This is a genomic window from Paraburkholderia sp. SSBN10T (assembly GCF_056619545.1).
The window spans coordinates 170,147-220,972 of sequence record NZ_JBWQQI010000013.1 but is presented as its reverse complement, the minus strand read 5'-3'; the positions used below and the strand labels follow the sequence as shown (position 1 = coordinate 220,972).

Sequence of the window (50,826 nt, the reverse complement as noted above, 5' to 3'; positions counted from 1 at the left end):
GGGTAGTAGCGCGCCGCGTCGGCACGGACGATACTCACAGCATTAGCCAACTCGAGGTGAAACATGCGGGGATTGTGGGCAATCGGTGCGGCGGCGCTGCTGGCGGGATGTGTGGGCACGCCGAGCCTGAACGGCAGTTTTGGCGCGCCGTCGTTTGCAGCGCTGCAGCAGATCTGCAGCCCGGCGCCGGTGGATTACGGCAATGACGCGCAGTCCGTCTACACGACTTTCTACGACGCTTACGTCGCCAACCGGCGCGGTAAGGTCTCGACGGCGGATTACTGCGCATTCCAGGGCGCGATCGCGCAGCATTACACGACGCTCGGCACCAGCAGCGATCCGCAGGCGCGTAATCAGTGGGTGGCGTTTTTCCTCGACCAGCGCGCGAAGGCGCTTAGCTGGCGGGCCGCGGTCGATCCGACGCTGCGCAGTGGTTGAGAGGTGAGTGGTTACTGCGGTGTTGGCTGAGGCTGCGCGCCACGCCACAGCATCTTGCGAAGCTGCGCCAACACAGCCTCGCGGGTCGGGGCCGGGTGTGCGCCTGCTTCTTGCGGGAGTGGTTGACCTGCGGGCGGCGGTAGCTGGTTAGCGAGCGCTAACATCGCAAAGCCGTGCAGGGCCGCCCAGTACGAGTAGGCGATCAGGCGCGCATCGCCCTCCATGCGTCCAGCCGCCACGAGCGGTTCGAAATACGCGCCCAAGATGCGCCACGCGCGCTGCGACGCAGTGGCCAGTTCGGGGTGCGCGCTTTCATCCGGTTGCGCGAGATCGAACATCAGACGATACGCGTGGGGTTCATCGAGCGCGAAGCTCACGTAGGCCTCGCTGAGCGCCACGCCTTGATGGGCAGGGTCGGCGGTCCGGGCGGCCGCCTCCAGCCGCTGCGCGAAGCGCGTGAAGGCCGCGACGCGCACCATCGCAAGGATTTCGTCCTTGTCGCGGAAATACCGGTAGGGCGTCATCGCGCTGCAGCCCAATTCCTTGGCCAGCTCGCGCATTGTCACGCCTTGCGCGCCGCGGGTAGCGAACGCGTTTTCGGCGACACGGCGCATCGCTTCGCGGAACTGGTGAATGTCTTCGTCGGAGAGTGTCTTTGGCATGCCGGATGGCGCAGAGGTCCATCGCGTCAATTTACTGTGTAAATCAACCTGGCACAACCGATACCCAAAATGAATTTCACGGCAGCGTTATGCGACTGGCCAGGCGCGTGCCGGCGAAGGGTACGCGTCTAGCCTCTGCGGACGGCTCGCAACGCCGTGCATGAATCTTGACTGATAGGAGGAAATCACGCGCCGAAGCACGCGGAGCACTAAGACAGACGCTTGATCGCCCGGATCGCCGTGTCGCCGATATCGGTGACGCGCCATTGCTTGAGGCCGGAGGCAAGTTTTTCGAGTTGTACGAGCTGCCGTTCGAGCAGCGCATCCAGCTCCTCCCGATCCATATCGACCTGAGTGGGAGCATCCTTTACGAGCAACAACGTGGCGAATTCATGCGGACTCAGCATCGTTCTCTCCATGTCAAGCGTAGTGCGGACTGCCCTGTGGGCGACTGGGCCGGCGTGGTGGCGGGCGCAGCACGATCCGCTAAAGGACCAGGCGGGAGTGACAGATGTCACGACCGGCGCGCATTGAAAATGGCGTCGGGGAACTGGAGTGTAGTCAACCGCACACTGAACGCCAAATCGGCCCCTGAAAATTTTCCATTTGACAATTGAAGGGTTGCGAGGCGGTCTGGACTGGCGGGCAAATCCTTGATTTCACTCGAAGTTTGGCGTGCGCTGCAGCAAACTGCCGGAGCGTGCGGCGACTGGCAGAATCGGCCATACCAAGGGCGGCGGCGTGACCGGCGCCGCTTTCCCCTTCACTCGGCGATATAGACCTGGGTGCCGGCCGTGGCCAGCGTTTCGGCCATGTCGGCAGGCGGTGCGGCGTCGGTGAACAGCGCGTCGATCTGGTTCAGGTGGCCCTGGCGGACCAGCGCCGGACGGCCGAACTTGGAGTGATCGGTAGCGAGGAAGACCGTGCGCGCGTGCTCGATGATCGCCTCGGCGACACGCACTTCGCGAGTGTCGAAGTCGCGCAGCGTACCGTCGGTTTCGATGCTCGAGGTGCCGATGATCGCGAAATCCACCTTGAACTGGCGAATGAAATCGATCGTCAGTTCGCCGACGATGCCCTTGTCCCACGGCCGCACGATGCCGCCGGTGACCAATACCTCGCAGTCCGGATAGCCGCTCATCATGCTGGCGACGTTCAGGTTGTTGGTGATCACGCGCAGCCCGCGATGGCGGTTCAGCGCGCGCGCCACTTCCTCGGTGGTGGTGCCGAGGTTGATGAAGAGCGAGGCCTGATCGGGGATATGCGTCGCCACGAGCGCCGCGATGCGCCGTTTCTCGTCATGGAACATCCGTTGCCGTGCGGTGTACGAGACGTTCTCGGAGCTGGTCGGCAGGCTGGCGCCGCCGTGATAGCGGCGCAGCAGGTTCATGTCGGCCAGCCAGTTCACGTCGCGCCGGATGGTTTGCGGGGTGACGTCGAAATGAGCAGCCAGGTCATCCACGGTCACGAAGCCGTCGCGTTGCACCCACTCGAGCAGTTCCTGTTGACGTGCGTTGAGGGTCAGGCGGGGGTCTCGGGTCATGTGTCTCGGGTCAAGTGATTGCGCCGGCAGCGGATGCGGCCGCCGACGCCAGGAGCGAGCGATGGTTAACGGTGAGCTATTGTAAGACCAACGGCGCGGTTGTCCGCCAACACAGACGACATGCGCAAGATCACAACCGACCCGCAGCGCACCCGCAACCGACTCATTCAGCATGTTTCTGCATTTATTCATTTGATAAATGAATTTGTTTTTTTGGCCGGTTCGCGCTGCAATCAACGGCTATTTTCGTGCTGTTTTCTAATGGCGCCGGCGGCTTCCCGCGCCGGACCGTGCCTTCCGAGAGTCTCCGACATGACCCGCTTCAACTGGCAAAACCCTTACCCGACGCCGCGTCTGCCGGTGTTCGCGCGCAATATCGTTTCGACTTCGCATCCGCTCGCGGCGCAAGCCGGCCTGCGCATGCTCTGGAAGGGCGGCAATGCGGTCGATGCGGCGATCGCGGCGGCAGCGGCGATTACCGTCGTGGAGCCGGTCTCCTGCGGCCTGGGAGGCGATGCGTTTGCGCTCGTGTGGGACGGGGCGAAGCTGCACGGGCTGAACGCCTCGGGCGTGTCGCCGGCGGCCTGGAGCGTCGATTACTTCAAGCGCAAGTACGGCGAGGAGAACGGTCTCGCGAAGCAGCCCAAGCGCGGTTGGGACGCGGTGACGGTGCCGGGCGTGATCGCCGGCTGGGAGGCGTTGCACCAGAAGTTCGGCTCGCTGCCGTTTGCCGATCTGATGGAACCGGCCATCGAAATCGCCGAGCGCGGTCATGCAGTGGCGAGCATCGTGGCCTACAAATGGGCGGCGGCCGTGCCCGAACTGAAGGACCTGCCGGGCTTCGCACAGACCTTCATGCCGCGTGGCCGGGCGCCGGAAGTGAGCGAACTGGTGCGCTTTCCCGGCCATGCGCGGACGCTGCGCAAGCTTGCCGGGCTTGGTCCGCGTGCCTATTACGAAGGCGAGATCGCCGAGCAGATCGCCGCGTTCGCGCGCGAGGGCGGTGGTGCGATGACCGTGGCGGATCTGCGCAACTATCGCGCCGAGTGGGTCGAGCCGATCGGCAAGGATTATCGCGGTTACACGGTTCATGAGATTCCGCCGAACGGCCAGGGTATCGCCGCGCTGATCGCACTCGGCATCCTCGAAAAATTCGATGTGGGCGCACTCGATGTCGACAGCGTCGCATCGCAGCATCTGCAGATCGAAGCCATGAAGCTCGCGTTCGCCGATGTCTACCGCTACGTCGCCGACCCGCGTTCGATGGACGTCACGCCCGAGCAGATGCTCGACGATGCTTATCTGAGCTCGCGCGCGAAACTGATCGATCCGAAGCGCGCGACGCAGTTCGGCTTCGGCATGCCGCAAGCGGGCGGCACGATCTATATGTCGGTGGCCGACGAGCGCGGCATGATGGTGAGCTTCATCCAGTCGAACTACATGGGCTTCGGCTCGGGCGTCGTGGTGCCGGACACGGGTATTGCACTGCAGAACCGCGGCTGCGGTTTCTCGATGGACTCGCAGTCGCCGAACGTCGTCGCGGGCGGCAAGCGGCCGTTCCATACGATCATTCCGGCCTTCCTCACGCAACAGGTCGACGGCAGGCAGGAAGCGGTCATGAGCTTCGGCGTGATGGGCGGCGACATGCAGCCGCAAGGTCATCTGCAATCGATCGTGCGGATGCTCGACTACGGCCAGCAGCCGCAGGCGGCCTGCGATGCGCCGCGCTGGAAGGTGAACCGCGACTTCACCATCGACATTGAAGCGACGCTCGACGCGAACACAGCGCGTGCGCTCGAAGACCTCGGCCATACGATCAAGTCGGTCGACGATCCGTACATGGACTTCGGCTCAGGCCAGTACATCTGGAAGCTCGATCGCAACGAGCCGGAACGCGGCTATGTGGCGGCGAGCGATAGCCGCCGCGATGGACTTGCCGCGGGCTTCTAAGCTGACCTAAGCCTCGCGCCCCGCGCGAGCCGGCCTTGGCCTATGCCGCTTGCGTGAATCTTGCCGGCGCATCGGCATAGCCAGACCTCCTGGGCCGTTCGGTCTGCTAACCGGACCGCTTGCCGACGACATCCGCTCGCCTCGGCTGGAATGTCCATCCGCTTTGACCTCCGGCAAACCTGCGCGCCATGCCGCGCCAGCCTCAGGCCGCCGGAACCTTACCGCGCCTTGCTCCCCGGCTCCTCGACCGAAGGACCGGCAGCCGTCTGGGCGCGGCCTTCAGGATGCTTCGTGCCCGGCTTGTGTTGTATTGGAACATTTCGACTATCTTGCAACCGGAACTGCTGATCTGGGGCATGGTCTGTGCTGTGTTATCTGCAGAGTTGCGGAACACCAGCTAAGATGCAAGATACAAGGGGTTAACTCTAATTCAAGGTGCTGTATTGCAACGAAAGCGGCCAGGCGAAACGCAAGTGGCTCCAGGCACGCTTCATCAGTCGATACAGCTTTCGGAGCAAGAAACAAATGCACACTGAGCGTAACCATGTGATGCCCTGGCGGATCGAAGACATTGACCTCAGCAGGATCGACCGGCAACGGGCCGTGGCCAACGAAGATCTGCTGCTTCTGCTGTGCGCGGCCTCGTTCATTGAAAGCGGTACGGATCTCTACACCAGCAATCTGAGCACCTTCTTCAACGGCGACCCGGAAGTATCGGCCTGGCTCAACAACGAGTGGGAGCCCGAAGAAATGCAGCACGGCCGGGCCCTGAAGACCTATATCGCTTACGTGTGGCCGGAGTTCGACTGGGATACGGCCTTCCGCAATTTCTTCGAAGAGTATTCGAAGACCTGTTCGGTCGAGGACTTCGAGAAGACGCGTGCGCTTGAAATGGTTGCACGCTGCGTGGTTGAAACCGGCACGGCAACCTTGTACCGGGCGATCGGCGAGTGCTCGGACGAGCCGGTTCTCAAGCAGATCACGGACAACATCCGGATAGACGAAGTCCGTCACTACAAGCACTTTTTCAAGTATTTCAAGAAGTACAACAAGATCGAAGGCAACGGCCGGCTTGCGGTGCTCGGCGCGCTGATGCGCCGTGTGCTGGAGATCAAGAACGAAGACTCGGAAATTGCCTTGCGCCATGTGTTCGCGATCCGCTATCCGGAGCGCGTGCACGATTCGGCCTATAACCGCGAACGTGCGGCACGCATCAACGCATTGGTGCGCCGCAATCTGTCGGCCGACATGTGTGTGAAGATGCTGCTCAAGCCGCTCGATCTGCCTGCGCGCATTCAACCCGGCGTGCATTATCCGCTCGCGAAGATCACGCAGCATGTATTCTTTCGCTGATCATCGGCGTGAGGCGCGTGCGGCCCGCTGAGCTTGCGAACGTATGAACGAATGGCCCGACTGTGCGGGCCATTCGTGTTTTCATAGCGTGTATTTCGATTCAAGACGATAGCCCAACCGGAGTCCGGCGATGACCGATTCTGCATCCACGCGTCCGCTCGACCACGACGTGTTCGACGAATGGCCGGCTGCGGCGCGCACCCTGTTCGACGGCAGCGCGCTGGCGCGCAAGACCGGCTTCACCGCGTCTTTGCTGACCGCCGACGCGAACGGTCACGTGCGTACTTCGCTGCTCGGTGTGGGCGAGCTATATGCGCCCGATTCGCGCACGCTATGCATTGCGCTGTGGCCGCACTCGCGGACCGCAGGCGTGCTGACGCGCAGCGGCCGTGCGGCGCTGACGTTTGTCTGCGAGGACGCGTTCTACCAGGTGCAGTTGCGGTTCGAGCCGTTGGCGCCGGCGAGCGGCGAGAGCAGCGGGCTGGCCCACTTTATCGGCTTCATCGATACCGGCGAGACGCAACGGGTTCGTTACGCACGCCTGACGGGTGGCATCACGTTCGAACTGGAAGAGGAAGGCAGGGCAGTGCTCGATCGGTGGGAACAGCAGATCGAGCACCTGAAACAGGCCGCCGCAGCGGCTCGTTCGTGACGCGGATGAGACTCGGCGGCTAGCGCCTTCGCTCAACGCCCGCGCTGACCGCCGTTGCGCGGCGGTTGCGAACTACGCGGCGCATTGCTGCGCGGCTTGGCGCCGCCACCCAGCAACGCGCCCGGATTGCCGCCTTGCGGTTTGGCCTGAGCCTGGGCCTGCGGCTTGCGCGGTGCGTGCGTGGCACCGGCGCCGTCATGCGTGGCGGGCCCGGGCTTACCGTGATGACGGGTGGTCTCGTGGCGCGGATTGTCCTTGCGCGCTTGCGGCTGGCTCGGCGCACCGGCCGGTTTGGCGCCTTGTGCCTTGGCCTGCTGGCCGCCCGCCGGGCGTTGTCCCGAGCGCTGTGCGGGCTTGGCAGCGCCGCCATCGCGGCGCGCGCCGTCGCCCTTGGGCGCACCTTGACCCTGACGCGGTTGACGGCCACCGCCGCCACCGCCCTGACCACGGCGCAGGATCGGCTCCGGCTTCGCGTTCGGATCCGGTTCGAACCCGGCGATCACTTCTTGCGGCACGGCGCGCTTGATCAGCTTCTCGATATCCTTGAGCAACTGCAGTTCGTCGACGCACACCAGCGATACCGCTTCGCCCGTCGCTCCGGCACGGCCGGTACGGCCGATCCGGTGCACGTAGTCTTCCGGCACGTTCGGCAGGTCGTAGTTGACCACGTGCGGCAACTGGTCGATGTCGATGCCGCGCGCGGCGATATCGGTCGCCACCAGCACCTGCAGCGTGTTGTTCTTGAACTCGGCGAGTGCGCGCGTACGCGCGGACTGGCTCTTGTTGCCGTGAATCGCAAGGGCGCTGATGCCGTCCTTGGTCAACTGCTCGGCAAGGCGGTTCGCGCCGTGCTTGGTGCGCGTGAACACCAGCACCTGGAACCAGTTGTGTTCCTTGATGAGGTGCGTGAGCAACTCGCGCTTCTTGTCGCGATCCACCGGGTGGATCTTCTGCGCCACCGACTCGGCCGTCGTATTGCGGCGTGCGACTTCGATCAGCGCCGGCGAATCGAGCAGGCTATCGGCGAGCGTCTTGATCTCGTCGGAGAAGGTGGCGGAGAACAGCAGGTTCTGGCGCTTCGGCGGCAGCTTGGCGAGCACGCGCTTGATGTCGTGGATGAAGCCCATGTCGAGCATGCGGTCGGCTTCGTCGAGCACGAGGATCTCGAGATGCGACAGATCGATGGTCTTCTGCTGCATGTGATCGAGCAGACGCCCGGGCGTGGCCACCACGATATCGATGCCGCGACGCAGCGCATCGATCTGCGGGTTGATGCCGACGCCGCCGAACATCACCGTGGACTTCAGCTTCAGGTACTTGCCGTACGCACGCACGCTTTCCTCGACCTGCGCCGCGAGTTCGCGCGTCGGCGTGAGGATCAGCGCGCGGACCACGCGCTTGCCGGCGGCCGTGGTGACCGGCGGCATGGTGTTCAGACGCTGCAGGATCGGCAGCGTGAAGCCGGCCGTCTTGCCGGTGCCGGTCTGCGCGCCGGCGAGCAGGTCGCCGCCGTTGAGCACGGCCGGAATCGCCTGCAACTGGATGGGGGTAGGGTTGGTGTAGCCGAGTTCGTGAACAGCACGGACCAGCGGTTCGGACAAGCCGAGGGAATCAAAAGACATAAAAACTCTTTGCAATGCAGTATCGCGAAACGGCGAACGCGCGGCCAAAAGGCGCGCTTCGGGGCTTGAGCCCTGGTCCGGTCGCAGGGAAATCGGCGGCACACGCCAGCGTGTGCCGAATGCTTCAACGCGCTATCAAGACACGCTGACTGGCCTTAAGTTGCACTTCGCCGTCGTGGGGTGTTACGCGACGTAGCGCGCAACACTGACGAATTGACACAGACTGCCCGCCAGAACGAACAGGTGCCAGATACCATGTCCGTGCCGGATGCGCTCGTCGTTGATGAAGAAGTAGATGCCGACGCTGTAGATGATCCCGCCGGCCACGAGCCATGCGGTGCCCGCGGTCGGTAATGCTTCGACCAGCGGACGAATGGCAACGAGCGCGAGCCATCCCATCAAGACATACAGCACCATCGATACGCTACGGGTGCGTCGCCCGAGCGTGAGTTCCTGCACGATGCCAAGGGCCGCAAGGCCCCAGCTTACCCCGAACAGGGACCAGCCCCACGGTCCACGCAGCGTGACCAGCGTGAACGGCGTGTAGCTGCCGGCGATCAGCAGGTAGATCGCCGAATGATCGCATTTCTGCAGGACCGCCTTGACGCGCGGGTTGCGCACGCTGTGGTAGAGCGTGGAGATAGCATACAGCACGAACAGCATCGCGCCGTAAACGCTGAAGCTGACGACCTTGTACGCATCGCCGTCCAGCGCGCCCATCGTGACGAGCGTAGCCAGCCCCGCCACCGACAGCACCGCGCCGACGAGGTGGGTAATGCTGTTGAAACGCTCACCGACATGCACGACATCTTCTCCCACTCGGACCAATACGCCATTGTGCACGTACCGGTCCGGCTCCAGTCCAAAAAACGAAGGGCGCGGCCGCGATTTCCCGCAGGCCGCGCCCTCCTTACTGCTTGCGCCGCTTAGTCGAGCGGCGCGGAACGCAGATCGGCCACCTGCTGCGGCGACACTGCCGTTCCGTGGTTACCCCACGACATACGAATGTAGGTCACCACCGCAGCGACTTCCTGATTCGACAGCGACTGTGCAAACGGCGGCATGCCATACGGCTTCGGATTGCCCTCCGTGCTCGGCGGGTAGCCGCCGTTCAGCACCATGCGGATCGGGTTCACCGCCGACGGCATCTGGATCGACTGGTTGTTGGCCAGCGGCGGGAAGTTCGGCGGCTGGCCGAGACCGTTCGCCTCGTGGCACTTCGCGCAGTTGTCCGTGTAGATCTTCTGACCTTGCTGCAGCAGCTCCGTGCCGAACTGGGCCGACGTTTCCAGTTGCAGGTTTTCAGGCGCTTCGCTCTTCTGCGGAATGGTCTTCAGATATGTGGACATCGCCTGGATGTCCTCGTCCGACATGTACTGCAAGCTGTTGTGAACCACTTCGGCCATCGGGCCGAACACCGCGCCACGCTGCGACACGCCGGTCTTCAGCAGAGCCTGGATGTCTTTGATGTCCCAGTCGCCCAGACCCGCTTCCTTGTTAGAGGTGAGCGACGGAGCATACCAGTTCTGCAGCGGAATCAGACCGCCGGCAAAAGCTGCCGAGTTGACCGGACCGCCCATCGCATTGATCGAGGTGTGGCACATGCCGCAGTGGCCGAGGCCTTCGATCAGGTACGCACCGCGGTTCCATTCGACCGACTTGGTCGGATCCGGCTTGTACTCGCCTTCACGGAAGAACAGCGTGCGCCAGCCGATCAGCAGGTTGCGGTTGTTGAACGGGAATTTCAGTTCGTGCGGACGGCTCGGCACATTGACCGGCGTGACCGAGCGCAGGTACGCGTAGATCGCGTCCGAATCGGCCCGCGTGACCTTCGTGTAGCTCGTGAACGGGAAGCCCGGGTAGAGCAGGCTGCCGTCCTTCGAGCGGCCCGTGTGCATGGCGCGGTAGAAGTCGTCCTGGGTCCACTTGCCGATGCCGTACTGGTCGTCGGGCGTGATGTTCGGCGTGAACATCGTACCGAACGGCGTGGCCATCGGCAGGCCGCCGGCGAATTCCTTGCCGCCGCGCACCGTGTGGCAGGCAATACAGTCGCCCGCGCGGGCGAGGTACTCGCCCTTCTTGATCAGGGCAGCCTGGTCGGCGGGCGTGGCCGCCATCGCGCTGCCGTTGTGCAGGTTGTCGCCGCCCGACCACAGGACGGGAACGAGGGCAGCGGCCGCAACCACGACGACTGCCGAAAGGGCGAACACAGTCTTGCGTTTCATTTGGTCATCTCTCCCGGTGCCTTATTGCGGTTCGCTGCCGCAGGCAAGCGGAGTCTTCATCGAGCGGGCCGGAGCCGGCACGGGGTTTTGCGGAGCCGTCTGGGTGGACAACCATGAAGCAACGGCATTCACGTCATCATCGGTCAAACGGGTGGCGATGGTGTGCATGCAGTCAGGCGCAATGGCGTGACGCGAGCCCGAGCGCCAGGCGCCGAGCTGCGCGCTGATGTAGTCGGCATGCAGACCGACCAGACCCGGGATGGCCGGTTCCATGCCGGTCAGCGCCTTGCCGTGGCAAGCGGCGCAGGCCGGAATCTGCCTGGCCGCGTCGCCGTGCAGCACGATGTTCTGGCCGCGCGCCAAGGTGTCCGACGACACCGTTGGCCTGGCCGGCGGCGGGTACGGCGGGCGCTGCTGTGAGAAGTATGTGGCGATCTGATGCAGGTAGTCGTCCGAGAGATACGTGACGAGGTAGTTCATGGGCGGGTACTTGCGGCGCCCTTCGCGGAAATTCTTGAGCTGGTTGTACAGGTAGTCAGCCGGTTTGCCGGCGAGGCGTGGGAAGTAGTCGTTGTCCGTCCCCTGGCCGTGCGAGCCATGGCATGCCGTGCAGCCTTGCACGCGCGCTTCCATCGTATCCGGGGTCTTGGGCTGAGTCTGCGCTTTCGCAGCGCTATAGACGCCTGCAGCACCGATCAACAGAAGGGCAAGCAGCGGGCGGAAAATGCGTCTTGAAGACACGCGTAACTCCATCAGATTCGGGGACCCGACCGAACTTCGAGGCGGCTCGGCTTGGGGGCAGTTGGGGCTGCGGCGACGCAGCATTCTATCATCGATGGGTAATGGTGACTATTTGCCACAGGCCACCTGGAGCCTCCTCGTAAACGCCGATGTGCCAGTCTGGCGCAGTGTGTTTCGGCTATGTCGTCTATGCCTTTTGGGTTGCGTCTGGGTTCCTTTTGAGCGGTCTTTGCGGTGCTGTCGGGGTGATTGCCGGCTCGGTTCCCCGGCAGTTTCTCGGCTTAAAGGCGTAACTGGGTTGAACCCACGCGCGCGCGAACCATCGAAGCGTACACTCCCGGGGCGCCGGTGTCTTGCTGCGCCGCGTGCAACCTTCCTCCGTGTATTTTTCGACAAGCAACTTGCCTTTCATGAAGCTATCCGATTTCACCCGCCCGGCGCTGCGCGCGCCGGCGGTCAGTGCCGCGGCCCTTGCCGCGGTCTCCTCCGCGTATGCCCATGCGTGTTCCACTTCGCTCGGGTCCGTCCCAAACGCCAGGGGCGCGGCGCCGGGCCAGTCGACGATCCATTTCAGCGCGCCGCTCGAAGCGGCCACTTACGCGTTCACTGTGCAATGAGAATAGACGGATTGTGGATCGGGCAGGTCGCGATGGCCGCGCTCATGAATGTCGCGTTTGCGTTTGCAGTCGGTTCGGCGCTGCTCGGCGCCTGGCTTGCGAAGGATGCCCAGGCCAAGGTCGCGCCGGCGCGACCCGCCTGGTTGCGTGCGCAACGCTCGATGGTTACGGCGAGCGTCGTGCTGGTGCTCGCCGACCTCGGCTGGCTGCTGTATCAGGCCGCGGCGATGAGCGGCAACGCCTTGCCGCAGGCGCTCGGCGTGATCCCCACGGTGCTGTCGCAGACGCACGTTGGTTATGCCTGGAGCGTTGCGTTTATCGGCGCGCTGGTGCTGCTGTTGACCGCGATGTCCTCGCAAGCCGGCACGCTGCGCAATGCACTGCTGTGGCTGGCGGTGATCGCCATTGCGGGCGGCAAGGCGTCGCTCGGGCATGCGGCCGATGCCGGACCGGCCTCGGCGGCGATCGGCTTGCACACCTTGCATGTGCTGGCTACCAGCGTGTGGGGCGGTCTCGTTGTGGCGGCCGGCTTGGCGGTGCTGCCGGCGCTCGGCACCTCGACCGCGCGCGGCATCCTGATCCGTACGGCCACGCAGGTGTCGAACGTGTCGCTGGTCGCGGTGGTCGTCATGCTGCTGACGGGCGTCCTCAACACCGTGCGCGGTTCGGGCGGCTCGTTCGAGGCGATCGGGATCAGCACCTGGGGTCATGTCCTGACGCTCAAGCTCGCGCTCGTCGCGCTGGCGCTGGTGCTCGGCGGACTGAACCGCTTCTTGGCGCTGCCGCGCTTGCGCCGCACCGCCTCGACGATGGACGCGCACACCTTCACGAACGTGCTCTACCTCGAAGCGCTGGCGATGATCGGCGTGTTCGTGGCAGCCGCTGCGCTCGCGCACAGCGTGCCGGCGTACGTCTCGCTCGGCTGAGCGAGACGCGGGAGGGCGTCGGCGGGCAAGCGCGGTTCAGACGGTTCGCGGCCGATCCAACTGTGGCTTGACCGATCGCGGCCCGGTCAACTATGGCTTGACCGCGCGCGGCTCGACTGATCGCGGCCTCACCGATTGCGGCCCCACCGATCATGGCCCAGCCAAAGGTGGCCCAATAGATCGCGGCCCGGCCAACTGTGGCCCGACCGAACGCGTCCCGGCAAAAAAAACGCCGCACAGCAGGCCTGTGCGGCGAGAACACACGTGGTCGCCCGGCAGGAGCCGGTTGCCCCGGTACTGCCCGTTAAGCGGCGAGTGCTTTCGGCACTCGCTCCAGCATGGTTTCAGGGAACATCTCCTGACGCAGTTCGCCGTCGTCATCGAACCATTGACAGATCAGCCAGGTCCCCGGCGCGAATACCACCGGACCCACCCACGTCGCTGTCATCGGACGGCCGCCCGATTTGAGCGTCAGCACATCGCCGCCGCGGTATGTCGTTCGTTTGGACAGAAACATTGCTTTCATTGGTTCGGTCTTCCGCTCTGGTCCCTGAGGTCGCGCTCAGTTCGCTTTCAGTTCGCTCGTAGCCGGCTATGACGAGCGAGGGGCGGCAGACGCACCCACGGCGCCCGTCCGCTCCATTCGACTCGCGCGAATTATTCGAAGCCCAGCTTGTGGCCGAGGATCGGCGCGCAGAACAGCGCGATCGCGCAGCCGCTCACCTTGCCTTCGAGTTCGGCGCCGGCGGCGTGCGAGCCGTAGAGTTGGGTCAGCAGGTCGAAGAGTTGCGGCGCGCAATAGATCACGGCAGCCGCAATGAAACACTTCTCCACCGTCGAGATGCGCCAGCCGCGTTGAAACGCCAGCACGGCGCCGATCACCCGCAGTACGCCGAACACCACCAGCGCGCCCACGGCCGCTTGTTCGCGGATCAGATAGTCGGGAAGGAATTCGCCCATGATGGCCTCTCGCATTGTCTTTTGACTGCGATTCAGCAAGGAGTGGGCCAGGCGCGTGGGGAATGCCGGTAGGGTGGCCGGAAAGCCTTGTGCAGCAAGGCTTTCCGGCATGGGAGAGGAGGTTGGAAGTGGCTTCAAACAGGCGTTTTCAGGTCGATTCCGCCCGGGATGTTACGTAACTGAGACGCCCGTGGCCGCGAGCGCACGTAACGTCGCCGGACAAGCGCCGCCCGCCTAGCGGATCCGTTCGATCCGGCCGACCAGAAACAGGTACGACAACGCGCCCACCACGCCGACCGCGCTCATGAACACGAGGGCCGGCGCGAAGTCGTTACCTTTGACGAGCAGGCCGATCACGATCGGCACACAGATCGACGACAGATTGCCCATCAGGTTGAACATGCCACCGGTGAGGCCGAGCAGCTCTTTTTTCGCCATCGATGAAACCAGCACCCAGGTGATCGACGAAAAGCCGCTGCCGAAAAAGGCGATCGCCATGAACAGGATCACCATCGACGGACTGTCGACAAAGTTCGCGCCGACGATGGCCGTCGACAGCAGCAGGCCTGTGACGATCGGCACCTTGCGCGCGACCGTGGCCGAGACGCCGCGCCGGATCATGGCGTCGGAGAGCAGCCCCGAGGCCAGAATGCCGACGAAGGCGGCGAGAAACGGCACGGCCGCCATGAAGCCCGCCTTCAGAAAGTCCATGTGGCGGTATTTGACGAGGTAGGTGGGAAACCATGTCAGGAAGAACCACAGCGTCGAGGTCACGGCGATCTGGCCGATGTAGACGCCCCAGAGCTTGCGGTTGCCGAGCACGGCGCGCCAGTCGGCGGCACTGTAGCGGATCTGAGACGCGCGGGCGCTGCTGAGTTCGACCAGGCCGCCGCCGCGGCGGATCGTGTCGAGTTCAGCCTGGTTGATTCCGGCTGCTTCGGACGGTTCGCGATACAGCGCGTACCAGACCAGCGCCCACACCACGCCGATCAGCCCTGTGAGGATAAACACGCCGTGCCAGCCGAAGTGTTGCTGGGTCAGGACGAGCGCAGGCGTCAGGAAGGCGAGGCCGACGTACTGGCCCGAGGTGTAGACCGCAATGGCGCGAGCCCGCTCGCTGTCGGGAAACCAGGTGGTGACGATGCGGTTGAGCGTCGGATAGGCCGGCGCTTCGAGCACGCCCAGCAGCACCCGCAGGGACAGCAGCAGGATAAAGGCGCCGGCAAAACCCTGCAGGATGGTGGCGAGCGACCAGAGTCCGATGATGACCGCCATCATCAACCGGGGCCGGGCACGGTCCACCAGCATGCCGCCGGGGATCTGCAGCAAGGCGTACGACCAGCCGAAGGCCGAGAACACCAGCCCCATATGGGCCGGATCGAGTTGCAGGTCTTGCGCAATGGCGGTGGCCGCAATCGACAGGTTGCTGCGGTCCAGATAGGTGATGACGACAGTGATGAACAGCATGACCAGCAGGCGATGCCGCTTGCCGGTCGCCTGCAGGTTGAAGGTGGTTGTATCCACTCATGTCTCCTTCTTCTTTTAATGGCTTGCGCGCCAGCTTTCCATGACGCAAAAACGCCGCCCGCAGGCGGCGCTTCATCACGGGCTTACCACTCGGCGACGCTGCCGTCGGTGTGGCGCCACACCGGATTGCGCCAGCGATGGCCGACCTTGGCCATTTCGCGCACTTTCTCCTCGTTGACCTCGATGCCGAGCCCCGGGCCTTGCGGAATCGAGACAAAGCCATCTTCGTATTTGAAGACCTCGGGATTCTTGATGTAGTCGAGCAGATCGTTGCCCTGGTTGTAGTGGATGCCGAGGCTTTGTTCCTGGATGAACGCGTTGTAGCTGACCGCGTCGATCTGCAGGCAGGTGGCGAGCGCGATCGGCCCGAGCGGGCAGTGCAGCGCGAGGGCCACGTCATAGGCTTCCGCCATTGATGCAATCTTGCGACACTCGGTAATGCCGCCCGCGTGCGAGGCGTCGGGCTGGATGATGTCGACATAGCCGCCGGCCAGGATGTGCTTGAAGTCCCAGCGCGAGTAGAGCCGCTCGCCGAGCGCAATCGGCGTATTGGTCTGATTGACGATGTCGCGCAGCGCCTCGGCGTTTTCCGACAGCACCGGCTCTTCGATGAACAGCAGCTTGTACGGGTCGAGTTCCTTGGCGAGCACCTTCGCCATCGGCTTGTGCACGCGGCCGTGGAAGTCCACGCCGATGCCGATGTTCGGCCCGACCGCCTCGCGCACGGCAGCGACATTGTTGATGACGCCCTGCACCTTGTCGAAGGTATCGATGATCTGCAGCTCTTCCGAGCCGTTCATCTTCACCGCCTTGAAGCCGCGCTCGACCACGGCGCGCGCGTTGTTGGCGACGTCGCTGGGGCGGTCGCCGCCGATCCACGAGTACACCTTGATCCTGTCGCGCACCTGGCCGCCCAGCAGCGCGTGCACCGGCACGCCGTGGTGCTTGCCCTTGATGTCCCACAGCGCCTGGTCGACGCCGGCGATTGCGCTCATCGTGATCGGACCGCCGCGGTAGAAGCCCGCGCGGTACATCACCTGCCAGTGATCCTCGATCAGCAACGGGTCTTTGCCGATCAGATAGTCCGACAGCTCCTCGACTGCCGCCGCGACGGTATGCGCCCGCCCTTCGACCACCGGCTCGCCCCAGCCGACAATGCCCTCGTCGGTTTCGATCTTGAGGAAGCACCAGCGCGGCGGAACGATGAAGGTTTCGAGCTTGGTGATTTTCATGGTGAGCGTCTCCTTGTGGCGGCCTGCTGCGAGGCGGATGCTGGGTGGCGAACGCCGATGACACGCGGTGCGGTTTGCCGATCGGCCCGCATTCGCGTCCATCGGCGCGATGTCTGAGGAGTCACATGCTACAACAAAATCGCCTTTAAATATTATTAATAGTACTATTCGCGCATGGATTTGACGAATCCGTGCCGTAGGTTTTGCCGTTGGAATACCGGATAATCGCGTTCGTTCCGATCATAAAGAGCGCCGGAAGACGGCGGGGAGAGCCCTTATTCAGCACGATCTGCACGGCCGCGTGGCCCAACAACTGGCCACCGCCATCCTGCGCGGCGACTATGCGCCGGAGACCATCCTGCCGCGCGAAGCCGAACTGATGGAGACCTTCGGCGTGAGCCGCACGGTGCTGCGCGAGGCGCTGCGCACGTTGACCTCGAAAGGGCTGATCGAATCGCGGCCGCGCGTCGGCACGCGGGTGCGGCGGCGCCAGGCGTGGAACCTGCTCGATGTCGACGTGCTCGACTGGTACTCGCGAGTGGCCGAGCCGATGAGCTTCGCGCTCAAGCTGCAGGAGATGCGCGAGATGATTGAGCCATATGCCGCGGGGCTGGCCGCGGCGTCCCACTCCGAGGACACCTTTGGCGCGCTCGACGCGGCGCATGCGGCGATGGTGGCGGCGCGTAACGTGGATGAATGGGTGCGGGCGGATCTGCGCTTTCACATCAGCGTGCTGGTCGCTTGCAGCAACGAATTGCTGATCCCGCTGGGCACGCTGATCGAGCGTACGCTCGAAGCGCAGTTGCGTCTGAACGCAAAGCGGGCCGGGGTGTACAACGCCTCGCTGGCCGAGCATACGGCTGTATTCGAAGCGATCCGCGCGCGCGATGTCGTGGGCGCGCAGCAGGCCATGGCTGGGCTGTTGGGCGTGACGCGGCGCAGGATCGAGGGCTGAAGCGCCCGCTGGCGCTCTCTCGCGCCGCAGCGGCTGGTTAGTCCATCGCCGCGTGGGCGGCGGCTGGGTCCGGCATCTTTTTCGCGGGGCGAATCAACAGCAGCAGCGGAACCACCAGCAGCGTCGCTACGAACATCAGCTTGAAATCGTTCAGATAAGCGATCATCTCCGCCTGCTGCGTGATCGACACGTTCATTAACGCGAGGTCGTAGCGCGAGCCGCTTTCGAGCATCGATCGCATCAACGGATTGAAGATGTCGATGTGCGCGGCGAGGTCCGCATGCGCGACCTGGGTGTTGCGGGTCATCAGCGTTTGCACGATCGAAATGCCGATACTGCTGCCGATATTGCGCATCAGGCTATAGGTTGCGGTGCCGTCCGCGCGCAGCGACGGCGTGAGTGTGGAAAACGTCAATGCGCTCAACGGCACGAATACGAGGCCGAGCCCGAAACCCTGGATCACACCGGGCCAGACGATATCCGCTGCGGACAACACGATCGTGTAGTGCATCATCTGCCACAGCGCGAATGCCGAGATCAGGAACCCAGCGAGCAGCATCAGGCGGGCGTCGATCCGTTTGAGCAGGCGGCCGGCGCACAACATGGCGATCATCGTGCCGGCGCCGCTCGGCGCCGTGACCAGACCGGTCGTGGCGACCGGATAATTCATGAGCGTCTGCAGCATCGGCGGCAGCAGCGCCCGCGTGGCGTACATCACCGCACCGACGACGAAAATAAAGAACGTACCGACAGCGAAGTTCGGGTCTTTCAGCAACTCGGATTTGAAGAACGATGTCTTGCCCACCGTGGCCGTGTGCACCAGAAAGAACGCAAAGCTGATGGACGCGAGCAAGGCTTCGATGACGATTTCATGCGAGCCGAACCAGTCGAGTTGCTCACCGCGGTCGAGCATCGCCTGCAGCGCGCCGATCGCGAGCGCCAGCGTCGCAAAGCCGAAGGCGTCGAACTTCACGTCATGGCGTGGCGCCCTGCTCGGCAGAAATGTCAGGACGCCAAACAGCGCGAACGCGCCGATCGGCAAATTGATGAAGAACACCCAGCGCCAGTTGTAGCTGTCGGTCAGCCAGCCGCCGAGCGTCGGCCCGAGAATCGGACCGACCATCACGCCCATGCCCCACACGGCCATCGCCTGGCCCTGCTTCTCGCGCGGGTTGATGTCGAGCAGGATCGATTGCGACAACGGCACCAGCGACGCTCCGAAAATCCCCTGTAGCAGCCGGGACGCGACGATCTCGCTCAGCGTTTCCGACATGCCGCAGAGCGCCGAGGCGATCGTGAAGCCCGCGATCGAGAAGGCCAGCAAACGCTTGATGCTGAAGCGATCGGACAGCCAGCCCGTGAGCGGCGTGGCAATCGCGGCGGCGACGATGTACGAGGTCAGCACCCAGGTGATCTCGTCCTGCGACGCGGACAACGTGCCCTGCATGTGCGGCAGGGCCACATTGGCAATCGTGCTGTCGAGCGTCTGCATCAGGGTGGCGAGCATGATCGACACGGTGATCATGGGCCGGTTCAGCGCAACGGCAGGACTCCCTGACGGGGTTTCCGAAGACATGGGCGGACGAGTTGGGAGGATAGGAGAAATATAGTAAGCATGCTTAGTATAGTGAATGGAGTCGTCCGTGAATACCAGGAACTGTACGCAGACGAGTGGGCGCCCCTTCGATGCCGCCTCGCCGGCCGTGCGGTTGCTCATCGCCGCCCACTTAGCTCTTGCTTTCGTATAATCGTGCGATGGAAAAAACCCAATTCGAAGAGCGCTTCGGCTTCTTGATTTCGGACGTCGGCCGCCTGTGCGGCAAGCGTTTCGACGATCTCGCCAGGTCAACCGTCGATCTGACGCGGGCGCAATGCCGCGCGCTGGCCTATCTCGCGCACTATGGCGACGTCAACCAGGCACGTCTCGCGGACTTGCTCGAGGTCGCGCCGATTTCGGCTGGACGTCTGCTGGATCGCATGGAAGAGGGCGGCTGGATCGAGCGCTGGAGCAACCCCGACGACCGCCGCGAACGTCAGGTGCGCATGACCGCCAAGGCAGAGCGCGCGCTCGGCAAGGCTCGGAAGGTCGGCGACGAAGTGGCGGCCGAAGGTCTGAACGGTTTCAGCGATGAAGAAGCGCGGCAACTGATCGCGCTGCTGCAAAGGGTGCGCGGCAATCTCAGCCGTATTGTGGATCGCTGAAGATTGGGGACGCGGCGAGGGGCTGGTACGCGTGCCTTTTCACCAGCCATTACGCGTTAAAACCAGAGTTTCGAGGGGATCGACTGCCAGCGTGAAGGTGCGGGTGCCGGTACGTTGGTGCCGTGATGTGGACTATCGAGACGCTTTGCCCGTAACGAGTCGATGGCTGACTCGAGCGCCTCCAGTTCCACAGGTTTGCGAATGAAGACGTTCCAGAGCGTCGACTTTTCCGTGGGCGGCGTGTGGCCGGACGATATCACCACGGGAATTTGCGCCAGCGCCGGATAAAACTTGAGCCGCTGGCATAACTCGATGCCATCCATCCCCGGCATATTCCAGTCCGTTACGATCAGATCGGGGAGCCACCGGCTCGCTTTCGCGAGCGCGGCATTGCCGTCTTCGGCGAGGATGACATGGTAGCCGCGCCTTTCCAGCGCGAGTTGGGTCAGCCAGAGCGAATCGGCTTCATCGTCGACGAGCAGGATGGTGGACATGGTTCGGAAAGTCAGGAGCCCGTGTGCTGTTCCGCAACAACCGTGCCGCCTCGTCTCATTGGCCGCTCGCCTCGCGCTAGCCGCCGGTGCCCGCGATCAGTTGTGCCAGTTGGTCCGTGCAGGCGGGCTTCGTCACGTGTGCGTCGAAGTCTGCCTTTGCAGTCTCCTTGCGAGCGGCAAGCGCCGTGCCACGCAGACCCAGCAAGCCGGTGCGGCGGCGCTGCGCAACGAGGCGAGTCAGACATGGTAGATGCCATCGTTTTTGTAGAAACGTTACTTGTCGAGTGACTGTTATGACCGATGCTGATCTGGAAGTGGCGGGGTAGTGGATAGCTCGTTGGTGGCGTAGGCCTCGTTGTGTTCGACACCCCGCGCGACGAAAATTTTGATTGACAAGCCATACCGTGCAATAGAAACTTAACGACATGAAAACGCCCGCCCTTATCGCCATTGCGATTAATCACCGAATGATCACTGCTTGGGGTGCATCATCGGAGGCGTGTGTGCGTTAGAAGTTTTGCAGTAACGCAGTCACAAGGCCTCGCCGGAAACGGATGAGGCCTTTTTCTTTTGGTGGCCTCTCCGTCCTTCGGCTCAATCGACGGAGATGACCATGCACGACGCTAGCAGCAAGTTCGACTGTTTCCCTTTACCGGATGACCCGTGTGCCGGCGAGATTCGCTCGCCCAAAGTGGTGATTCACCTAAGTCTCGAGCCGCGACAGACCGTCTCCTGGCGAATGGCTGCGCGATCGGAGGTCCGCGCGCAAGGCTCACGTGTCTGGATGACGCGGGCATGTTCTCCATATGACTATTGGCTGCAAGCGGGCGACGTGGTTCGCGTGACGCGAGGTGAGCGCATCTGGTTATCCGCAGACGACGATGGGCCAGCCGAAGTCACCGTAACGAGCGAATACGCAGAGCGACGACGAAAATTCGACCTCTTGTCTGTGCGTTGGCTGCAACGCGCTTTCAGGTTTTTGGCGCCGGTGCCTCGCTAGGGAAGTTTTAAACGCTTTCTCCTGGGATTCGTCACAACTCGCTGTATAGGAGTGCGAAATGGATGGCAACATGCAGAAACGGGTAATGAATGGTGGCGCTTCCCAGAGAGGGCGGCTCCTCTCTGAGGCGGGATGGCAATGGCTGGTCGGCATCGCGAACATGCTGTTAATACTCGCCGTGTTTGTATTGGCAGTCGCCAGGGCACCATCGAGCGCGAAGTCGAATAATATGCGCTGCCTTCAACAGGTCGCTAACGAGGAGCATGTGAGCCTCGAGGCGTTTTTTCAGAATCCTGCCGAGCAGGATGCGCTTGTTCAAGCTATGGGGGTATGTTCCCGGTGAGTCTTTCTAAGCAAACCAAACTTTTGTTCTTGCCCGGGGCCTCAGGGAATACGGCGTTCTGGCATCCGGTGGCCGATCGACTGGAACATTCGGGGGAGCGGGTGCATTACGGTTGGCCCGGGTTTGGGTCGACCCCTGCTGATCCGGCGGTGAATGGCATGGATGACCTCGTCGCGCGGGTCGTAGCGGATATCGACAGGCCCACTGCATTGATCGCCCAGTCGATGGGCGGCGTGGTTGCGATTCGGGCGGCGCTTGAAAAGCCGTCTCTGGTGACGCACCTTGTTTTGAGCGTGACTTCGGGTGGGATGGATGTGGCCGCGATAGGGGGTACGGATTGGCGGGAGACGTTGCATGCCGGTGCGCCCGCGTTGCCGCGCTGGTTTGCGGACTATCACGAAGATCTGACCGGGCAGTTGCCGGAGATCGGGGTTCCGGTTTTGCTGTTGTGGGGCGATGCCGATCCGATTAGTCCGGTTGCGGTTGGGGAGCGACTGGTGCAGTTGCTGCCTCGGGCGGAGTTGCATGTCGTTCCGGGCGGCGACCACAATCTTGCTAACACCTGTGCTGCGCAGGTTGCGTCGTTGATCGACATGCACTTGCGAAGGCCCAGGGAGTAATCGAGGTTGTCTGTGTGAAATGTGGCTTCGATGCAGTCGTTGCGAAAGGCCCGCTCTCGGTTAAGAGTGGCGGGCCTTGCGGGGCGAATCGGGGCCGCCTGACCACACCCCCCGGACAGCGAACGGACACCGTTGTCAGATAGCGTTGTGTCCGGGGAACGATCCAGCCTCGCGCGCTGGGATGCAGTGGTAGCCGCAATACTAGTACTCTGACGAAACGTTGTGTCGACCCCATAGCCCGCATCTGCCGGTACACAATGTCGCGGTGCGCCTTCGGCCAGCAGCGTCTCCAGTTGTTGCAAGGCAATTTCCGTCTTCGGGGCAAATTTCACCTCCGGCTGTACGCCGGCTTTCTGGCGTCGTTGCACATCCTCAGCCCACGTCTCTGGCAGATACAGCCGGTAAGCAACCGGAATGCTTGCCGGCTCGTTCGCCAGTGAAATGCTCACCGCGACCTTGCAGTTATCCTGCTTGCTCAGCACGTCGGTCCGCGTGTCTCAGTCCCTGGGCAGGGTGGTCCAGATACTGTTAAAACCGACTCAGTGACACCATCGATTTGCATTCCTATATAAAGAAGATATCGAAGTGTAGAACTTTTACGACACAACAAGATTAGCTCTTTGTTCGCTGATGCATGGCATTACGCAGATACGCTGAGCAACAGTGTGCTTATGGGAGAAATATGAGGGGCAGCAATATTTTCTGATGGAATATCCCGATACGGTTCCTGTCACGCGATGCCGTAAGCCTGTGAAACGGATCCGAACCGGCGCCCGAGCTTTAAGTCTTTACTTATGAAATGTCCTGAAACTGAGTCGCCCGCCAACGTTCCGACAACGCCCGGTGCAGCACCCAACGTGGAGCGACGCGCCTCACCGCGCTACGCGGTCAACTGGCGGGTTGCCGTGATGAGCCGCGACAGACCGTTGCCTGTGATCCACGGGCACGTGTTCGACGTTTCGATGACCGGGATATCCTTCGTCACCGATAGTCGACCGCAAGCGGTCATGGTCGAAATGTATGTAGGTATGCAAAATATTGATCTGTAGTACACGCTTGGTCGTGACGGAGAAATCGTGCTGAAAATCCCGGCCAGGATCGTCGGCACGGTCTTTCTTTTCGGGTCGGGCTGGCTGGTTTCGCGATGTGGCGCAGTCTCTGGAATTCAGGAATGTTGATCGCGGGCTTCTGGAGGAAGCACTCGCAGGCCGCATAGCCCCCGTGGGAGGTGGGTAGCCTGGCCACAAGGCCGAATTCTTGTCTGACGATAGCGTTGACATCGGGTCCACGAGCACGATGTCGGTGCCTTGGCGATTTAACGGCCCCTGAAGCACGAGGCCGGCACGCATCAGGCGGCAGAACTCCGTATCGCCGGAAGCGGGTGGGATGTTCATTCTGATTGAAGCGTTAGCGAGGGAAAGCTCCGCGCAAAACGTCGTTTGATTGTGGTGGTTGTTTCTTTTTTGTGGCGGTAACTTCAGCGACTTCGGAATGGGTCGTTAAACAGGCAAGTCAGATAGGCGAAATGGTGTGAACAGTTTCCCTGCACGCGCACCCAGGCGACATTTTGGCAAGGCTTCAACTGTCCTGCAGCAGGTGTGCTGTCGGAAAGGCGGCGTGATTTCATAACCCTTGCAGGAAGAACGTCGGACGACGCGATCAGGGGCATCGCTCCTGTCGTGCACAGGTAACTGAAGTCCGGCAGGAACTGCATCAATCAGGCACAGAAAATGAAACTTGGCGACACACGGGTGGTGACGCGGCTCGCCGCGGGATTCGGATCGGTGCTGGTATTACTGGGCGTCGTCGTGGGGATAGGGCTCGTCAGACTGTCTGCGTTAAATGACAGCGTGCATCAGCTAACCAGTGAAAACGTAGCCCATATTCTCGTCGCCAACGACTGGATCATCAGGGTGCTGGAGACCGCGCGGCATACGCGCAACATGCTCATTCTCGACGACAAGGCAGCAATCCAGAAAGAAGTCGAAGCCGCCTTTGACGACAAGAAGGCGCGTGCCGCCTACATGGCGCAGTTGCAGAAGTCGATCAGTTCGGCTGAGGGGAAAGCCACGCTGCAGGCCGTGATCGACGCACGGGCACGCTATACCCCCGACGAGGAAGAGTACCTGAAGCTCATCGCCGCGGGACAGATGGGGCCTGCCAAAGAAGTGTTGTTGCAGAAAGCGCGTCCCGAGCAACTGGCGTACATCGCGGAACTTCAGAAACTGATCGAGTATGAAAAGACGCAGATTGCCCGCACGGAAGCGCGCGCCTCCGAGGAATTCAGTAGCGGACGCAACTTGCTGGTGACGCTCGGTGCGATCGCGATCCTGATTGGTATCGCAGCCGCGTTCGCCATCATCCGAAGCCTGCTGAAACAGTTGGGCGCGGAACCTGTTGCACTGAGCGAGATTTCCCATCGCGTCGCGGGTGGCGATCTGAGCCCCGTACCGGGCGCGCAGGCCGCGCCGCGCGGCAGCGTACTCGCCTCGATGGGCGAGATGCAGGCCAGCCTCGTGAAGCTGATTGCTCAGGTTCGGACGTCGGCGGACCACATTGCCACGGGGTCGAGCCAGATCGCTTCGGGTAACCAGGACCTGTCGTCGCGCACTGAGCAGCAGGCGTCGTCGCTGCAGGAGACCGCGTCGAGCATGGAGGAACTCACGTCGACGGTGAAGCAGAACGCGGAGAACGCGCAGCAGGCGAGCGCGCTGGCCGCCAACGCGTCGGAGGTTGCACAGAAAGGTAGCGCCGTGGTCGGACAGGTCGTGGAAACGATGACCGACATCAGTCAGAGTTCGACGAAGGTCGCGGACATCACCGGGATCATCGAAGGAATCGCGTTCCAGACCAACATCCTGGCACTCAACGCCGCGGTAGAAGCTGCGCGTGCCGGTGAGCAGGGCCGCGGCTTCGCAGTGGTGGCGAGCGAAGTCAGAAGTCTGGCGCAGCGCTCGTCGAGCGCGGCGAAGGAGATCAAGGACCTGATCAGTGCGTCGGTACAGAAGATTCACGACGGCTCGGCGCTCGCGGGTGAGGCTGGTAAAACGATGGCCGAAGTCACGCAGGCGGTGGCTCGCGTGACCGACATCATGGGCGAGATCGCGGCAGCCTCCGGCGAGCAGAGCCGGGGCATCGAACAGGTCAACCAGGCCATCACGCAGATGGACGAGGTCACACAGCAGAACGCGGCGCTCGTTGAGGAAGCGGCGGCGGCCTCGGCGTCGCTGGAGGACCAGGGTCGTCAGTTGACCGAGGCGGTGGCGTTCTTCCGCGTTGATGGCGCGCTCGCCAGCCAGCCGGCGCGGCCCCGGTCAGAGCCGGCGCGACGTCCGGCTTTCCGGGCTCCGGCTGGCAAGGCAGCTGCGCCTGCAGTACGGACGCCCGCGCCGGCAGTGGTGGCCGCCAAGGGCGCGGCTGAAGGCTGGCACACATTCTGAGTGAGCGGACAGTCAGCGATCGACAACTGGAGAAAGATCCATGAGTGGCGTGCTACGCAGTTTCGTGTGCAGTGAGATCGTGCAGTTTGATGCAGAGTGTTGCAGTTGAATGCGCTGCAAAAGCGCGTTTGGGTTGTCGAAGGCAGCATCGCGGCTAACTGCGAGGGGAAGGGAAGCTCTTTGCGAGGCGGTTTATTAGACACTGTCTAATATTCGAGGCGGAGCGTAAACGACAAAGGGTTACGCAATCGCGTAACCCTTTGATAATACTGATGGCGATTCAGGGATTCGTTATCGCCTCGTTTCTAGTCAGGAGGTCCTAGTTGGACGAGATGCTACTGTTCATGAACTTCAAAATTTTTATAGGACATAAGCGGTACATCGAACCCTTGCTGCTTAAGCTTGTCCCTCAACTCATTGGCCGCCGAGCGAGAATCCGGTGAAGCCATATTCACATAGATGCCGAGTACGTCCTTTGGCTGATAGCAGACTTTGGCTTCTGTCGGTTCCACTTCTGCGCCGCTCGCTTTGGCGCCAGCCATCCGAGCCTGTATCTGAGAAAAATCAAATACCGCGCGATGTTCCTGAGGAATGCCTAGGTTGTTCATCTCCTCTTCTGTCACCTTTGTCGCATCTACCGAGAAGATCTCGTCATTGTGGGTGGCATGATAGGCGGCCATCATGTCGAACTTCGGGAAGCTCTTGGGGAAATGCTGGCTTGGGTCGGCGCCCGCAGGTACGTTCTCAGTTGCCGCATCAAAACTCGAAAAGCCGCCCAATTTCGAATCCGCGCTGAGAATCAGACCTGTGCGGTTCCCATGTGGATCGTGCAATTTGCCCTTCAGGTTATGCTGAATGAAAGTGGCGGAAGACCAGTACCGTTGATCAACGCCCTTACCTTGGCAAGCGCCCAGCTTGGGCATAAATGTGTTCGAGAACTCGTCGTGATGATCCGACACCGTTCTCACATAGAGCCCACCGTTTTTGAACTGAGATTTCAACTTCTCCAGTTTTTCTTCTTTGCTACCTCCAATGATTTCAGGCGTTAAACCATTGATGGATCGGCTGGGAGTGAAACTGGCGATTGACCTCCCGGTTTGGCCAACCGATGCGGCAGGAGAGTGCATATCCGCTATGGGCGGGGACGACGAGCGCGTCAACTGCCTGGGCCGGGGGGCTAGTCCCGCCAACTGAGACGGTGGCGTTGGACTCGACGACGGCGAAATGTTATTAACGGGCGTAGTGGGCTGCGCGTTCCAATCCGTGCGTGTGACCGAGGGAGTGGAAGGCGAAGGAACACGATCGATGGTCATGGCAGATCGCTGAAGAGTTGACTTGAGGTAGTTTTGTACGTCCATTCATTTGCAAGTGGTTCGAATCAGCGAAGCGATGATGGACAGAACGAACGGCAACTCGTGGGACTCTGCTTTAAGTAACGCCCTGAATATGGGTACCCGGTTTCTTGACAGATGAAGCAGCGCCACCCAGTTCGAGCGGGTGATTTTTATAGGCTACTGCGTCATTCGGGCCATACAGGAAAATGAGCCTGGGTACAGTGCGAAGTGAGAGGCGCTTCTCGGGCCCGGCTACATACAGGCGGAAGTAGTAGGTGCCGTGCCTGTTCTTGCAGAGGGGGGCAGCGATTGGCCACGACCGTGACAGCAAAACGAAAAAGCCCGCAACTCTTACGAGTGCGGGCTTTCGCGATGAATCTGGTGGCGAATCAGGGATTCGAACCCCGGACCTGCGGATTATGATTCCGTCGCTCTAACCGGCTGAGCTAATTCGCCTAAAGAAGAAGCGAGATTATGAAGACGGCGGTGGCGTCTGTCAACCCCCGCCGCCAACATTTTCAGACCCCGCGACCCAGGCTACAAAGCAGGTCTACAAAGCCGCATCCAGCCAGCAAGCACCCTTAATCCTGCGCATAAATATCCGAGTCCTTGGTCTCCTTGACGAACAACATACCGATCACAAACGTGACGAGCGCGATCACGATCGGATACCAAAGCCCGGAGTAGATATTTCCCTTCGCCGCCACGATCGCGAATGCCGTCGCGGGCAAGAACCCGCCAAACCAGCCATTGCCGATGTGATACGGCAGCGACATCGACGTATACCGGATCCGCGTCGGGAACATCTCCACCAGCATTGCCGCAATCGGTCCATACACCATCGTCACGTAGATCACCAGAATGGTCAGGATCACCACGCTCATCGGCCAGTTGATCTGCGACGGATCGGCTTTGGCCGGATAGCCGGCTGCCTTGAGCGTCGAGCCGAGCGTTTCGTCGAACACCTTGCCCTGCTCCTTCGCGTCCGCCGCCTTGCCGTCGAACGTGTTGACGACCGTATCGCCCACCTTGATCTGCGCGATCGTCCCCGCCGGCGCTGCCACATTGTCGTAGTTCAAACCCGCCTTCGACAGCGCGCTTTTCGCAATATCGCATGACGAAGTGAACTTGGCGGTACCCACCGGATTGAACTGGAACGAACACTCATCGGGGTTGGCGATCACCACAATCGGCGACTTCTGCGTCGCGGTTTCGAGTGCGGGGTTGGTGAAGTGCGTGAGCGCCTTGAACAGCGGGAAGTAGGTCAGCGCCGCGATCAGCAGGCCGGCCATGATGATCGGCTTGCGGCCGATCCGGTCGGACAGCGAACCGAAGAACAGGAAGAACGGTGTGCCGATCAGCAACGCCAGCGCAATCAGGATATTGGCGGTGGTGCCGGCAACCTTGACCGTCTGGGTCAGGAAGAACAGCGCGTAGAACTGGCCTGTGTACCAGACCACGGCCTGGCCGGCGGTCAACCCGATGAGCGCGAGAATCACGATCTTCAGGTTTTTCCATTGAGCGAACGCTTCGGTCAGCGGCGCCTTGGAGGTTTTGCCTTCGGCCTTGATGCGTGCGAACACCGGCGATTCGTTCAATTGCAGCCGGATCCAGACCGACACGCCCAACAGGATGATCGACGCGATAAACGGCACGCGCCATCCCCACGCACCGAACGAATCTTCACCCATCGAGGTGCGCACGCCGAGGATCACGAGCAAGGACAGGAACAGGCCGAGGGTAGCCGTCGTCTGGATCCAGGCGGTGTAGAAGCCGCGTCGGCCGGCCGGTGCGTGTTCCGCGACATAGGTCGCCGCGCCCCCGTACTCGCCGCCGAGCGCGAGACCTTGCAGCAGCCGCATCGCGATAAAGATCACCGGCGACGCCATGCCGATCGCGGCGTAGCCGGGCAGGAAGCCGACCAGGAAGGTCGACAGGCCCATGATGACGATCGTGATCAGGAACGTGTACTTGCGTCCCACCATATCGCCGAGCCGCCCGAACACGATCGCGCCGAACGGCCGCACGGCGAAGCCCGCCGCGAAGCTGAGCAGGGTGAAGATGAAGCCGGCTGTGGGATTGACCCCGGAGAAGAAGCTTTTGCTGATGAAGACCGCGAGCGAGCCGGCCAGGTAGAAGTCATACCACTCGAAAACCGTGCCTAGCGACGATGCGAAGATAACCCGCTTCTCATCATGCGTCATCGGCGTGTGGGAGATTTGCCCGCCAACGGTAGCCATATGTCGTCTCCAAGATTGATATAAGAACGCGGCCCGCCCCAAAAGGCGGTCCCGTGTTCCGGATTATTGGAGTGGAAACTTACGGCCTACTGACGTTGTGTCTCAAAATTGACGGTGCGGGCTGGCCAGTTGAAATTCATGCATCATCGGCCAAATTGACAATAAATATAATAAAAACTCGCTAAATGCGCGGCATCTTGCATTTTATTTTGGTCTGGAGTCCGCTCGCTTAGGGTAAGTCCCGTGCCGTTTCCTGGGCCCGTAAGCTGACGCGTACGAGTGTTCCGGCTAGCGGCGGCGAGGTTTGATAGACGTTATCGTCGATGGTCAGCGTGCCGCCGTGCATGGCCGCGATCTCGCGGACGATGGCGAGTCCCAGCCCGCTGCCGTCGCCCTCGCGCCCGAGAATCCGGTAGAAGCGTTCGACTACCCGCGTGCGCTCCGCGACCGGGATGCCGAGGCCAGTGTCCTCGACTTCCAGATGCACTAACCGCGCCGCCGGGTCGGGCCGTACCCGCACGGTGATGCGCCCGCCGGCCGGCGTATAACGGATCGCGTTGTCGATCAGATTGGACAGCATCTCGCGCAGCATCAGCAGACTGCCGTTGATTTGCACCGCTTCGTCCGGTCCCTCGTAGCCGAGGTCCATCTGCTTGGCGAGCGCCGCCTGTACCCAGTCGCGCACCGCATTGCGGGCAACCTCGGTGAGCTCGACAGGCGCGAAAATTTGTCCGGACAGCCGGTTTTCGGCGCGCGCGAGAGCCAGTAGCTGGGTGACGAGCCGCGCCGCATGCTCGGAACTCGTCGCGATCTGCTCGAGCGAACGGTGGACTTCCGCGGACACGTCCTGCCGCAGCGCGAGTTCGGCCTGGGTGCGCAGACCGGCGAGCGGGGTCTTCATCTGGTGCGCGGCGTCGGCGATGAAGCGCTTTTGCAGCTCCATGTTTTGTTCGAGACGTGTCAGCAGGTCGTTGAAGGACGTCACCAGCGGCTCGATTTCCGGCGGCGCGCGATGAGCTTCGAGCGGCGACAGATCGTCCGGACGCCGTGCGCGGATATGCGCCTGCAGCGCGTGCAGTGGCGCGAGCCCGCGCGAAAGGCCGAACCACACCAGCACGATCGCGAGCGGCAGGATCACGAATTGCGGCAGGATCACGCCTTTGATGATGTCGTTGGCGAGTTGGCTGCGCTTGTCGAGCGTTTCCCCAACCTGTACCAGTACCGGCAGCGCGCCCGGTGTCTGTGGAAACTCGACGGTCGTGTAAGCGACGCGGATGTCGTTGCCGCGCAGCATGTCGTCGCGAAACTCGACCAGTCCCGGTGGTGGCCGGTCTTCTTCGTGCGGTAGCGGCATGTCGCGATCGCCGCCCACCAGTTCGCCACGCGTGCCGAGCACCTGATAAAACACCTTGTCGACGTTGTCCCCGCTCAGGAAATCGCGCGTCGCGTCAGGCAGCGACAGCTCCGCGACTCCGTTTACCGCATGGATCTGGCGGGCCAATACATAGGCATCGGTTTCGAGCGCGCGGTCGAACGGACCGTTGGCGATCGATTTGGCGACGAGGTAGGTGACCGCAATGCTCATCGGCCACAGCAGCAGCAAAGGCGCCAGCATCCAGTCGAGAATTTCGCCGAACAGCGAGCGCGGGCGGGCCGCGGCGGCGGTTTCCGTTTCGTCGGGCGGCGCGAACGGGTTCTCGTAACGGGCGTCGCGCGCCTCGTCGTCGAGGTCCGCCGCTGGCGCCGCGGCGCGCTCTGCGCGTGCGGACATGAGCGCTCTCTATTTGAAGTGGTGGCTCGCGGGCATCGCGGCGGGTGCGGGCGAGGAGGGCGCGGCAGGCTCGGATGCGGCCGGTAAGCCAGATGGACTGGAGGTTGGCGCCGATGATGCCGCGGCTGCGCCTGCACTCGCGCTGGACGCCGCCATGGAGGACGGCGCGCTCGCCCCGGCTGTCGTCTGCGCGGCTTTCTCCAGGCAGTAGCCGAGGCCGCGCACGGTGAGAATGCGCACGCCGCTCGGTTCGATCTTCTTGCGCAGCCGGTGCACGTAGACTTCGATCGCGTTGTTGCTGACCTCTTCGCCCCACTCGCACAGGTGATCGACCAGTTGCTCCTTCGACACCAGCCGGCCGATCCGTTGCAGCAGCACTTCGAGCAGGCCCAGTTCGCGCGCCGACAATTCGATGACCTGGTCGTTGATGTAAGCGATCCGCCCCACCTGATCGAACGACAGCGAGCCGTGCCGCACGACCGTCGGGCCACCACCGGCGCCGCGCCGGGTCAGCGCCCGCACGCGGGCTTCGAGTTCGTTGAGGGCGAATGGCTTGGCCATATAGTCGTCGGCGCCGAGGTCGAGCCCTTTGACGCGTTCATCGACGCTATCCGCGGCGGTCAGGATCAGCACAGGCAGGTTCGAATTGCGCGCCCGCAGGCGGCGCAGCACCTCGAGCCCTGGCATGCGCGGCAGGCCGAGATCGAGAATCAACAGGTCGAAAGTTTGCACCGACAGCGCGGTATCCGCCTCGACGCCGTTCTTCACGTGATCAACGGCGTATGCCGATTGGCGGAGTGATCGAATCAGACCATCCGCGAGTATGCTGTCATCTTCGGCAATGAGAATTCGCATGATGCGCCAGCCTGCCATGCCGGCACCGTGGTAACGCCCGGCGCGCAGCGGTCTCCAGAGATTATTGTGGGTAGTCGGCGCAGCTTGACCGCACATGAATGGCGCCATGTGCGAATCGTGCTTGCCAAAACTACTGTTTTTTTATACAGTGTCTGCGTTTAGGGTGCTGTCCGTGATGAATGGGCTGCACATCTGCCTCAGACGCCGTTCATCATAGCAAAGGACGATTCATGGAAGAAAGCAAGAAAGGCTCGGCTGGACTGACGGCTGAAAAGAGCAAGGCCCTGGCTGCCGCGCTCGCGCAGATCGAAAAGCAGTTCGGCAAAGGGTCGGTCATGCGGCTCGGCGCAGGCGAGGCAGTCGAAGACATTCAGGTGGTCTCAACGGGATCGCTTGGCCTCGACATCGCGCTTGGCGTCGGCGGTTTGCCGCGTGGCCGTGTGGTCGAAATCTACGGGCCGGAATCGTCGGGTAAAACCACGCTGACGCTTCAAGTCGTTGCTGAAATGCAAAAGCTCGGCGGCACGGCAGCGTTTATCGACGCGGAACACGCACTGGACATCCAGTACGCGGGCAAGCTCGGCGTGAACGTGTCGGACCTGCTGGTTTCGCAACCGGACACGGGCGAACAGGCGCTGGAAATCGCCGACGCACTGGTGCGCTCGGGTTCGATCGACATGATCGTGATCGACTCGGTCGCGGCTCTCGTGCCGAAGGCCGAAATCGAAGGCGAAATGGGCGACTCGCTGCCGGGTCTGCAAGCACGTCTGATGTCGCAGGCGCTGCGTAAGCTCACCGGCACGATCAAGCGTACGAACTGCCTCGTCATCTTCATCAACCAGATCCGTATGAAGATCGGCGTGATGTTCGGCAATCCGGAAACCACCACGGGCGGCAACGCGCTCAAGTTCTACGCATCCGTGCGTCTGGACATCCGCCGTATCGGCTCGATCAAGAAGAATGACGAAGTGATCGGCAACGAAACGCGCGTGAAGGTCGTCAAGAACAAGGTGGCGCCGCCGTTCCGTGAAGCGATTTTCGACATCCTGTACGGCGAAGGCATCTCGCGTCAGGGTGAAGTCATCGACCTGGGCGTCTCGGCGAAGATCGTCGACAAGGCCGGTGCCTGGTACAGCTACAACGGCGAGCGCATTGGTCAGGGTAAAGACAATGCACGCGAATTCCTGCGCGAAAATCCCGAGATCGCACGCGAAATCGAGAACCGCATCCGTGAATCGCTGGGCGTGAATGCGATGGCGGAAGTTGCAGCAGGCGCCGAAGTCGCGGGCGAAGAGGAGTAATCGTCGCGTGATACGCAAGGGCCGGCCTGTATCCGATGCAGGACGTGATGCGGACGGCCCGCGTGACGATGTCCCAGTTGATCCAATAGGTTCGGCTGGGCCAGACTCCGCGGAGTCAGACTCCGCTCATTCATCGTCACGGCCGGTTCGCTCGTTCGGGCGTTCCTCAGTACGCTCGCCGCAGTCTCCTGCGGGCCGTCGTTCCTCCGGGCAGTCGCCCGAGCATTCCTCCGTGCAGCCTTCAGATCCATTCGACCCGTTCGAGTCCTTCGACGCGCACGACCAGGCTTCCGGCCGCGCGCCTTCAGCGCAGGGCGACGCTACCGATGCGCCCACGGAAACCACCTACACCCGCTCGCGCCGTGCACCCGGAGAAGCGCGCCCGGACGAGGCGAGCGCAGCCGGGAAATCCAAAGGCCCCGTCCGCTCGTTAAAAGGACGCGCACTCGGCTACCTCTCGCGCCGCGAATACAGTCGTGCCGAACTTTCGCGCAAGCTGATGCCCTTCGTCGAAGAGGCGGACTCCCTGGAAGCTTTGCTCGATTCGCTCGAAAGCGAAGGCTGGATGTCCGATTCGCGCTTCGCCGAAAGCCTCATTCATCGCCGCGCTTCGCGCCTCGGTGCGAACCGGATTGTCGGTGAGCTGAAGCGTCATGCGGTTGGCCAGACGCTGATCGAAGAGGCGAGCGCCCAGCTTCGCGAAACCGAACTGGCGCGCGCTCAGGAGATCTGGCGCAAGAAATACGGCCACCTTCCAGAAACCCCGGCCGAACGTGCGCGGCAAGCACGCTTCCTCGCGGCACGCGGTTTTTCCGGCGCGACCATCGGCAAGATCCTCAAGGGGATCGACGAGGAGTGGGCTGGCGACTGACGCCACAAGCCACCCAAGCCTGGACGCCACACCCACCGCGCCCGCGCGCATATCCCGGCACGCCGATCTCGCGCGACACTGCGCCGCATCTACCCGCACCGGATTGGTGCTATGCACAACGCGCGCTGTCTCAAATATCCAGTATGCTAAAATTCAACGGTTTTCCAATTCGGCCTTTTCCTTCCGCATGCCGCTTCCCCCGCCAGCTTCCCGTCAGTTGCGCCATCGTCGCGCAATTCGTGCGGAAGCCTATGAGCGTGAAGACGGCCTGTGGGACATAGAGGCGTGTCTAACCGACCAAAAGCCACGTGATGTGGCACTTGCGTCGGGCGTCCGGCCCAACGGTCAGCCGATCCATGAACTCTGGCTCCGCATTACGATCGATCGCAAGCTCAACGTTGTCGACGCGCAAGCGTCGTCCGACTGGGTGCCCTATCCCGGTCAGTGCGAAGCCACCAATCCCGCCTATCGTGCCCTCATCGGGCTCAATCTGTTCAACAACTTCCGTCGCGAAACCGCCCGTTTGCTCAGCGGCACGGCAGGTTGCACGCATCTCACCGAGTTGTGCGCTGTCCTGCCCACGGCCGCCATTCAGGCGTTCGCCGGCGAAGTGTGGAATACCAATAGCGGCAAGCCGCCGCACGAAGCGGATTCAGGGAACGCTTCACCTCAAGCCTCAGACGAGCACTCAAACGACAAGCCGCCATTCCAGTTGGGTCGCTGCCACGCGCTGCGCTTCGACGGCGAGGCGGTGCGACAGTTTTATCCGCGCTGGTATGGCCGCGCGCCGCGTTCAGCGGAACGCGCGGATGCAGCAAGCGAGCAAACCCGCCAATCCGCCGGCAACGGCGGCGGCATGTCCCGTTTGAACGACAGCAGCGGAAACGAAGTTCAATCCAACTCTCAGACTGAAGGGAATCACGCATGAAGATTCACGAGTACCAGGGTAAGGAAATCCTGCGGAAATTCGGCGTCGCGGTACCGCGCGGCAAGCCGGTCTTCTCGGTGGATGATGCGGTCAAGGCCGCTGAAGAGCTGGGCGGCCCGGTATGGGTCGTGAAGGCTCAGATCCACGCGGGTGGCCGTGGCAAGGGTGGCGGCGTGAAGGTCGCAAAGTCGCTGGAACAGGTTCGTGAATACTCGAACCAGATCCTCGGCATGCAACTCGTCACGCACCAGACCGGCCCGGAAGGCCAGAAGGTGAACCGCCTGCTGATCGAAGAAGGCGCTGACATCAAGAAGGAACTGTATGTCGGTCTCGTGATCGATCGCGTCTCGCAGAAGGTCGTCGTGATGGCTTCGAGCGAAGGCGGCATGGACGTCGAAGAAGTCGCGGAAAAGACGCCTGAGCTGATCCACAAGATCGCCGTCGATCCGTCGACCGGTCTGAAGGACTCGGAAGCGGACGAACTGGCCACGAAAATCGGCGTGCCCGCCGCTTCGCTGCCGCAAGCTCGCGCGATCCTGCAAGGTCTGTACAAGGCATTCTGGGAAACGGACGCATCGCTGGCCGAAATCAACCCGCTGATCCTGACGGGCGACGGCAAGGTCATCGCGCTGGACGCCAAGTTCAACTTCGACTCGAACGCCCTGTTCCGTCATCCGGAAATCGTGGCTTACCGCGATCTGGACGAAGAAGATCCGGCTGAAGTCGAAGCATCGAAGTTCGACCTCGCCTACATCTCGCTCGACGGCAACATTGGCTGTCTCGTGAACGGCGCTGGCCTCGCGATGGCAACGATGGACACCATCAAGCTGTTCGGCGGCGAACCGGCGAACTTCCTGGACGTGGGCGGTGGCGCCACGACCGAGAAGGTCACCGAAGCGTTCAAGATCATGCTGAAGAACCCGAATCTGACGGCCATTCTGGTCAACATTTTCGGCGGCATCATGCGCTGCGATGTGATCGCGGAAGGCGTGATCGCTGCGTCGAAGGCAGTCTCGCTGAAGGTGCCGCTCGTGGTCCGCATGAAGGGCACGAACGAAGACCTGGGCAAGAAGATGCTGGCGGAATCCGGCCTGCCGATCATTGCGGCAGACAGCATGGAAGAAGCTGCTCAGAAGGTCGTCGCGGCCGCTGCGGGCAAGGCGTAAGCCAGGCCGGGCGTTCACCAGGATTACGAATGGCGGCGCGTGAGCGACGCGGGCGGAGAACATCCCGTCCATTGGCGCAACCGCGCGACGCCAAACGAACAGAGGTCAATACATGTCGATTCTGATCAACAAAGACACCAAGGTCATCACGCAGGGCATCACCGGCAAGACCGGTCAGTTCCACACGCGCGCCTGCCGTGAATATGCAAACGGCCGCGAAGCGTATGTCGCGGGCGTGAACCCGAAGAAGGCCGGCGAAGATTTCGAAGGCATTCCTATCTACGCAAGCGTCGCGGAAGCGAAGGCTGAAACGGGCGCAACCGTTTCGGTCATCTACGTTCCGCCCGCAGGCGCAGCGGCAGCCATCTGGGAAGCGGTCGAAGCCGACCTGGATCTCGCAATCTGTATCACGGAAGGCATTCCTGTCCGTGACATGATCGAGCTCAAGGCCCGCATGCGCGCGAAAAACAGCAAGACGCTGCTGCTCGGACCGAACTGCCCGGGCACGATCACGCCGGACGAACTGAAGATCGGCATCATGCCGGGTCACATCCACCGCAAGGGCCGCATCGGCGTCGTGTCGCGTTCGGGCACGCTGACGTATGAAGCAGTCGGTCAGTTGACGGCGATCGGCCTCGGCCAATCGTCGGCAGTCGGTATCGGCGGCGACCCGATCAACGGTCTGAAGCACATCGACGTGATGAAGATGTTCAACGACGATCCGGATACGGACGCCGTCATCATGATCGGCGAAATCGGCGGTCCGGACGAAGCGAATGCTGCGGAGTGGATCAAGGGCAACATGAAGAAGCCGGTGGTTGGCTTCATCGCGGGTGTCACGGCTCCTGCCGGCAAGCGCATGGGTCACGCTGGCGCGCTGATCTCTGGTGGTGCCGATACGGCTGAGGCCAAGCTGGAAATCATGGACGCATGCGGCATCAAGGTCACGAAGAACCCGTCGGAAATGGCGCGTCTTCTGAAGGCGATGCTGTAAATCGAAATAAGCCGGCTAGATCGGCCTATTTTTGATACGCTTACGAAGTCCTTTCGTAAGAGCGCAGTTCTAAAGCGAGGGAGCGAGCAATTGCTCCCTCGCTTTTTTGTCGTCTACGCGCTTCAGTTCTTTCTATTCTTTTGCGGTGCCATGCAACATGGTTGCGCCAATGCTCGAGTTCTTCGCCACGCTCCATTGGGGCGCCGTTATCCAGATCATCGTGATCGACATCCTGCTGGGTGGCGATAACGCGGTGGTGATTGCGCTCGCCTGCCGCAACCTGCCGCCTGCCCAGCGGGTCAAGGGCGTGTTGTGGGGCACGGCGGGGGCGATCCTGCTGCGCGTCGTGCTGATCGCGTTCGCGGTGGTGCTGCTCGACGTGCCGTTGCTGAAATTCACGGGCGGCCTGTTGTTGCTGTGGATCGGCGTGCGCCTGATGGCGCCCGCGCACGACGCGCATGACAGCATCAAGCCCGCCGACAAGCTGATGGCGGCGATCAAGACCATCATCGTCGCCGATGCCGTGATGAGCCTCGACAACGTGATCGCGATTGCCGGCGCGGCGCAAACGGCCGACCCGGAGCATCGGCTGGCACTCGTGATCTTCGGCCTGGTGGTGAGCATTCCGCTGATCGTGTGGGGCAGCCAACTGGTGCTGAAGCTGCTGGACCGCTTCCCGATCGTGATTACGCTCGGTGCGGCGCTGCTTGGCTGGATTGCCGGCGGCCTCATCATCAACGACCCGGCCGGCGATCGCTGGCCGATCCTGGACTCGCCACTGGCCGAGTACGGCATGAGCATCGCGGGTGCGTTGTTCGTGGTGGTCCTGGGTTATGTGCTCAAGCGCCGTAACGCAGGTCGGGAGACGGCCCAGTTGCCGCCTGGTTCGCACTGAGGCCATACACAGGCTCCCGCAAAGGGTCGCCGGGTTCGACGTTAGCCGTCCGGCTGACTGTTTAGGATCCGCGTGGCTGGCTACGATCAAAGCGCCTGTTCCCATTCGCGGGGCGGGCGTTTTTTGTTTCAGGAGCCTGCCGATGACCGTTATTTTTCCCCCTTCTGTTTTCCGTAGCCTGCTGTCGAGGCGCGACGACCCTGCTGCCGGCGCACCGATCTCCGAGCCCGGTGTGCAATGGCCCGCACGAATTGCGCGGCTGGGCGGCAAGCTTGGCTTCACGCTGATCGAACTGATGATCGTCCTCGCCATCGTCGGGGTAATCGCCGCCTATGCGATTCCCGCTTACCAGGACTATCTGGCTCGCAGCCGCGTGGGCGAAGGGCTTTCGCTCGCGGCGCCGGCGCGGCTCGCGGTGGCGGAAAACGCTGCCAGCGGCAGTGCCTTCAGTGGCGGCTATGCGCCGCCGCCTGCCACCCGGAATGTCGAATCGGTGCACCTGGATGACGATACCGGGCAGATTACGCTCGCATTTACCACGCGCGTGGCGCCGGCGGGCTCGAATACGCTGGTCCTGGTGCCGTCGGTGCCCGATAACGCCGAGACGCCAACCGCGCGGATCGCGCTCGTCAACGGCGCTGCGCAACCGGGGACCGTGACCTGGGAATGTTTTGCCGGCGGCAAGAGCGCTTCGTCGCTACCTGCCCCGGGTGCGGGACCGCTGCCTGCAGACGCGCCGAGCCTGCCGTCGAATCTGGCGCCGCCTGAATGCCGCAGTTGATGCCGATGTAAGGGTGGGAGTGGCTGACTTCGGGATATTTAAGGCCGTCCGGCGCACAGGGGGAGGATTTTTTTGTATAGTGCGCCGGTTGCTGACGCCCCCGGTTCCTCATGCCCACCCCATTCGCGCGCTATTTATCTCTCGTATTGCTGGCTTGTGCGTTGATTCTGCCTTACGCAGTGACCGCCCACACCTATCCGATCCCGACCTTCTACGCGGAGTTCACCACGCTGGTGCTGTACGTCGTGACCAGCGCGGCCGTGGTCCTGCTGGTTTGGTCGGAGCGGCAGCAAGTCACGTTCGCTTCGCCCACGGTTGCGCTCGTGCCGCTTCTATTCGGGCTGTTGCTGGTCCTGCAGACGCTGGTGCTGCCGGTCGCGCAGCCGTCGATGAACTGGCTCGGCGCCGGCTATCTGCTCGCGGCATTCATGGCGGCCCATACCGGCTACGCCTTCAACCGCTTGAAGATGAGCGAGACGGTGCTGTCCTGGGCCGCGACGGCGTTGATCTGCGGCGGCCTGTTTGCAGTGTTTTGCCAGGTGATCCAGGTGTTCCATCTGGAGACCAAGGTCACGCCGTTCGTCGTGGCGTACAACATCACGGTGGAGCGTCGGCCGTTCGGCAATATGGCGCAGGCCAACCACCTTGCGACCTATATTGCCTTCGCGATGGCCGGGGCCTTGTTCCTAGTGCAGACGCGGCGCCTGCCGGTGATCGTGTGGGCGTTGCTATCGGTGATTTTCTCGACCGGGCTGGCGCTGACTGTCTCGCGCGGCCCGTGGTTGCAGATGGGCGTGATCGTGGTGGCCGGTTTCTGGATGGCGTTTGCTGAACTCCGGCGTAACCCGGCTCTGCGTCGCAGCAACCGCGAATGGCTGATCCCGGTGCTGCTGGGCCTGCTGTTTTTCGTGGTCAACGCGCTGGTTCGCTGGGCCAACGTGCACTTTCAGCTCGATCTGGCCGAATCCGCCGCCGACCGCTTCAAGGACGCCGGCCAGATCGCGCCACGTCTGGCGCTTTGGAAGTATGGCTGGACGATGTTCAAGACCCACCCTCTGCTGGGCGTGGGCTGGGGCGAATTTCCGCGTTACCAGTTCGATTTCGTACGGACGCTCGGCAGCGTCGAGATTGCCAACAACTCGCACGATATCTTCCTCGATCTGCTGGGCAAGACCGGGCTGATCGGCCTGGCGATCGTGCTGCTCGGTCTGGCCGCGTGGTTCGTGCGCGTGGTCCGTGCGCCGCATACCGCGGCGCGCGTATTCGGCATCGCGCTGATTGGCGTGCTGGTGATGCACGCGCTGGTCGAGTATCCGCAGCAATATATGTTCTTCCTGCTGCCCGCGATGTTCGTGTTCGGCCTGCTGGAAACCCGCTCGCTGCGGCTGGTGTCGAGCCGCGCGTCGTTCGGCGCTTACGCATTTATCGCGTTCGGCGGCCTGGCTGCGCTGTATCCGATCTGTCGCGACTACAACCGCTCCGAGGTGCTGTACTACGGCTCGAGTCCCGCCGAGCAGTATCGCAACGATCCGTCGTTCCTGTTCGGGGCGTGGGGCGAGTACGGCATGGCCACGCTGTTGCCGATGAACGCCATGGACCTGGATCACAAGCTCGCCATGCACAAGCAGGCGCTCGCGCTGCTGCCGGGTGAGACGGTGTTGCGGCGTTACGCGGTGCTGCAGGCGCTGAGCGGCGACACGAACGCTGCGTTCGATACCGTCGCGCGGCTGAAGATTTTCGCGGAAGAACTGAAGGATTGGCCGTCGCAACAGGGCTATCTGTACGAGCTGTGCGACGAGCAGAAGAGCCTCGCGGGCTTTAAGGCGGAGCTGGTGAAGAAGTACGGCATGCCGCCGAAAGACGTCAATCAGGATGCTGACGATAGCGACGACTGAGTCCGGTCGTCGCTTGCTGGTGGGTCAAACGGAGCAGGAGGGCGGTTAAGCGCAGGAGCAGCGCTTATGCCGCCACCCAATCCCCCGACTTCCCGCCGTGCTTCTCCAGCACTTTCACATCGGTGATCGTCATGCCGCGATCGACCGCCTTGCACATGTCGTACACGGTCAGCAGTCCCACCTGTACGGCAGTCAGCGCTTCCATCTCCACGCCCGTGCGCCCCAGCGTCTCGACCTGCGCCGTGCAATGCACGCCGGGCAGCGTCTCGTCGAGTTCGAAATCCACCTTCACGCGAGTCAGCGCGAGCGGATGACACAGTGGGATCAGATCGGCAGTGCGCTTGGCGCCCTGAATCGCGGCAATCCGCGCGATTCCGATCACGTCGCCTTTTTTGGCGTTGCCGTCGCGGATCAGCGCAAACGTCTCCGGCAGCATGCGGATCGAACCGCGTGCGACGGCGATGCGTTTGGTTTCCTGCTTGGCGCCGACGTCCACCATATGCGCCTGGCCGGCGGCGTCGAAGTGAGTGAGTTCAGGCATGGCGAGGTTCCTTCCAGGGGCGCTCATCATAACAGCGCTACGCAGCCGTGCCGCCTTGCGCCGCCCGCGCCGGACTCGCGACAAAGCCAAAGCGCGCCGGCACGTCGGCATGCGCAACCGGCTGCAATGGCAGCGTCACCCCGTCACGCCAGTGGAACTGTCCACTGCAGCCGTCCTCAGCGACGTCGGCATGAGCCGAAAACAGATCGAGATCATGGTCGTGCAGCACGGCGATACGCGCAGGGGTCGACGTGTCCGCGAACAGCACGCCGCCTTCGTCATCGAGAAAAGCCGTGGACGGCTCAAACGCATTGCCCGCCTGATCGGTCAGCGAAAGCTCATCGTCATTGCCGACAGCCGCGAGCCGCACCACCCAAGGCGTATATCCCAACTCCACATACACCCGTTGCGGCCCATTCTGGAAAAACCACTGTCCGCCGGCATCCGCCTCGTAGTTCCGGTTGATGAAAGCGAGCAGCGCCGCGTGGCGGATCGGCTCGCCCGGCGCGCCGCGCGCCTGGGCTTCGTCGTCGCGCATGCGCCAGTTGCCGCGCCGGTCGAGCAGCAGCCAGCCGGTGCAATGCGGCACGTTGGGCCATTTGGCGAGCGCCTGGCGGACGATGTCATCCATGGTCGACGAATGGGCTCAGGTAGTTGAAAACGCGCTGCGACAGCCAGTCGATGCGGCCCGGAAACGGGCCTGTCATGAAGCCGACATGGCCGCCATGTTGCGGCTGGTCCAGCTCGATCGCCGCCGATACCTCGTGCCGCCCCGGCAGCACCGCGCCGGGCAGGAACGGGTCGTTGCGCGCGTTGAGCACAAGCGTGGGGACGGTGACTTCAGGCAATAACGGCCGTGTGGTCGCCCGGGTCCAGTAGTCGTCGGTGTCGCGAAAGCCGTGCAGCGGAGCGGTGACGACATTGTCGAATTCGTACATGTTGCGGCTCGCGAGCATCGCGTCGCCGTCGAACAGGCCCGGATACTGTTCGAGCTTTTGTTGCGCCTTGATCTTCAGCGTCTTCAGGAAGTTGCGCGTGTACACCTTGCCGAAGCCTTGCGACAGCGCCCGGCCGCCGGCATGGACGTCGAGCGGGGCGGAAATCGCCGCGGCCGCGGCGATAAACGAGGCGTCTTCGCGCCGCTCGCCCAGCCAGCGTAGCAGCACATTGCCGCCCAGCGACACGCCCGCCGCCACAATCGGCCCGCGATGCGTGGCGCGCAGACGCCGCAGCACCCAGTCCACTTCGGCGCTATCGGCCAGGTGATAGAAACGCGGCAGCAGGTTCAGCGGCCCGCTGCAACTGCGAAAGTGCGGCACGACGCCGTGCCAGCCAAGCTCGCGCGCCGAAGCCATCAGCGTGCGGGCGTAGTGGGACGCGGAACTGCCTTCGAGGCCGTGAAACAGGACAAAGAGCGGTGCGTCGGGTGACGGTTGTGCGCTGCCCGCCTCATGCACCAGCCAGTCGAGTTCGATGAAATCGCCGTCCGGCGTATCCCAGCGTTCACGCCGGTAGGCAACCGCCGGAAGCCGGGCAAACAGCGCTGGAACAATGGTCTGGATATGGCTGTTCGGCAGCCACAGCGGCGCGCGATAGAACATCTCGACGCTCGCCTCACCGGCCGCCGCGCGAGCGGTTGGGGGAGAAACAGTATTGTTGTGCGTCGTGCTCATACCGGCAACCGGAAAAACGGAAAACGTAAAGCGTCAGTGCAATGCCCCCTGACCATGACGCATTTTCGCAGCAAACTGGTTTGCTGCTTCGTTCGGCATCGCACTTGCGTGGATATGTGCGATCTTCCATTCGCCGCGTTCGTGGACCATCACATAGGTGGTGAAGACCATGGTGGGCGCGACCTTCGGGTCGGCGGGCCGATGCGCTTCCGCAATCGCGTACACAACGGTGCCGAGGCTGTCGTACACGCGGATGTCGATCGGCTCGATCGAAACCGGGGCGGCTTCGAGCTGGATGGCAAGGCCCGCGCGAATGCTGTCGAGGCCGTGCAGGTGTGAGCCGTCGGCACAGATGCAACTGGCGAACTCCTCGTCGATCCACAGGCCCATCAAACTGTCGATATTGACCTCCGCCACCGCCTGGTAATAGGCGTTGAGGGTATCCGCAGCGGCTTCGAAGATGTGGGCAAAACGTGGCATGGCTCGTCAGTCTCTTGTGCGCGGCGCGCGCGGTTGCGGGGCAGCAGTAAAACAGGACAACCCGGAACAACCGCGAGAATGCCCGCGCTGCAAGGCGCAGGGATGACGCTGCGTGGCGGGTTTGCAACGCAGCGTGCGGTTGCCGGACGGTTCAGCGTTGCGCGAGCAGCATGCCGCGCAGGTCGCCGAACACCTGCTCGGCGCTCAATTGCCGCAAGCAGTTCAGATGACCGAGCGGACACTCGCGCTCAAAACAGGGACTGCATTCGAGATGCAACCATTGTACCTTCGCAAGCTCGGACAATGGCGGCGTATGGCGCGGATCGGTCGAGCCGTACACGGCCACGAGCGGCCGGCGCAGCGCGGCCGCCACGTGCATCAGGCCGGAATCGTTGGTGACCACGGCGTTGGCCCGCGAGATCAGCGCGCACGCTTCGCCCAGCGCGGTCTGGCCGCACAGGTTGCGCACGTTCGGCGCGCGCTCGGCGATTGCCTGGGCGAGCGGTGCGTCTTTCGGCGAACCGAGCGCAACGATCTGCGTGTACGGGAACGACTGGCCGACGATTTGCGCGAGCGCTGCGAAATGCTCGGGCGGCCAGCGCTTGGCCGGACCGTATTCGGCGCCGGGGCAGAACACCAGCAGCGGCACCCGCGTGTCCAGATTGAAGCGGGCCGACACGCGCGACGCTTCGTTCAGATCGGTGTCGAGGCGCGGCATCGGCAGATCGTCGGGCACTTTCGCGCCGGGCTTATAGGCCAGCGCCGCGTAATGGCCGAGCATCGGCGGGCGCGCGTCCTTGCGCGGATTCGCGTGGCGCACGTTTAGCAGCCCGTAGCGGCTTTCGCCGGTGTAGCCGATACGCAGCGGAATGCCCGCCATCCAGGGAATCAGCGCCGATTTCAGCGAATTCGGCAGCACATACGCCGCGTCGTAGCCGACTTCGCGCAGATCGCTCGAGAGTTGCCAGCGGCGCAGCATCTGCAACTTGCCGTGCGCGAGATCCGTCGCATAGACGTCGCGGACTTCGGGCATGCGCTCCAGCACGGGCGCGACCCACGAGGGCGCAACCGCGTCGATCACGATGCGCGGATGCAGTTTCACGAGGCGCGAGAACAAAGGCTGCGCCATCAATGCGTCACCGATCCAGTTCGGTGCGATAACCAACGCGCGACGCATCAGGGTGGGTTTCCGGTGTCGAAAGAACGCGCCGCACGCAAGGGCGCGCGGCGTTCTGGTTTTAAAAGGGAAGCGGCCACATGCCCGCGCGCGGCGCCAGTCCGACCGGCTCCGCGCGCAGCATGCGGCCTGATTGTGGTGGGCGTGCCCAGCCGGTGAGCGGCTTTCAGTGGCCTTTGACCACTTCGCCGTCACGCAGCTTATAGCGCGTGCCGCAGTACGGGCAGCGCGCTTCACCGTGCGTGACGTCGATAAACACGCGCGGATGGGCGCTCCAGCGTGCCATCGACGGGTTCGGACAGTAGGCGGGCAGGTCTTTTGCCGACAGTTCGACCAGCGGCATTTCCTTGATTTCGCTCATGGGGGCTTTCTCTGTGGAGACAGTGCGCAGGCGCGCCACGCAGGCGGCCTGCTTTAATTTCGGATTCAGATTTTGGTCAGCCAGTGCGCGTACTTCTCGCTCTTGCCGTTGACGATGTCGAAGAAGCCACTTTGCAGCTTTTCCGTGATCGGGCCGCGTGCGCCGGAGCCGATCGTGCGGTTGTCGAGTTCGCGGATCGGCGTGACTTCAGCGGCGGTGCCGGTGAAGAACGCTTCGTCGCAGGTGTAGACCTCGTCGCGCGTAATGCGCTTTTCGATCACTTCGATGCCCGCGTCTTTCGCCAGCGTGATGACCGTGTCGCGCGTGATGCCGTCGAGGCACGACGACAGGTCCGGCGTATACAGCTTGCCGTTGTTCACGAGGAAGAAGTTCTCGCCCGAGCCTTCCGACACATAGCCGTCCACGTCGAGCAGGAGCGCTTCGTCGTAGCCGTCGGCGGTGGCTTCCTGGTTGGCGAGGATCGAGTTCACGTACCAGCCCGACGCCTTGGCGCGAACCATCGACACGTTCACATGGTGGCGCGTGAACGACGAGGTTTTCACGCGGATGCCCTTTTTCAGGCCGTCTTCGCCGAGGTAGGCGCCCCACGGCCAGGCGGCGATTGCCACGTGGATCGTGTTGCCCTTGGCGGACACCCCGAGCTTTTCCGAGCCGACCCAGATGATCGGGCGCAGATAGCAGGACTCGAGCTTGTTTTCACGCACCACTTCGCGCTGCGCGGCGGCGAGTGTTTCGTGGTCGAACGGCACGTCCATCTGGAAAATCTTCGCCGAATTCAGCAGGCGCTTGGTGTGTTCCTGCAGACGGAAAATGGCGGTGCCGCCGTCGGCCGTCTTATAGGCGCGCACGCCTTCGAAAACGCCCATGCCGTAGTGCAGCGTATGGGTGAGCACGTGGATCTTGGCGTCGCGCCAGTCGATGAGCTTGCCATCCATCCAGATCTTGCCGTCGCGGTCGGCCATTGACATACGATTCTCCAGCAGTGCGTTTGTGAAGGGTTGCGCAAGGCCGCCGGGACGGGCGAGAAGCCTACAGAGGTCCGGCAAGCGGCGAAGTCCGTTATTTTAACGTCTTTTGCACAAGGAACGGGCATTTGGCCGCACCCCGGGATCGCATGTTGCGATGCAGCATGTGCGGTGCATCTCCCAAATACGGGACATTCGCCTCGGTGCGAGGCATGACGGGGTGGGGATCGGTTAAAATGGACGGCTTCCGGATCACTGCGCGACGCTGCGGCAGATGCCGTCGGGCCTGTTCGCGGGGCCACCCCTCCAGGGGCTCCTGAGCGGAGGCTGTTCGCGCGCTGTCCGTCACCGCCTTCCAATCAACTCGCAACCAAACGCCATGAACCAGGTATTGCGTCTCTCCGATCTGATCTCCGAAGGCAAGCTGTCCGGCAAACGCGTGTTTATCCGCGCCGACCTGAACGTTCCGCAGGACGATCAAGGCAACATCACCGAAGACACCCGCATCCGCGCCTCCGTGCCGGCCATCAAGGCCGCGCTCGACGCCGGCGCCGCCGTGATGGTCACTTCGCACCTGGGCCGCCCCACGGAAGGCGAATTCAAGCCGGAAGACTCGCTCGCGCCGGTCGCGAAGCGTCTGGCCGAACTGCTCGGCCGCGACGTGCCGCTGGTGGCGAACTGGGTCGAAAACGGCGTGAACGTTGCGCCCGGCCACGTCGTGCTGCTCGAAAACTGCCGCGTCAACAAGGGCGAGAAGAAGGATTCCGACGAACTCGCGCAGAAGATGGCGAAGCTCTGCGATGTCTACGTCAACGACGCGTTCGGCACCGCCCACCGCGCCGAAGCCACCACGCACGGCATTGCGAAGTACGCGCCCATCGCGTGCGCCGGCCCGCTGCTCGCGGCTGAGCTCGATGCGCTCGGCAGCGCGCTCGGCGCGCCGAAGCGCCCGCTGGTGGCGATCGTCGCCGGCTCGAAGGTGTCCACCAAGCTGACCATCCTGAAGTCGCTGGCCGAGAAGGTCGATCAACTGATCGTGGGCGGCGGCATCGCCAACACGTTCATGCTGGCGGCCGGCCTGAAGATCGGCAAGTCGCTCGCCGAAGCGGATCTTGTGAACGAAGCGAAAGCGATCATCGACCAGGCGAAGGCGCGCGGCGCCTCGGTGCCGATCCCGACCGACGTGGTCACGGCCAAGGAGTTTGCGCCGACCGCCAAGGCTGAAGTCAAAGCGGTGGCCGACGTTCAGGACGACGACCTGATCCTCGACATCGGACCGGAAACCGCCAGGGCGCTGGCCGCGCAACTGGAAAAAGCCGGCACGATCGTCTGGAACGGCCCGGTCGGCGTGTTCGAATTCGATCAGTTCGGCAACGGCACGAAGACGCTGGCGGACGCCATCGCCAAGTCGCCGGCCTTCTCGATTGCGGGCGGCGGCGATACGCTCGCGGCTATCGCCAAGTACGGCATCCACGACAAGGTGAGCTATATCTCGACGGGCGGCGGCGCCTTCCTCGAATTCCTCGAGGGCAAGAAGCTGCCGGCGGTCGAAGTTCTGGAATCGCGGGCTTAATGTGGCAACGCGCTCCCCATCGGCGAAAACTGCAAAGACGCGCATGAAGTCGCCGGCCGCGAAAAGTGCAGCTAGCGCGGCTTCTGGTGCCAAGGCGGGCAAGGCGGCAAAAGCAGTCACCGCGGCGGCGAACGCAGCGGCTCAGGCGGTCAAAACAGGGGAGCGCAGCACAGGCCTAACCGGGACACCGCGGCAAGCGGTTCCCACGGTTTCACCCGCCGGTCATGCCGGCGGCGCATCATTCGAAGCACACGAAACATCCGAATCAAGCGTGGCGCTCGCGGAGTTGACCACTGAGTCGGTCGCAGGCATGTCCGCCGCACCGTACGCAGAACCCCGCGGCGACACTTCCGTCGCACCCGCAGTACCGCTGGCGTCCCGCGCGCTGGTCTCGAACACCGCTTCATCCCATAAAGCGACGCCGGTTTCAACTGGCGCGCAGCCCCCGGCAGCATCCTTCGGTGCGCAGCCTCCGCACCCGACTCGCAGCGCTCTTTCCAGCGATCCCATCCAGACGAGGAGACTCATGCATCGCGCCACCAAGATTGTCGCCACCATCGGCCCGGCTTCCAGCACGCCCGAAATCCTGCTGCAAATGATTAAAGCGGGGCTCGATGTGGTGCGCCTCAATTTCTCGCACGGCACGGCCGACGACCACCGCCAGCGCGCCGAATTCGTGCGCGAAGCGGCCCGTCAGGCGGGCCGCGAAGTTGCCATCATGGCCGACCTGCAAGGCCCGAAGATCCGCGTCGGCAGGTTTGAAAACGGCAAGACCACGCTGATTCCCGGCAATCCGTTCATCCTCGATGCCGAATGCGAACTCGGCAACGACGATCGCGTCGGCCTCGACTACAAGGACTTGCCGCGCGACCTGAAACCGGGCGACATACTGTTGCTCAACGACGGCCTGATCGTGCTCGACGTCGTGCGCGTGCTCGGCAGCGAGATCCACACCACCGTGAAGATCGGCGGCGAGCTGTCGAACAACAAGGGTATCAACCGCCAGGGCGGCGGCCTGACGGCCCCGGCGCTTACCGCGAAAGACATGGAAGACATCCGCACCGCCATGTCGCTGGGGGTGGATTACGTCGCGGTCTCGTTCCCGAAGAACGCCACCGACATGGAAATGGCCCGCCAGCTCGCGAACATCGCGGGCGCGCCGTACGGCATCAAGCCGAAGATGATCGCCAAGATCGAGCGTGCCGAGGCGATTCCGGCGCTGCAAGGCATCCTCGACGCGTCCGACGGCATCATGGTCGCGCGCGGCGATCTGGCCGTGGAAGTGGGCAATGCCGCAGTGCCGGCGCTGCAAAAGCGCATGATTCGTATGGCGCGCGAATCGAACAAGTTCGTGATTACCGCCACGCAGATGATGGAGTCGATGATCTACGCGCCGGTGCCGACCCGCGCCGAAGTGTCGGACGTCGCCAATGCCGTGCTGGACGGCACGGACGCGGTGATGCTGTCGGCGGAATCCGCGGCGGGCAAGTACCCGGTGCAGACCATCGAAACGATGGCTGCGATCTGCGTCGAAGCGGAGAAGTCGGAGCAGTCGGAACTGGACAAGGATTTCCTCGACCGCACCTTCACCCGCATCGACCAGTCGATCGCCATGGGCGCGCTGTTCACGGCGTTTCACCTCGGCGCCAAGGCGATTGTCGCGCTGACGGAGTCGGGCTCGACCGCACTGTGGATGTCGCGTCACTGGACCCACGTGCCGATTTTCGCGCTCACGCCGCGAGTGGGCAGCGAGCGCGCCATGGCGATTTACCGCAACGTCACCTCGCTCCATCTCGACACCAGCAGCGACCGCGACACCGCGTTGCAGCAGGCGCTCGAGGCGGTGGTCAGCAAGGGCTACGCGTCGCGCGGCGACATGGTGGTGCTGACCGTCGGCGAGCCGATGGGTCAGGCTGGCGGGACGAACACGCTGAAGATCGTGCGGGTCGGCGAACCGTACTGATATAGAAAGCTGCTTAGGATCGGCACGGCGGAGCAACCGCAGCACCCCGCGAGAGGCGGCGCGCAGGTTTTTGAAGCAAGCCATGGGGCGAGCTTCGAACCTGCTGCCTACGGGTATGCGGTTTGCTTCGCGATAAAATTGTAAAAATAGATGCCGACGGCACAGGATTCGTTTCAATCTAAGGAGTAAAGCATGCCTCTCGTATCAATGCGTCAATTGCTGGACCATGCCGCTGAAAACGGCTACGGGCTGCCGGCATTCAACGTGAACAATCTGGAGCAGGTGCAGGCCATCATGGCTGCGGCGGATCAGGTCGGCGCCCCGGTGATCATGCAGGCTTCGGCGGGCGCGCGGAAGTACGCGGGCGAGCCGTTCCTGCGTCATCTGATCGAAGCGGCCGTCGAGTCGTATCCGCACATTCCGGTCGTGATGCACCAGGATCACGGGCAGTCGCCGGCCGTGTGCATGGCGGCGATCCGCAGCGGCTTCACCAGCGTGATGATGGACGGCTCGCTCGAGGCCGACGGCAAGACGGTCGCGTCGTACGAGTACAACGTTGACGTCTCGCGCAAGGTCGTGGAAGCGGCACACTCGATCGGCGTGACGGTGGAAGCGGAGCTCGGCGTGCTGGGTTCGCTGGAAACCATGAAGGGCGACAAGGAAGACGGCCACGGCGCGGACGGCACGATGACGCGCGAGCAACTGCTGACCGATCCGGAGCAGGCCGCCGACTTCGTCAAGCTGACGCAGTGCGACGCGCTGGCCATCGCCATCGGCACGTCACACGGTGCGTACAAATTCAGCAAGAAGCCCACGGGCGACATTCTGTCGATCCAGCGCATCAAGGAAATTCACCAGCGCATTCCGAATACCCACCTGGTGATGCACGGTTCGTCCTCGGTGCCGCAGGAGCTGCTCGCGGAAATCCGCGAATTCGGCGGCGACATGAAGGAAACCTACGGCGTACCGGTCGAAGAAATTCAGGAAGGCATCAAGCACGGCGTGCGCAAGGTTAATATCGATACCGACCTGCGTCTGGCGATCACCGGTGCGATTCGCCGCTACCTGGCGGAAAATCCGGGCAAGTTCGATCCGCGCGATTATATGAAGCCGGCGCGCGAAGCCGCCATGAAGATTTGCGTGGCCCGTTTCGTCGCTTTTGGCGCTGAAGGCCAGGCCGGCAAGATCAAGCCCGTTGCGCTTGATAAAATTGCGGAGAAGTACAAGTCGGGCAGCCTCGCACAGGTCGTCCGCTAAACAGGCAGTACGCACGAACCTGGCCGCGAGGCCAGGTTGCGGCACGTTTCGCCGTTCCCGCATCACGGGGGGAACGGCGTTTCCCTTTTGTTCCGGTCTCATTTTTTGCCCCATTTTTAGCGAACTACGACGATGTCTACCCTTTACGAATCCACGCTCCGCTCGCTGCCGCTGCTCGGCCGCGGCAAGGTCCGCGACAACTATGCGGTGGGCAACGATCAGTTGCTGATTGTCACCACCGACCGTCTGTCGGCGTTCGACGTCATCATGGGCGAGCCGATT

The 50,826-nt window shown here is 62.7% G+C and carries 49 protein-coding genes, 1 tRNA gene and 1 pseudogene (1 of these 51 running past the window's edge); 25 read left to right on the top strand and 26 right to left on the bottom strand.

The genetic code is table 11. The features are described from left to right. The first annotated feature begins 63 nt into the window (after positions 1-63). Complete coding sequence (locus AC1ECK_RS21080; RefSeq protein WP_480322326.1) at positions 64-438, top strand: hypothetical protein; 375 nt, start codon at positions 64-66, stop codon at positions 436-438. Positions 439-449: 11 nt separating this feature from the next. Here the strand turns inward: AC1ECK_RS21080 and AC1ECK_RS21075 are convergent, their stop codons facing one another. The 3 genes from AC1ECK_RS21075 to AC1ECK_RS21065 form a co-directional block, all read right to left on the bottom strand. Then, the gene (locus tag AC1ECK_RS21075; protein WP_480322324.1) at positions 450-1,100 is read right to left on the bottom strand and encodes a TetR/AcrR family transcriptional regulator; all 651 of its coding nucleotides are present in this window, start codon (positions 1,098-1,100) and stop codon (positions 450-452) included. Between the two features lie 209 nt (positions 1,101-1,309). After that, positions 1,310-1,507, bottom strand: coding sequence for a hypothetical protein (locus tag AC1ECK_RS21070; protein WP_480322322.1), 198 nt, complete (start codon positions 1,505-1,507; stop codon positions 1,310-1,312). A 356-nt stretch (positions 1,508-1,863) separates the two neighbouring features. After that, positions 1,864-2,643, bottom strand: a complete 780-nt coding sequence (locus AC1ECK_RS21065; protein WP_480322320.1) for a DeoR/GlpR family DNA-binding transcription regulator — start codon at positions 2,641-2,643, stop codon at positions 1,864-1,866. Positions 2,644-2,955: 312 nt separating this feature from the next. Between AC1ECK_RS21065 and AC1ECK_RS21060 the strand changes: the two genes are divergently transcribed. The 3 genes from AC1ECK_RS21060 to AC1ECK_RS21050 all read left to right on the top strand — a co-directional run bounded on the left by AC1ECK_RS21060 (position 2,956) and on the right by AC1ECK_RS21050 (position 6,598). Then, positions 2,956-4,593: a gamma-glutamyltransferase family protein gene (locus tag AC1ECK_RS21060; protein WP_480322318.1), complete on the top strand. Its 1,638-nt coding sequence runs from the start codon at positions 2,956-2,958 to the stop codon at positions 4,591-4,593. A 525-nt stretch (positions 4,594-5,118) separates the two neighbouring features. Beyond that, positions 5,119-5,946 (top strand): ferritin-like domain-containing protein, encoded by an 828-nt coding sequence (locus tag AC1ECK_RS21055; RefSeq protein WP_480322316.1) that lies wholly within the window; start codon positions 5,119-5,121, stop codon positions 5,944-5,946. Between the two features lie 130 nt (positions 5,947-6,076). After that, on the top strand, positions 6,077-6,598 hold the full coding sequence (locus AC1ECK_RS21050; RefSeq protein WP_480322314.1) for a hypothetical protein: 522 nt from the start codon (positions 6,077-6,079) through the stop codon (positions 6,596-6,598). Positions 6,599-6,630: 32 nt separating this feature from the next. On the opposite strand, the gene AC1ECK_RS21045 is transcribed toward AC1ECK_RS21050, so the two are convergent. From AC1ECK_RS21045 to AC1ECK_RS21030, 4 genes are all read right to left on the bottom strand, one after another. Next, the gene (locus AC1ECK_RS21045; protein ID WP_480322312.1) at positions 6,631-8,220 is read right to left on the bottom strand and encodes a DEAD/DEAH box helicase; all 1,590 of its coding nucleotides are present in this window, start codon (positions 8,218-8,220) and stop codon (positions 6,631-6,633) included. A gap of 183 nt (positions 8,221-8,403) precedes the next feature. Next, a complete protein-coding gene (gene trhA / locus AC1ECK_RS21040) occupies positions 8,404-9,024 on the bottom strand; it encodes a PAQR family membrane homeostasis protein TrhA (protein WP_090685071.1) in 621 nt (206 codons plus the stop codon). A 122-nt stretch (positions 9,025-9,146) separates the two neighbouring features. Beyond that, positions 9,147-10,445 carry a c-type cytochrome gene (locus AC1ECK_RS21035; RefSeq protein WP_480322310.1) on the bottom strand — a complete coding sequence of 433 codons (1,299 nt, stop codon included), beginning with the start codon at positions 10,443-10,445 and terminating at the stop codon, positions 9,147-9,149. 21 nt (positions 10,446-10,466) lie between these two features. Beyond that, a complete protein-coding gene (locus AC1ECK_RS21030; RefSeq protein ID WP_480322308.1) occupies positions 10,467-11,198 on the bottom strand; it encodes a c-type cytochrome in 732 nt (243 codons plus the stop codon). A gap of 398 nt (positions 11,199-11,596) precedes the next feature. Here AC1ECK_RS21030 and AC1ECK_RS21025 point away from each other — a divergent pair, with 398 nt between their 5' ends. Both AC1ECK_RS21025 and AC1ECK_RS21020 read left to right on the top strand, forming a co-directional pair. Next, positions 11,597-11,803 carry a hypothetical protein gene (locus tag AC1ECK_RS21025; RefSeq protein WP_480322306.1) on the top strand — a complete coding sequence of 69 codons (207 nt, stop codon included), beginning with the start codon at positions 11,597-11,599 and terminating at the stop codon, positions 11,801-11,803. Continuing rightward, the gene (locus AC1ECK_RS21020; RefSeq protein WP_480322304.1) at positions 11,800-12,729 is read left to right on the top strand and encodes a CopD family protein; all 930 of its coding nucleotides are present in this window, start codon (positions 11,800-11,802) and stop codon (positions 12,727-12,729) included. Before AC1ECK_RS21025 ends, AC1ECK_RS21020 begins: the two co-directional genes overlap by 4 nt. Before the next feature lie 304 nt (positions 12,730-13,033). Here AC1ECK_RS21020 and AC1ECK_RS21015 read toward each other — a convergent pair whose 3' ends face one another. The 4 genes from AC1ECK_RS21015 to dgoD all read right to left on the bottom strand — a co-directional run bounded on the left by AC1ECK_RS21015 (position 13,034) and on the right by dgoD (position 16,448). Then, a complete protein-coding gene (locus AC1ECK_RS21015; protein WP_480322302.1) occupies positions 13,034-13,255 on the bottom strand; it encodes a YodC family protein in 222 nt (73 codons plus the stop codon). A gap of 131 nt (positions 13,256-13,386) precedes the next feature. Continuing rightward, entirely contained in the window at positions 13,387-13,689 is a 303-nt protein-coding gene (locus tag AC1ECK_RS21010; RefSeq protein WP_480322300.1) for a hypothetical protein, read from the bottom strand. Between the two features lie 234 nt (positions 13,690-13,923). Further along, on the bottom strand, positions 13,924-15,156 hold the full coding sequence (locus AC1ECK_RS21005) for an MFS transporter (protein ID WP_480322340.1): 1,233 nt from the start codon (positions 15,154-15,156) through the stop codon (positions 13,924-13,926). A gap of 143 nt (positions 15,157-15,299) precedes the next feature. After that, on the bottom strand, positions 15,300-16,448 hold the full coding sequence (dgoD, locus tag AC1ECK_RS21000; protein WP_074263425.1) for a galactonate dehydratase: 1,149 nt from the start codon (positions 16,446-16,448) through the stop codon (positions 15,300-15,302). Positions 16,449-16,725: 277 nt separating this feature from the next. Here dgoD and AC1ECK_RS20995 point away from each other — a divergent pair, with 277 nt between their 5' ends. Next, complete coding sequence (locus AC1ECK_RS20995) at positions 16,726-17,403, top strand: FadR/GntR family transcriptional regulator (protein WP_480322338.1); 678 nt, start codon at positions 16,726-16,728, stop codon at positions 17,401-17,403. 37 nt (positions 17,404-17,440) lie between these two features. On the opposite strand, the gene AC1ECK_RS20990 is transcribed toward AC1ECK_RS20995, so the two are convergent. Then, entirely contained in the window at positions 17,441-18,979 is a 1,539-nt protein-coding gene (locus AC1ECK_RS20990) for a DHA2 family efflux MFS transporter permease subunit (RefSeq protein ID WP_480322297.1), read from the bottom strand. A 179-nt stretch (positions 18,980-19,158) separates the two neighbouring features. Here AC1ECK_RS20990 and AC1ECK_RS20985 point away from each other — a divergent pair, with 179 nt between their 5' ends. Further along, positions 19,159-19,605: a MarR family winged helix-turn-helix transcriptional regulator gene (locus AC1ECK_RS20985; protein ID WP_480322295.1), complete on the top strand. Its 447-nt coding sequence runs from the start codon at positions 19,159-19,161 to the stop codon at positions 19,603-19,605. 56 nt (positions 19,606-19,661) lie between these two features. Here the strand turns inward: AC1ECK_RS20985 and AC1ECK_RS20980 are convergent, their stop codons facing one another. Beyond that, positions 19,662-20,099 carry a response regulator gene (locus AC1ECK_RS20980; protein ID WP_480322293.1) on the bottom strand — a complete coding sequence of 146 codons (438 nt, stop codon included), beginning with the start codon at positions 20,097-20,099 and terminating at the stop codon, positions 19,662-19,664. Here AC1ECK_RS20980 and AC1ECK_RS20975 point away from each other — a divergent pair. From AC1ECK_RS20975 to AC1ECK_RS20960, 4 genes are all read left to right on the top strand, one after another. Beyond that, positions 20,098-20,349 (top strand): hypothetical protein, encoded by a 252-nt coding sequence (locus tag AC1ECK_RS20975; protein ID WP_480322291.1) that lies wholly within the window; start codon positions 20,098-20,100, stop codon positions 20,347-20,349. The two genes, AC1ECK_RS20980 and AC1ECK_RS20975, sit on opposite strands and share 2 nt — an antisense overlap. Positions 20,350-20,706: 357 nt before the next feature. Then, a complete protein-coding gene (locus AC1ECK_RS20970) occupies positions 20,707-21,099 on the top strand; it encodes a DUF2917 domain-containing protein (protein ID WP_480322289.1) in 393 nt (130 codons plus the stop codon). 58 nt (positions 21,100-21,157) lie between these two features. Further along, positions 21,158-21,442 carry a hypothetical protein gene (locus tag AC1ECK_RS20965; protein ID WP_480322287.1) on the top strand — a complete coding sequence of 95 codons (285 nt, stop codon included), beginning with the start codon at positions 21,158-21,160 and terminating at the stop codon, positions 21,440-21,442. Next, positions 21,430-22,062: an alpha/beta fold hydrolase gene (locus AC1ECK_RS20960; protein WP_480322285.1), complete on the top strand. Its 633-nt coding sequence runs from the start codon at positions 21,430-21,432 to the stop codon at positions 22,060-22,062. The genes AC1ECK_RS20965 and AC1ECK_RS20960 overlap by 13 nt, the downstream gene beginning before the upstream one ends. A gap of 200 nt (positions 22,063-22,262) precedes the next feature. Here AC1ECK_RS20960 and AC1ECK_RS20955 read toward each other — a convergent pair. Beyond that, positions 22,263-22,544, bottom strand: a pseudogene (locus tag AC1ECK_RS20955) (transposase); the annotation flags it as partial. Between the two features lie 1,248 nt (positions 22,545-23,792). On the opposite strand from AC1ECK_RS20955, the gene AC1ECK_RS20950 reads away from it, so the two are divergent. Continuing rightward, positions 23,793-25,502: a methyl-accepting chemotaxis protein gene (locus AC1ECK_RS20950; protein WP_480322283.1), complete on the top strand. Its 1,710-nt coding sequence runs from the start codon at positions 23,793-23,795 to the stop codon at positions 25,500-25,502. Between the two features lie 335 nt (positions 25,503-25,837). Here AC1ECK_RS20950 and AC1ECK_RS20945 read toward each other — a convergent pair whose 3' ends face one another. From AC1ECK_RS20945 to AC1ECK_RS20925, 5 genes are all read right to left on the bottom strand, one after another. Then, the gene (locus AC1ECK_RS20945) at positions 25,838-26,629 is read right to left on the bottom strand and encodes a hypothetical protein (RefSeq protein WP_480322281.1); all 792 of its coding nucleotides are present in this window, start codon (positions 26,627-26,629) and stop codon (positions 25,838-25,840) included. 586 nt (positions 26,630-27,215) lie between these two features. After that, positions 27,216-27,292 (bottom strand) — tRNA-Met (locus tag AC1ECK_RS20940). Positions 27,293-27,417: 125 nt separating this feature from the next. Then, entirely contained in the window at positions 27,418-29,076 is a 1,659-nt protein-coding gene (locus AC1ECK_RS20935) for an MFS transporter (protein ID WP_480322279.1), read from the bottom strand. A gap of 229 nt (positions 29,077-29,305) precedes the next feature. Then, positions 29,306-30,847 carry a sensor histidine kinase N-terminal domain-containing protein gene (locus AC1ECK_RS20930; RefSeq protein WP_480322277.1) on the bottom strand — a complete coding sequence of 514 codons (1,542 nt, stop codon included), beginning with the start codon at positions 30,845-30,847 and terminating at the stop codon, positions 29,306-29,308. Positions 30,848-30,856: 9 nt separating this feature from the next. Beyond that, positions 30,857-31,702: a response regulator gene (locus AC1ECK_RS20925; RefSeq protein ID WP_480322275.1), complete on the bottom strand. Its 846-nt coding sequence runs from the start codon at positions 31,700-31,702 to the stop codon at positions 30,857-30,859. A gap of 230 nt (positions 31,703-31,932) precedes the next feature. Here AC1ECK_RS20925 and recA point away from each other — a divergent pair, with 230 nt between their 5' ends. The 8 genes from recA (at position 31,933) to AC1ECK_RS20885 (ending at position 40,533) form a co-directional block, all read left to right on the top strand. Beyond that, positions 31,933-33,003 (top strand): recombinase RecA, encoded by a 1,071-nt coding sequence (recA, locus tag AC1ECK_RS20920; RefSeq protein WP_480322273.1) that lies wholly within the window; start codon positions 31,933-31,935, stop codon positions 33,001-33,003. Positions 33,004-33,010: 7 nt separating this feature from the next. Further along, positions 33,011-33,874, top strand: coding sequence for a recombination regulator RecX (gene recX / locus AC1ECK_RS20915; RefSeq protein WP_480322271.1), 864 nt, complete (start codon positions 33,011-33,013; stop codon positions 33,872-33,874). Positions 33,875-34,061: 187 nt separating this feature from the next. Beyond that, on the top strand, positions 34,062-34,802 hold the full coding sequence (locus tag AC1ECK_RS20910; protein WP_480322269.1) for a DUF2889 domain-containing protein: 741 nt from the start codon (positions 34,062-34,064) through the stop codon (positions 34,800-34,802). Next, a complete protein-coding gene (gene sucC, locus AC1ECK_RS20905; protein WP_480322267.1) occupies positions 34,799-35,968 on the top strand; it encodes an ADP-forming succinate--CoA ligase subunit beta in 1,170 nt (389 codons plus the stop codon). Before AC1ECK_RS20910 ends, sucC begins: the two co-directional genes overlap by 4 nt. 112 nt (positions 35,969-36,080) lie before the next feature. Continuing rightward, positions 36,081-36,962: a succinate--CoA ligase subunit alpha gene (gene sucD / locus AC1ECK_RS20900; protein WP_429267783.1), complete on the top strand. Its 882-nt coding sequence runs from the start codon at positions 36,081-36,083 to the stop codon at positions 36,960-36,962. A 169-nt stretch (positions 36,963-37,131) separates the two neighbouring features. Next, positions 37,132-37,857, top strand: coding sequence for a TerC family protein (locus AC1ECK_RS20895; protein WP_480322336.1), 726 nt, complete (start codon positions 37,132-37,134; stop codon positions 37,855-37,857). Positions 37,858-37,999: 142 nt separating this feature from the next. Continuing rightward, positions 38,000-38,638 (top strand): pilin, encoded by a 639-nt coding sequence (locus AC1ECK_RS20890; RefSeq protein ID WP_480322265.1) that lies wholly within the window; start codon positions 38,000-38,002, stop codon positions 38,636-38,638. A gap of 110 nt (positions 38,639-38,748) precedes the next feature. Next, positions 38,749-40,533: a PglL family O-oligosaccharyltransferase gene (locus AC1ECK_RS20885; protein ID WP_480322263.1), complete on the top strand. Its 1,785-nt coding sequence runs from the start codon at positions 38,749-38,751 to the stop codon at positions 40,531-40,533. Positions 40,534-40,597: 64 nt separating this feature from the next. Here AC1ECK_RS20885 and moaC read toward each other — a convergent pair whose 3' ends face one another. The 7 genes from moaC to AC1ECK_RS20850 form a co-directional block, all read right to left on the bottom strand. Further along, on the bottom strand, positions 40,598-41,074 hold the full coding sequence (moaC, locus tag AC1ECK_RS20880) for a cyclic pyranopterin monophosphate synthase MoaC (protein ID WP_480322261.1): 477 nt from the start codon (positions 41,072-41,074) through the stop codon (positions 40,598-40,600). Between the two features lie 37 nt (positions 41,075-41,111). Further along, a complete protein-coding gene (locus tag AC1ECK_RS20875; RefSeq protein ID WP_480322259.1) occupies positions 41,112-41,705 on the bottom strand; it encodes a DUF2946 family protein in 594 nt (197 codons plus the stop codon). After that, positions 41,698-42,747, bottom strand: a complete 1,050-nt coding sequence (locus AC1ECK_RS20870; protein ID WP_480322257.1) for a hydrolase — start codon at positions 42,745-42,747, stop codon at positions 41,698-41,700. Before AC1ECK_RS20870 ends, AC1ECK_RS20875 begins: the two co-directional genes overlap by 8 nt. A 33-nt stretch (positions 42,748-42,780) precedes the next feature. Beyond that, positions 42,781-43,227, bottom strand: a complete 447-nt coding sequence (locus AC1ECK_RS20865) for a nuclear transport factor 2 family protein (RefSeq protein ID WP_480322255.1) — start codon at positions 43,225-43,227, stop codon at positions 42,781-42,783. A gap of 151 nt (positions 43,228-43,378) precedes the next feature. After that, positions 43,379-44,404: a lipopolysaccharide heptosyltransferase II gene (gene waaF, locus AC1ECK_RS20860; protein ID WP_480322253.1), complete on the bottom strand. Its 1,026-nt coding sequence runs from the start codon at positions 44,402-44,404 to the stop codon at positions 43,379-43,381. A gap of 166 nt (positions 44,405-44,570) precedes the next feature. After that, a complete protein-coding gene (locus AC1ECK_RS20855; RefSeq protein WP_074300693.1) occupies positions 44,571-44,765 on the bottom strand; it encodes a zinc-finger domain-containing protein in 195 nt (64 codons plus the stop codon). 65 nt (positions 44,766-44,830) lie between these two features. After that, positions 44,831-45,754 carry a branched-chain amino acid transaminase gene (locus AC1ECK_RS20850; RefSeq protein ID WP_090685112.1) on the bottom strand — a complete coding sequence of 308 codons (924 nt, stop codon included), beginning with the start codon at positions 45,752-45,754 and terminating at the stop codon, positions 44,831-44,833. Positions 45,755-46,130: 376 nt separating this feature from the next. Here AC1ECK_RS20850 and AC1ECK_RS20845 point away from each other — a divergent pair, with 376 nt between their 5' ends. From AC1ECK_RS20845 to AC1ECK_RS20830, 4 genes are all read left to right on the top strand, one after another. Continuing rightward, positions 46,131-47,324, top strand: a complete 1,194-nt coding sequence (locus AC1ECK_RS20845) for a phosphoglycerate kinase (RefSeq protein WP_480322250.1) — start codon at positions 46,131-46,133, stop codon at positions 47,322-47,324. 526 nt (positions 47,325-47,850) lie between these two features. Continuing rightward, positions 47,851-49,287, top strand: a complete 1,437-nt coding sequence (pyk, locus tag AC1ECK_RS20840; RefSeq protein ID WP_480322248.1) for a pyruvate kinase — start codon at positions 47,851-47,853, stop codon at positions 49,285-49,287. A gap of 192 nt (positions 49,288-49,479) precedes the next feature. Next, positions 49,480-50,544 carry a class II fructose-bisphosphate aldolase gene (gene fba, locus AC1ECK_RS20835; RefSeq protein ID WP_480322246.1) on the top strand — a complete coding sequence of 355 codons (1,065 nt, stop codon included), beginning with the start codon at positions 49,480-49,482 and terminating at the stop codon, positions 50,542-50,544. Between the two features lie 132 nt (positions 50,545-50,676). After that, positions 50,677-50,826: the 5' end (the start) of a phosphoribosylaminoimidazolesuccinocarboxamide synthase gene (locus AC1ECK_RS20830; RefSeq protein WP_480322244.1), read on the top strand. Its footprint extends 741 nt past the window's final position; the window shows 150 of its 891 coding nt (coding positions 1-150); the start codon lies at positions 50,677-50,679; its stop codon lies off the right edge, out of view.

Excerpts from the sequence above, each read along its gene's own strand:
- AC1ECK_RS21080 (WP_480322326.1), top strand. The coding sequence starts at position 64 with ATGCGGGGATTGTGGGCAATCGGTGCGGCGGCGCTGCTGGCGGGATGT.
- AC1ECK_RS21075 (WP_480322324.1), bottom strand. The coding sequence starts at position 1,100 with ATGCCAAAGACACTCTCCGACGAAGACATTCACCAGTTCCGCGAAGCG.
- AC1ECK_RS21070 (WP_480322322.1), bottom strand. The coding sequence starts at position 1,507 with ATGCTGAGTCCGCATGAATTCGCCACGTTGTTGCTCGTAAAGGATGCT.
- AC1ECK_RS21065 (WP_480322320.1), bottom strand. The coding sequence starts at position 2,643 with ATGACCCGAGACCCCCGCCTGACCCTCAACGCACGTCAACAGGAACTG.
- AC1ECK_RS21060 (WP_480322318.1), top strand. The coding sequence starts at position 2,956 with ATGACCCGCTTCAACTGGCAAAACCCTTACCCGACGCCGCGTCTGCCG.
- AC1ECK_RS21055 (WP_480322316.1), top strand. The coding sequence starts at position 5,119 with ATGCACACTGAGCGTAACCATGTGATGCCCTGGCGGATCGAAGACATT.
- AC1ECK_RS21050 (WP_480322314.1), top strand. The coding sequence starts at position 6,077 with ATGACCGATTCTGCATCCACGCGTCCGCTCGACCACGACGTGTTCGAC.
- AC1ECK_RS21045 (WP_480322312.1), bottom strand. The coding sequence starts at position 8,220 with ATGTCTTTTGATTCCCTCGGCTTGTCCGAACCGCTGGTCCGTGCTGTT.
- AC1ECK_RS21035 (WP_480322310.1), bottom strand. The coding sequence starts at position 10,445 with ATGAAACGCAAGACTGTGTTCGCCCTTTCGGCAGTCGTCGTGGTTGCG.
- AC1ECK_RS21030 (WP_480322308.1), bottom strand. The coding sequence starts at position 11,198 with ATGGAGTTACGCGTGTCTTCAAGACGCATTTTCCGCCCGCTGCTTGCC.
- AC1ECK_RS21025 (WP_480322306.1), top strand. The coding sequence starts at position 11,597 with ATGAAGCTATCCGATTTCACCCGCCCGGCGCTGCGCGCGCCGGCGGTC.
- AC1ECK_RS21020 (WP_480322304.1), top strand. The coding sequence starts at position 11,800 with ATGAGAATAGACGGATTGTGGATCGGGCAGGTCGCGATGGCCGCGCTC.
- AC1ECK_RS21015 (WP_480322302.1), bottom strand. The coding sequence starts at position 13,255 with ATGAAAGCAATGTTTCTGTCCAAACGAACGACATACCGCGGCGGCGAT.
- AC1ECK_RS21010 (WP_480322300.1), bottom strand. The coding sequence starts at position 13,689 with ATGGGCGAATTCCTTCCCGACTATCTGATCCGCGAACAAGCGGCCGTG.
- AC1ECK_RS21005 (WP_480322340.1), bottom strand. The coding sequence starts at position 15,156 with ATGCTGTTCATCACTGTCGTCATCACCTATCTGGACCGCAGCAACCTG.
- dgoD (WP_074263425.1), bottom strand. The coding sequence starts at position 16,448 with ATGAAAATCACCAAGCTCGAAACCTTCATCGTTCCGCCGCGCTGGTGC.
- AC1ECK_RS20990 (WP_480322297.1), bottom strand. The coding sequence starts at position 18,979 with ATGTCTTCGGAAACCCCGTCAGGGAGTCCTGCCGTTGCGCTGAACCGG.
- AC1ECK_RS20985 (WP_480322295.1), top strand. The coding sequence starts at position 19,159 with ATGGAAAAAACCCAATTCGAAGAGCGCTTCGGCTTCTTGATTTCGGAC.
- AC1ECK_RS20975 (WP_480322291.1), top strand. The coding sequence starts at position 20,098 with ATGGTTCGGAAAGTCAGGAGCCCGTGTGCTGTTCCGCAACAACCGTGC.
- AC1ECK_RS20980 (WP_480322293.1), bottom strand. The coding sequence starts at position 20,099 with ATGTCCACCATCCTGCTCGTCGACGATGAAGCCGATTCGCTCTGGCTG.
- AC1ECK_RS20970 (WP_480322289.1), top strand. The coding sequence starts at position 20,707 with ATGACCATGCACGACGCTAGCAGCAAGTTCGACTGTTTCCCTTTACCG.
- AC1ECK_RS20965 (WP_480322287.1), top strand. The coding sequence starts at position 21,158 with ATGGATGGCAACATGCAGAAACGGGTAATGAATGGTGGCGCTTCCCAG.
- AC1ECK_RS20960 (WP_480322285.1), top strand. The coding sequence starts at position 21,430 with ATGTTCCCGGTGAGTCTTTCTAAGCAAACCAAACTTTTGTTCTTGCCC.
- AC1ECK_RS20950 (WP_480322283.1), top strand. The coding sequence starts at position 23,793 with ATGAAACTTGGCGACACACGGGTGGTGACGCGGCTCGCCGCGGGATTC.
- AC1ECK_RS20945 (WP_480322281.1), bottom strand. The coding sequence starts at position 26,629 with ATGCACTCTCCTGCCGCATCGGTTGGCCAAACCGGGAGGTCAATCGCC.
- AC1ECK_RS20935 (WP_480322279.1), bottom strand. The coding sequence starts at position 29,076 with ATGGCTACCGTTGGCGGGCAAATCTCCCACACGCCGATGACGCATGAT.
- AC1ECK_RS20930 (WP_480322277.1), bottom strand. The coding sequence starts at position 30,847 with ATGTCCGCACGCGCAGAGCGCGCCGCGGCGCCAGCGGCGGACCTCGAC.
- AC1ECK_RS20925 (WP_480322275.1), bottom strand. The coding sequence starts at position 31,702 with ATGCGAATTCTCATTGCCGAAGATGACAGCATACTCGCGGATGGTCTG.
- recA (WP_480322273.1), top strand. The coding sequence starts at position 31,933 with ATGGAAGAAAGCAAGAAAGGCTCGGCTGGACTGACGGCTGAAAAGAGC.
- AC1ECK_RS20910 (WP_480322269.1), top strand. The coding sequence starts at position 34,062 with ATGCCGCTTCCCCCGCCAGCTTCCCGTCAGTTGCGCCATCGTCGCGCA.
- sucC (WP_480322267.1), top strand. The coding sequence starts at position 34,799 with ATGAAGATTCACGAGTACCAGGGTAAGGAAATCCTGCGGAAATTCGGC.
- sucD (WP_429267783.1), top strand. The coding sequence starts at position 36,081 with ATGTCGATTCTGATCAACAAAGACACCAAGGTCATCACGCAGGGCATC.
- AC1ECK_RS20895 (WP_480322336.1), top strand. The coding sequence starts at position 37,132 with ATGCTCGAGTTCTTCGCCACGCTCCATTGGGGCGCCGTTATCCAGATC.
- AC1ECK_RS20890 (WP_480322265.1), top strand. The coding sequence starts at position 38,000 with ATGACCGTTATTTTTCCCCCTTCTGTTTTCCGTAGCCTGCTGTCGAGG.
- AC1ECK_RS20885 (WP_480322263.1), top strand. The coding sequence starts at position 38,749 with ATGCCCACCCCATTCGCGCGCTATTTATCTCTCGTATTGCTGGCTTGT.
- moaC (WP_480322261.1), bottom strand. The coding sequence starts at position 41,074 with ATGCCTGAACTCACTCACTTCGACGCCGCCGGCCAGGCGCATATGGTG.
- AC1ECK_RS20875 (WP_480322259.1), bottom strand. The coding sequence starts at position 41,705 with ATGGATGACATCGTCCGCCAGGCGCTCGCCAAATGGCCCAACGTGCCG.
- AC1ECK_RS20870 (WP_480322257.1), bottom strand. The coding sequence starts at position 42,747 with ATGAGCACGACGCACAACAATACTGTTTCTCCCCCAACCGCTCGCGCG.
- AC1ECK_RS20865 (WP_480322255.1), bottom strand. The coding sequence starts at position 43,227 with ATGCCACGTTTTGCCCACATCTTCGAAGCCGCTGCGGATACCCTCAAC.
- waaF (WP_480322253.1), bottom strand. The coding sequence starts at position 44,404 with ATGCGTCGCGCGTTGGTTATCGCACCGAACTGGATCGGTGACGCATTG.
- AC1ECK_RS20855 (WP_074300693.1), bottom strand. The coding sequence starts at position 44,765 with ATGAGCGAAATCAAGGAAATGCCGCTGGTCGAACTGTCGGCAAAAGAC.
- AC1ECK_RS20850 (WP_090685112.1), bottom strand. The coding sequence starts at position 45,754 with ATGTCAATGGCCGACCGCGACGGCAAGATCTGGATGGATGGCAAGCTC.
- AC1ECK_RS20845 (WP_480322250.1), top strand. The coding sequence starts at position 46,131 with ATGAACCAGGTATTGCGTCTCTCCGATCTGATCTCCGAAGGCAAGCTG.
- pyk (WP_480322248.1), top strand. The coding sequence starts at position 47,851 with ATGCATCGCGCCACCAAGATTGTCGCCACCATCGGCCCGGCTTCCAGC.
- fba (WP_480322246.1), top strand. The coding sequence starts at position 49,480 with ATGCCTCTCGTATCAATGCGTCAATTGCTGGACCATGCCGCTGAAAAC.